The sequence below is a fragment of the Ensifer sp. LC11 genome, from assembly GCF_001695835.1.
Classification (GTDB): Bacteria; Pseudomonadota; Alphaproteobacteria; order Rhizobiales; family Rhizobiaceae; genus Ensifer.
Window position 1 is genome coordinate 1 of the sequence record NZ_MBSO01000033.1, and the last position, 52,114, is coordinate 52,114.

The window sequence follows — 52,114 nt, forward strand, 5'->3', positions numbered from 1 at the left end:
ACGATCGTGCTGTCGATCATCAGATACTGGTTGTCTCGATCAGCCGTCAGCGCCTCGAACACCCGCTCCCAGGCGCCGGCATGGCACCAGCGGCTGAAGCGCTTGTGCACCGTTTTCCACTTGCCATAGCGCTCCGGCAGGTCGCGCCAATGCGCCCCGGATCGCAAAATCCAAAGGCAACCATTGATAAACAGGCGATTATCCGAGCCTGTGCTCCCCGGATCGCCGATCTTGCCCGGTAACAAAGACGCAATCTTCGCCCACTGCCCATCGCTCAGCTCGTACCGCTTAACCGCCATGCAGACCTCCGTGCTTCAACACGGTGTCCTATGAATCAGCCATCGGCTGATTTGGGAATCCTGAATGTCGATCCGACCTAGGCCGGTGCAGCAGCTTACGCTCAAGCGCCGAACGCCGCCGGTCGTTGACCCGCGGCGCTCTTGGCTTTGAGGGCTCGCCTCGTCGCTGCGTGGTTACCGTGAACGGGCGCGCGGGCCCGGCTCCACCATCTTGCGATAGAGATGCCAGGTGGCGTGACCGAAAATCGGCATGATCACGGCGAGGCCGACGAAGACCGGTATCGAGCCGATCACCAGACCGGCGGCGATGATGAACCCCCACACTGCGACGGGCACCGGATTGACGAGGGTCGCCCTGATCGACGTTTCGACCGCCGAAACTGCGCCGACATCACGATCGATCAACAGCGGGAACGACACGACCGACGTCGACAGCACGATGACTGCAAAGACGAAGCCGACTGCATTGCCGACGAGGATCAGGTTCCAGCCCTGGTCCGTACCGACGATGCCGTTCCAGAAGGCGGCGATCGAATCCGGTGGTGTGGTTCCGAAGATCTGCACATAGAGCGCCTGCGCGACCAGCAGCCAAAGAATGAACACCACAAAGAGCATGGCCGCCACGGCCATGATCGAGGGCAAGGCTGGAGAGCGATGCAGGCGAAGCGCATGCGGCCACGAGTAGTCCATGCCCAGTTCACGCCGTCGGCTGATTTCATAAAGGCCGATCGCCGCCACCGGGCCAATCAGGGCAAAGCCTGAGGCAAGGGGATAAAGCAGCGGCAGCATGTTGGCTCCCGCGCTCCAGGTGATCAGGACGGCGCCGGCAATCGGGTAGATCAGGCAAAGAAAAACATAATGCGATGGCTTTTCGCGAAAGTCGTCAAATCCGAGGCGTAAGGCGTCAAATACATCCGCGACGCCAATCTTCTTTATTCCGGGATGGGCGACACTCGCGTCCGCTCCCGAAAGGACATGGAATGTTGTCATGGCTCACACTCCTCAACGAACCGAGCGGCCACGGAACAGCAATGCGGCGAAACCAAGCCGCACCACCCGCGACCGTCAGCCCGATTATACAGAAAATGAAACCGCTGTCGCCTTCCGGATGTTTCCCTAAATCGCCACCGTTCCAAGAACGTAGCCTGCAGTGCATTAAAGTGTCATGGCGACCTTCGCGCATCTTGGAGCAGGCGCGACGCTCAAGACCTTGACTTCGGCGCCTTTCAGCGCCAAATCGCGGCCACCATGAAAGTTTCAGACGCCCATATCCTCATCGTCCCAGGTTACACAAACTCCGGACCGGAGCACTGGCAGACCCGCTGGGAACGCAAAATGTCGTCCGCGCGCCGCGTTGAGCAGGCGGAGTGGGCAAAGCCCGTGCGCGACGATTGGGTGGCGCGAATGGTCGAAGAGGTCAACGCGGCAGAAAAGCCCGTGGTAATCGTAGCGCATTCGCTTGGTGTTGCGACGGCCGTGCACGCCCTGCCCCATTGCACGAAGCCGATCGCAGGCGCGTTTCTCGTCGCCCCTCCAGATGTGGCCAACCCGGCCATCCGGCCGAAGCATCTGATGACCTTCGGGCCCTATCCGCGTGATCCGCTCCCCTTCCCGTCGCTGATGGTCGCAAGCCGCAATGATCCGTTCGGTTCCTACGATCATGCAAGCGATATCGCCAACGCCTGGGGCTCGCTGCTCGTCGATGCCGGAGAATCCGGTCATATCAATACGGAGTCCGGGCATGGGCCGTGGCCGGAGGGAACGATGGTGTTTGCCCAGTTCCTCAGCCGCCTGAAGCCCTAAGCCATCGGGTCGACCTGTTGACGCCTTATTAATCCGACGTTCATTGTCCGCGGTCATCATCGACGGGCATGGCAGCGTGGCGTGTGCCTTTGATGATTCCGGCGCTGTCTAACCTTGATTTGCGGTCCGGTTGCCCGGCTCTTGCAGCTTGGCGGTGTGGCCGCAGACACTGGACGTAGGATAAGTGACCGCAAACGAAGGTCTCACCCAAGGCGCGCATCGTGCACCGGCGCATTCGGATGCTCTGACGCAGGCCAACCTGGAGCGGTTGCCGGCAGGCGCAATCGTTGTGGACATTCACGGACGGATCCTTGCAGCCAATTCCCGCGCCGCCGAACTGCTCCTCCGCCCACCGTCCCAGTTGCGAAACGCGTTCCTGCGTGACCTTGTGCCGGACGAGGCCCGGCCGCTTCTCCCCCCACGGGGAGCGTTAACGTCTCCTGAGACGATCCAGTTCCTCGGCCCCGCCGGCTGCCTGCCGATGCTCGTTGCCTGCTCGCAGGCGCGTTTCGGCGAACAGGATGACTGGTTGCTCTTGCTGCTGCCGGTCGATCATCTCGTCAACGAAATTGCCGGCCTAAGGAGCGACGAGACCCGCTGGAAATATGCGCTCGACAGCGCGCTTGAGGGCGTTTGGGACCACGATTTCGAAACCGGAGATCTGTTTTACTCAGCCACCTGGAAGCGTCTTCGCGGCCTGCCCGACGATGCAGCCGTCGACGGCGCCCTTGAAACCTGGATCCAGAGCGTTCATCCGGACGACCATGCGCATGTGCGCGCCGCAATCGAACGGCAGGATTCCGGCGAGGCCATCTTCAACACCTTCGAGTATCGTGAGCGCCACGCGGAAGGTCATTGGATCTGGATTGAAAGCCGCGGTGCGGCTGTGGCCTATTGGCCCGACGGCCGCCCCAGTCGGATCATTGGAACGGATACGGACATCACTGCCCGCAAGGAGGCGGAAGCCAGGCTCGAAGAGGTCTCGCGCCGGCTGCGGCTCGCCCTTGGCGTGTCGAAGATCGGCGTGTTCGATTTCAATCTCGACCTGAAGCGCGACGACTGGGATGAGCGCATGTTCGAGATCTACGGCCTTGACCCGGCCGAGGGGGCACCGAGCTCCGAGGTCTGGGAAAACTGCCTTCACCCTGATGATCGCGATGCCGTCATCATCAGGACCAACGAAGGCATCGCTTCCGGAAAACCCTATAGCAACGCCTTTCGCATCGTCAGGCCGGACGGTTCGGTCAGGCATGTCCGTTCGAATGCCGCGACCTACGTTGATCATCTCGGCGCTCGCAAGCTCATTGGCGCCAACTGGGATGTCACGGAAGACATTGCCCGGCAGGAAGAGCTGCGCCGGGCGCAGGCCTCTGCCGAGGCGCGCAACCGCGAACTTGAGCAAGCGCGCACAAGGATCGAATACAACGCGCTGCACGACTATCTGACAGACCTGCCCAACCGCCGATATCTGGATCAGATGTTGACGGAGAACGTTGCGGTCAACGCCATTCTGCATATCGATCTTGATCGGTTCAAACAGATCAACGACACGCTCGGCCACCAGGCCGGCGATGCGATGCTGACGCATGCAGCCGCCATCCTTCGTGCGCATGCTCGTCACGACGATTTCATCGCCCGTATCGGCGGCGACGAATTTGTCGTTCTCTGCCGCAGAAACCGCAACTTGCCGCAACTGACCGAGCTTGCCGAGCGGATCGTGCATGCCTTCCGCCGTCCCATCCCCTATGACGGCCAGCTGTGCCGTCTCGGCGCAAGCATCGGCATTGCCTGGAGAGGGCATGACGATTTCGATGCCAAGCAACTGCTGATGAATGCCGACATCGCGCTCTATCGGGCAAAGAGCCTGGGGCGCGACCGGGTCGAAGTGTTTTCCGAGCTCATTCAAACCCAGATCCTGACCGCCAAGAGGATCGGAGACGACATCCGCCAGGCGATCGAGGAAGGGCAGTTCACGGTCTACTATCAGCCGCAGTTCAATGCGCGCTCACTGGAGATAACAGGCGTCGAGGCCCTGGTGCGATGGAACCACCCGGAAAGGGGCATTCTTGCGCCCATCCATTTTCTCAAGGTTGCCGAGGAGATCAACGTGTTGCCGGCGATCGACCGGAAGGTCGTGGAGCTTGCCTATGCCGACTTTCAATCCTGGAAGCAGGCGGGTCTCGCCATTCCCAAGATTTCGGTCAACATGTCGTCTCCGCGCCTGCGCGATCCCGGGTTGATTGCCGACCTCGGCGCCATGCGGATCCTACCCGGTGTTCTTTCCTTCGAGCTGCTTGAATCGATCTTCCTCGATGATCCGGAAGATGAAATCGCCGAAACGATTTCGGCCCTCGGGAACCTCGGTATCGAAGTCGAGATCGATGATTTCGGCACCGGGCATGCGTCGATCATCGGCTTGCTCAACCTCAACCCGGCACGGCTCAAGATCGACAGAGCGCTTGTTGGCCCGATCACTGAAAGCACAAAGCAGGCCAAGCTTGTTCGAGCGATCATCGACATTGGTCATTCGCTCAACATCGAGGTCGTCGGCGAAGGCGTCGAAACCTGGGAACATGCAGCGATGCTGCGCGATCTTGGCTGCGACGTGCTGCAGGGTTACGCGCTCGCGCGGCCAATGGACCGTCCGGAGCTGGAGCAGCGTTTGCGCCGCGGATGGAAACCGGCTTTCGGTGGTGCGGACAAATAAAAACCGCCCGACCTGATGGGCGGGCGGCAATTCATCGGCGGCGCAAGCGCCTTGGGCTTACTTGCTCTGGATCTGCTGAATGGCTTCGCCAAGAAGCTCGAGCATCCGCGTGCGGATCTGCTCTTCCGTCTGAGCAACACCAGCTGCGTCGAAGTCCGCCTTGATCTTGCGCACGACGTCTTCGTGGCCAGCCTCTTCAAAATCCGCAGCGACAACTTCGCTGGCATAGGCTTCGGCGTCGGCCTTGCCGAGCAGGCCCGCAGCCCAGAGACCAAGAAGCTTGTTGCGGCGCGCTTCGGCCTTGAACCGCAGTTCCTCATCCAGCGCAAACTTCGCTTCAAAGGCTTTTTCGCGATCCTGCATCGTCGTCATCTATCGATCTCCCTGAGAATTCCATGCCGGAAACAGTTATCGCCATAAACCAAAACGGTCGTCAAACTGCAATGCGAAGTTTTCTGGTTTGATGACTTTCGTGTTACCCTAAGCAAATCAGGGGACTGGAAGACGCGCCGATTGTTAAATCCGTTCTTTTCAGCTAAGGACCCGCTAGAGATACTCCACGTGCGCGACCCAAGAGCGCCAAAAACACAGAGACAACATCCATGAATCGTCGCCGCCGTATCTACGAGGGCAAGGCAAAGATCCTCTATGAGGGTCCGGAGCCGGGCACGCTGATCCAGTTTTTCAAGGATGACGCGACCGCCTTCAACAAGAAAAAGCATGACGTCATCGACGGCAAGGGCGTGCTGAACAACCGGATTTCCGAGTACATCTTCACGCATCTGAACCGAATCGGCATTCCGACACATTTCATCCGCCGCCTCAACATGCGTGAGCAGTTGATCAAGGAAGTCGAGATCATTCCGCTTGAGATCGTCGTGCGCAATGTTGCCGCCGGATCGCTGGCAAAGCGTCTCGGCATCGAGGAAGGCACGGTGCTGCCCCGCTCGATCATCGAGTTCTACTACAAGGCCGATGCGCTCGAAGACCCGATGGTCTCCGAAGAACACATCACCGCCTTTGGTTGGGCGAGCCCGCAGGAACTTGATGACGTCATGGCGCTCGCCATCCGCATCAACGACTTCCTCTCCGGCCTGTTCCTCGGCGTCGGCATTCAGCTGGTTGACTTCAAGATCGAGTGTGGCCGCCTGTTCGAAGGCGACATGATGCGCATCATCCTCGCCGACGAAATTTCGCCGGACAGCTGCCGTCTTTGGGACATTGAGACCAAGGAAAAGCTCGACAAGGACCGCTTCCGCCGCGACCTCGGTGGCCTCGTTGAGGCTTACCAAGAAGTCGCCCGCCGTCTCGGCATCATGAACGAGAACGAACCCGTGCGCGGCACCGGTCCGGTTCTGGTGAAATAACTTCGGGGAAATTCAAAGTGATCAAGGCACGTGTAACCGTGACGCTGAAGAACGGCGTTCTCGATCCGCAGGGCAAGGCAATCGAAGGCGCGCTCGGCGCACTCGGCTTCGACGGCATTGGCCAGGTCCGCCAGGGCAAGGTCTTCGATCTGCAGATCGAATCGGCAGATAAGGCCAAGGCCGAGGAAGACCTCAAGGCCATGTGCGAAAAGCTGCTCGCCAACACCGTGATCGAGAACTACAGCATCTCGTTCGCCTGATCTGTCTGAGGGCTAGGGCCGATGTCGGCGCAAGATCGGGATACGGCGGTATCGAAGTTCATGAGCTATGTTCTGCGGCATGCGCCGCAGGAAGCGGGGCTGGAACTCGATAGCCAGGGCTGGGTCGCCTTTTCGGATCTGACCACAGCCATCCGCACCCGCTTCGACATCGGCAATGAGGATCTGCTGCGGCTCATCGAGCAGAACCCGAAGAAGCGCTTCACCCTTGCAGGCGGTCGGATCAGGGCCGCTCAGGGCCACAGTGTCGCCGTTGACATCGGGCTTGAGGCACAGGTCCCGCCCAAAGTGCTGTTTCACGGCACGCAGGCAGACAGGATTGCGGCGATCATGGACGCCGGCCTTCTGAAGATGGAGCGTCAGCACGTCCATCTCTCGATGGATCCGGCGACAGCGAAAACCGTTGCGAAGCGTCGCCGTGGCCAAACGGCGATCCTGAAAATAGATGCCGAGCGCATGCATTCGGACGGCGGGGTATTCTTCCTGTCGGAAAACGATGTATGGCTCACCGAAACTGTAAAGCCAGAATACATCTCGCCGCTTACGGAGACAGAGTTATGAAGTCAGCCGTCGTCCAGCTTCCGGGCCTCAACCGCGACCGCGACATGATCGCGGCCCTCACCAAGATTTCCGGCAAGGCGCCCGTCACCGTCTGGCAGACGGAAACGGATATCCCCGATGTCGATCTCATCGTCATTCCCGGCGGCTTCTCCTATGGCGACTATCTGCGTTGCGGCGCGATCGCTGCACGCATGCCGGTCATGCAGGCGATCAAGGCCAAGGCGGAAAAGGGCGTCAAGGTTCTCGGCGTCTGCAACGGCTTCCAGATCCTCGTCGAGGCCGGCCTGCTTCCGGGCGCGCTGATGCGCAACGCGTCGCTGAAGTTCGTCTGCCGCGAGATCAAGCTCGAAGTGGTCAATGCCGAAACCGACTTCACCCGCGCCTACTCCAAGGGCCAGGTGATCCGCTCGCCGGTCGCCCATCACGATGGCAACTACTTCGCCGATGCCGAGACGCTGAAGACGATCGAAGGCAATGGCCAGGTCGTGTTCCGCTACGCTGAAGGCACCAACCCGAACGGCTCGATGAACGACATTGCCGGCGTGATGAATGCGGAAGGCAACGTGCTCGGCATGATGCCGCATCCGGAAAACTTGATCGAAGCCGCGCATGGCGGTTCCGATGGTCGCGGCCTTTTCGCCTCTGCACTTGAAGTAATCGCTGCTTAACCATCCGGCTGATAGAAGGCGTCCCGATCACCCCTCACACGAGCGAGACCGTCGATGCCTTCTTTCCTTCCTGGACGCCTCACCGGCCTTGCCTGCGCTTCGTTCGGGCTTGCCCTTCTCTCCTCGTGCCAATCGCCGAAGCCGCCGGCTCCAAGCCCGAACACGGCAGCGCTGCCGACCATGGAGCGCGTGGCGCTCGGCGCCAATAGCTGCTGGTTCAAATCCGGCGATCCCGCCTTCAAATCCTATCGGCTGGCACCGGAGCTCAATTCCTTCTCCGGCCGCCCGCGCATCCTGATCGTACCGCGCAAGTCCCCGGAAGCCCGTCCGCTCGCCGTCGTTCAGGCCGAGGGCAATCCGGCCCGCCTGCAGGCTTTCGGGCCGTTGCTGAGCGAACCGGTCGGGACCCGCATGGCCGCCGATATCAGACGCTGGGCCGCCGGAAGCCAGGGCTGCAAGTAAGCCTCTCCTGACTTGCTGAACGCATCGTAAGAGCCGGTCGACCCGAACAGGTCGCCGGCTCTTTTCGTCGTCGGTGGTCTACGGCGCGCCTCGGCCTACCGCCAGAACGGTACCGCCGATTCCTGGCGTGCATCCTTCTCGTTGACCCCGATATCCTTGAGCTGCCAGTCGCTCATCTCACCGAGCGCCAGCCGGCTGCGGCGCTTTGCTGCCAACTCGCAATAGAACCCCCACAGCCGCTTCAGAAGACTTTCCCGTTCTTCCGAATAGTCGCCGCCAAACAATGTGCTGGCGCTTTTGGTGGACTTCGCTTCGACGCGGGACAAACAAATTGTATCGATTGTACTCATTGATAACCCCAATGCAGCGATTGCTATCGTTGTATCGGTGATAATTGACATAATTCGCGCTGTAATCTAAAGAATTGTCACTATGACAAATTGGCTCCCGGACATTCAGCAAGGTCACGGTCCGCTTTACGCGCGGATTGCCGATCAGATCGAGCACGCTATCGGCAACGGCGCCCTGCCCGTCGGTGCCAAATTGCCACCCCAGCGCAACCTCGCCTATGATATCGGCGTGACAATCGGAACGATCGGTCGCGCCTACAATATCGTGCGCGAGCGTGGGTTGGTCAGCGGAGAAGTCGGACGCGGCACCTATGTGCTTGATCATCCCGAGAGCCGCCCGCCCGAGCAGTCCGATCCGCTCACAACTTCCCTCGCCGGCACGCGACCGCTCGTGGCGCCGGCCGGCAAGCTACGGTTCGACAGCACAGCCGCGCCGGATATCGGCCAGGGCACGGTCTTGAGCGAACTGCTGAGTGAGATCAGCCAGGCGCATCATGCCGATATCGCCAGCTATGCCCGCAATTTTCCGGATCATTGGTTCGAGGCCGGCTGCCAATGGCTGGCGCGCGGCAGCTACCGGCCGAAGCCGGAAAACATCGTACCGACCCTCGGCGCCCACGCGGCCGTCGTTGCCGTTATTGCCGCTGTCACGGCGCCCGGCGATCGCATCGCCTTCGAGACACTCACCTACTCCCAGGTCAGCCGCAGCGCCGGCCTCATCGGCCGCCGCACCACGCTGGTCGAAACGGACGCATTCGGCATGATCCCGGAGGATTTCGAGCGCGTTTGCGCCCAGCAGCATCCGAAGCTCGCCTTCCTGATGCCAAGCGCCCACAACCCGACGGTCGCGATCATGCCGCTGGCCCGTCGCCAGGCGATCGCCGACATTGCCCGCAAGTACGGCGTCTGGCTGGTCGAGGATGATCTCTACGGCGCCATGACAGGCGACCAGACGGCGCCATTGGCCGAGCTTGCGCCCGAGCGCACCTTTCTCGTCGGCGGCCTCTCGAAGTCGGTTGCCGCCGGTGTTCGGGGTGGCTGGGTCGCCTGCCCGCCGCATTTCAGCCAGCGCATCCGCATTGCCCACAAAATGGTGAGCGGCGGCCTGCCGTTCATCCTGGCGGAGCTTTGCGCCCGCCTCGTGCTCTCCGGCTCGGCGGCGATCCTGCGCGCCAAAGGCATCGAGGAGGTCCGCGCCCGCGAGGCAATGGCGCGCGAGGTGTTCGACGGCATCGAGTTCACCTCGCATCCCTGCATCCCCTTCCTCTGGATGAAATTGCCTGATCCTTGGCTGTCGGGCACCTTCAAACAGGCGGCGCTCCAGGACGGAGTGCTCGTCGATGACGAGGACGAGTTCAAGGCCGGGCGTACCGACCGCGTCTTCCACCGCATTCGCATCGGCTTCTCCTCGCCACGCGACCGCGCGGAGGTAAGGGGCGGCTTCCAGGTGCTGAAGCGACTGCTCGACAGCGGGCGCGCCGGCTATGACAGTTTCGAGTGACTAACGAAATCGACGGGGTGACTTTCGGGCAAGGTTACGCAACATACTGTTTTAGCAGTTTTGCGCACATGATTCGCCCTAAGGATTCCGCATGCCGCTATCGTCCAGCCCGGTCCGCTCACGTCACGTCGCCACCTGTCTCTTTCTTTCCGCAGTCACCTTCCCCAACGCGTCGGCTTTCTCCGCCGACGGTGTTTTCGACGAGATGCGCTTCGGCGTGACCACGTCGATCGCCGATGGGGACAAACAGGAAGATGGGGTGTTTCCGTCCTTCACCGTCTACTTCGACCCGTTCGACGCCGATGGGGCAACCGATCTTGGCGAAAGGCTTCTGCGGCCGCGCATCCATGCGGGTGGGGCGGTGGCAACATCGTCCAGCGGGGTCAACCAGGCCTATGCCGGCCTGAGCTGGACCTTCGATATGACGAAGCGTTTCTTCGTCGAGTTCGGCGCCGGCGGCACGGTTCATGACGGTGACCTCGACAACGCTGATGGTTCCGGTCCCCAACTTGGCTGCCGATTCCTCTTCCGCGAATATGCCGCCGCCGGCTACCGCCTCGACGAGCATTGGAACGTCGCGGCAACTGTGGAACATGCTTCGCATGCCAATCTGTGCGATGGTCCGAACAACGGCCTGACGCACGCCGGATTGGCGCTCGGCTACAAGTTCTGACGCAGACCGCTGCACCGGCCGTCTGCAAAGCTCCATACGGGCGTCAACCGCTGTTGATCGCCCGTATTTTTCTGTCGCGCCGCGCCGCAGCATAGGCTAAAGAAGCCGCAAAGCGCCCCCTGTGTCTGTTGCGGTTCGCACGCGCCATATTCCTCCTCAAGTGGATTGCGCGCCGCCCGAAGGATTTGACGGTCGACGATGACGATTTCCAACACCCGCCCCATCACCCCGGACCTCATCGCATCGCACGGGCTGAAGCCCGACGAATATGAGCGCATTCTCGGCCTGATCGGGCGCGAGCCGACCTTTACCGAACTCGGCATCTTCTCGGCGATGTGGAACGAGCACTGCTCCTACAAGTCCTCGAAGAAATGGCTGCGCACGCTGCCGACCAAGGGCCCGCGCGTCATCCAGGGTCCCGGCGAAAACGCCGGCGTGGTCGATATCGATGACGGCGATTGCGTCGTCTTCAAGATGGAGAGCCACAACCACCCGTCCTATATCGAGCCCTATCAGGGTGCTGCGACCGGTGTTGGCGGCATCCTGCGCGACGTCTTCACCATGGGCGCTCGTCCCGTTGCAGCCATGAATGCGCTGCGTTTCGGCGCCCCTGATCATCCGAAGACCCGCCACCTGGTATCGGGCGTTGTTGCCGGCGTCGGCGGCTACGGCAATTCCTTCGGCGTCCCGACCGTTGGCGGCGAGGTCGAGTTCGACGCCCGCTACAATGGCAACATTCTCGTCAACGCCTTTGCAGCCGGCCTCGCCAAGAGCGACGCGATCTTCTACTCCAAGGCTGAAGGCGTCGGCCTGCCCGTCGTCTATCTCGGCGCTAAGACCGGCCGCGATGGTGTCGGCGGCGCGACGATGGCCTCTGCCGAATTCGACGAGTCGATCGAAGAGAAACGCCCGACCGTCCAGGTCGGCGACCCCTTCACCGAAAAGTGCCTGCTCGAAGCCTGCCTTGAGCTGATGCAGACGGGGGCCGTCATCGCCATCCAGGACATGGGGGCAGCCGGCCTCACCTGCTCGGCCGTCGAAATGGGCGCCAAAGGCGACCTCGGCATTGAGCTCAACCTCGACACCGTACCGGTGCGCGAAGAGCAGATGACCGCTTACGAAATGATGCTGTCGGAAAGCCAGGAGCGCATGCTCATGGTGCTGGAGCCCGCCAAGGAAGAAGTCGCCAAGGCGATCTTCGTCAAGTGGGGTCTCGATTTTGCGATCGTTGGCAAGACCACCGACGACCTGCGTTTCCGCATCCTGCACCAGGGCGAGGAAGTCGCAAACCTGCCGATCAAGGAACTCGGCGACGAAGCGCCGGAATATGATCGTCCCTGGACCCCGGCCAGGACCGCAGCGCCGCTGGCAACCAACGACATCCCGTCAGCCGACGTTGCCGACGCGCTCGTCACGCTCGTCGGTTCGGCCAACAATTCGTCGCGCCGCTGGGTCTACGAGCAGTACGACACCTTGATCCAGGGCAATTCGCTGCAGCTGCCGGGCGGCGACGCCGGTGTGGTGCGCGTCGAAGGCCACGCCTCCAAGGCGCTCGCCTTCTCGTCCGACGTCACGCCGCGCTATGTCGAAGCCGACCCTTACGAAGGCGGCAAGCAGGCGGTGGCTGAATGCTGGCGCAACCTGACGGCAACCGGCGCCTTGCCGCTGGCTGCCACCGACAACCTGAACTTCGGCAATCCGGAACGCCCTGAAATCATGAGCCAGCTGGTCCATGCCATCAAGGGCATCGGCGAAGCCTGCACCGCGCTCGACTTCCCGATCGTCTCCGGCAACGTCTCGCTCTACAACGAGACCAACGGCCAGGCGATCCTGCCGACCCCGACCATCGGTGGCGTCGGCCTGATCAAGGATTGGTCGAAGATGGCGCGCATCCGCTTTGCGGCTGAAGGCGAGACCATCCTGCTTGCCGGCGCTCCTGCCGGCCTCGGCTCGCACATCGCCCAGTCGGTCTACATGCGCGACATCCACGGCCGCACCGACGGCCCGGCGCCACATGTCGATCTGGCGCATGAGCGCAAGGTTGGCGATTTCGTTCGCGGCCTCATCGTCGATGGCCTCGCGACCGCCGTGCACGATTGCTCGTCGGGCGGCCTGGCACTCGCCGTTGCCGAGATGGCGATGGCTTCGGGCATCGGCGCAACGGTCGACGCTGTCGCTGGTCACGATCCGATCGCCACTTTCTACGGCGAAGATCAGGGCCGCTACGTCGTGACGGTTGCCGCCGGCGCGCTCGACGCGGTTGCCGCGCGCGCGAAGGCCGCCGGTGTGTCGCTGCCCGCCATCGGCAAGACAGGTGGCGCCACCGTCAAGCTCGGCGATGCCAAGGCGGTTTCGGTCGCTGACCTGCGCTCCTCGCACGAAGCCTGGTTCCCGGACTTCATGCAGGGCGACCTCGCTCCCGAAAACTAAGAAACCGGTGACAGGAGCCGCCGCAAGCGGCTCCTGTCACGTTCCACGCGCGCCTCCAACGGCGCTGTTTGTGGAGGCGCCGTGACGCGCCATCATTAGATGCTTTAGCCGTCGACCGCTCTCTTCCCTCACCCAATTCAGCAATTGCGTTCCGCCCCTGAATCGTGGTTCCCTAATCTCATGGACGGCGTCGGCAGGCTGCTGACGTTGCAGAATAAAAAGGGAGTTGGCGTATCATGCCCATGACACCAGGCGACATCGAAGACATGATCAAGGCGGGGATTCCCGGTGCCAAGGTCACGATCCGCGATCTGGCCGGTGACGGCGACCACTATGCCGCCGAAGTCGTGGCCGAGGCGTTTCGCGGCAAGACCCGCGTGCAGCAGCACCAGATGGTCTACAATGCGCTTAAGGGCAACATGGGGGGCGTTCTGCATGCCCTTGCCCTGCAGACGAGCGTGCCGGAGTAAGCCTGAATGGCCGACCTGATCAAGGAACTCGTTAGCGGCGTTGTCGACAGTGCGCTGAAGGAAATCCTCAAGAAGACCGGCGTCAAGCGCACCTCGACCAAGCGGACGAAGCGCCGGACGCGGACAGCCTCGTCCGGCGGCGGAATTCTTGCCGATATCCTTGAGGCGGCGATCCGCAAACCGGCGAAGAAACAGGTGAGCCGGCGGAAGACTTCGGCCGCGCGCAGCAAGACCCGCCGGCGCACGGCTTAGGCAGTGGTAATAAAACCACATCTTGAGGCCCATCAATATTTGTTGCGATTCGGTGGTGAAAATCACCAACATGCATGCTATCTAAGACCCAATCGATTTCCGGCCCTTGAAGCCGGCGCAGGAAGGAAGACAAGATGAGCGGAATTCACGAATTCATCGACAACGAAGTCAAGACGAACGATGTGGTGCTCTTCATGAAGGGTACACCGCAGTTCCCGCAGTGTGGCTTCTCCGGTCAGGTGGTCCAGATTCTCGACTACATCGGCGTCGACTACAAGGGCGTCAACGTGCTCGCCGACGCAGACCTGCGCCAGGGCATCAAGGACTATTCCAACTGGCCGACGATTCCGCAGCTCTACGTCAAGGGTGAATTCGTCGGCGGTTGCGACATCGTGCGCGAGATGTTCCAGGCGGGCGAGTTGCAGTCGCATCTGGAAGCGCAGGGCATCGCCGTCAAGGGCGCTGCCGCCTGATCTAAGGACGCCTTGTCCCGATCCATTGGAGAAGGCGGGCAACCGCCTTTTTTGATTCGGATATCTGTCCGGATCTCGATTTTCGTTGTCTTTCCAAGGGCTTTGCACGTTCAATTCGCGCAAGGACCGTTCGAATGTTCTGAAAGCGTACTTCCTTCCTGAAACGCAAATTGGCGTTCGGAAGCGGAGCTTGGGGCCGAATTCCCGGCCTGTCATGAAGCAGTCGCGATCGTTCGGCATAAGCAGCCAACAGAGGTTCCCCGCCTCGGCCCTTCCGGCACGGAAACTCCCGGTCGCCGCCGATCGACGCTTCCTTCGCTTCCTGCAGGCCCGGTCCATGCGGTGCGGCTGCCTGCCGCTCCCGCCCGAAATTCCTGTGCCGACCGGCATCACGCCAGCCGACATCCTTCTTTTCCGGAACCGTCCGGACCCAAACCTGTTTTGCTTGCGCCCACCGCGCCGCTAGGACTTTTGAAAATGACAAGCATGACCAACGACGACGCCCTGCCCGGCGTGACGAAATTCCAGTTCATCGCAATGATGGCCATGCTGATGGCAACCAATGCGATCTCGATCGACATCATGCTGCCCGGCCTGCAGGAAATCGGCGCGAGCCTCGGCGTGACTGACGAGAACGAGCGGCAGTATATCATCACCGCCTATCTGCTCGGCATGGGTGTGGCGCAACTGTTCTTTGGTCCGCTTTCGGACCGCTTCGGGCGCAAGGCGCCGCTGGTCGGCGGCCTTGCCCTCTATGCGGTCTGCGCGCTCGCGATTGCCGTCGTACCGAGCTTCGGCCTCATGCTGGCATTGCGTTTCATACAGGGCGCGGGAGCGGCTGCCACGCGCGTCATCACCATCTCGATCGTGCGCGATGTCTATGGCGGCCGCCAGATGGCTGAAGTCATGTCGCTTGTCATGATGGTGTTCATGATCGTGCCGGTCGTGGCGCCCTCGATTGGCCAGCTCATCATCAGCCTTGCCGAATGGCACATGATCTTCGTCGTCGTCGCGCTTTATGCCGTGATGAACATCGCGATCGTCCTATCGAAGCTTGGCGAAACGCTTGATCCGGCCCATCGCCGCGCCTTCACGCCGGCGGTGACCTCAACGGGTTCCGCATCGTGCTGACGAACCGGCTGTCGCTGCTCTATACCCTTGCGACCTCCGTCATCCTCGGCGCGCTCTTCGGCTTCATCAACTCGGCGCAGCAGGTGCTCGTCGGCGTCTACGACCTCGGCGTGTGGTTTCCGCTTGTGTTCGCGGCGTTCGCCAGTATGATGGCGGTCGCTTCCTTCACCAACTCCCGCCTCGTCCGCCGCTTCGGCACGCGGCCGCTGTCGCATGCGGCACTCGTCGGCTTCACGCTGGCGAGCTTCATCTGGATGTCCGCTTCGCTCTATGCGCCGCTGCCCTTCCCGGTCTTTGTGGTCCTCTATTGCGCCACGATGTTCCAGTTCGGGCTGATCGCTCCCAACTTCAATGCCATGGCCATGGAGCCGCTCGGCCATGTCGCCGGCACAGCGTCCTCGGTCCTCGGCTTTATGCAGACCATCGGCGGAAGTGTGATCGGCGCCTTCATCGGCCAGTCGTTCGACGGCACGGCCACGCCCCTTGCGACCGGTTACTTCACCGTTGCCGCCATTGGCCTCGTCTTCGTGCTCATCGCCGAACGCGGCAGGCTTTTCAAACCGCACCATCAGCCGGCCGGCTGAACCTTTGGAGCCGGCCGGCCAGTCTTTTCAAAGAGTAAATTTACGGGTTATCCCAATGTCCACCATCACCAATCAATCCGAACATATCGACGGGGTTTCCGGGGCGGAGCGCCTCAACATGGGCATCGTCGAATTCATCATCACCATCGCCGTCATGACGGCGAGTGTCGCCATCGCCATCGACAGCATGCTGCCGGCGCTGCCGGCCATCGGCCAGTCGCTGAACGTCGCCAACACCAATGATAGTCAGCTGGTGATCGGCGTCTTCTTCCTCGGATTCGGCATCTCGCAGATCTTCTTTGGCAGCCTTTCCGATGCGTTCGGCCGACGCCGCGTGCTGCTCGGCGGCCTCGCCTTCTTCACCGTGTCGATGTTTGCGGCTGCTCTTACCGAGAGCTTCGAGACCCTGCTCATCCTGCGCTTCGTCCAAGGCATCGGTGCGGCCGCAATCCGCATCACCACCATGGCGATCGTGCGCGACTGCTTCGGCGGCCGCGAGATGGCGCGGGTCATGTCCTATGTCATGATTGTCTTCATGATCGTGCCGATCGTCGCGCCCTCGATCGGGCAGCTGGTGATCCTCTATGCCAACTGGCACTGGATCTTCATCCTGATCGGCATCATCGGCGCGATCCTGTTCATCTGGGCGTTTTCCCGCATGAAGGAGTCCCTGCCCCGCGAAGAGCGCATGCCGCTCTCCGTCGGCGCAGTCGCTTCCGGCTTCAAGACCGTTCTGACCAACCGCATCACCTGCGGCTACATGATCGGCATGACGCTCTTTACCGCTGTCATCTGCGCATACATCGTCACGGTTCAGCAGATCTTCGGCGAGGTCTACGGCCTCGGCGACTGGTTGCCGATCGCGTTCGCCGGCACGGCGGGCGGGATCGCGGTTGCGAACTTCGCCAACGGCTACTTCGTCCGCAGCTTCGGCATGCGCCGCATCTCGCATGCGTCGATGATCGCCTTCACCCTGATCTCGATTGTCGGCTTCGTGATGTCGCTTTCGGGCACGCCCGCCTTCGTCGTCAGCTATCTGATGTTCTCGGTGCTCCTGATGTTCTTCGCTGTCATCGCGACCAACTTCACGGCGATCAGCCTCGAGCCGATGGGACACCTGGCCGGTACCGCGACGGCGATCACCGGTTTCGTCTCCACCACAGGCGGCGCCTTGATCGGCGGCGCCGTTGGCCAGCTGTTCAACGGCACGCTGCAACCACTCTTCGGCGGCTTTGCCCTCTTCGGGGGCGTGACGATTCTGGCGACGCTCTGGGCCGAGAAGGGCAAGCTTTTCACCCATCCCGGCGACAAGGACGTCACCATGGATCACGGTGGCGGCCACATGTAACCGGCGTCAGCATGGCATGAAAAAGCCCGCCCGGAGCGCTCCGGGCGGGCTTTTTCTTTTGGCGGAGGGAGACGGCTCAGACTGTGAAGACCTCGCGGCGCAGCGTCTCCCAGCTGTCCTTGTCGGTGGCAAGCAGCAGGCCGCCATTGAGGTGAGAGGGCAGATAGGGCGAGCCGTCGAAGCGCGCGGCATAGGCACCGGCTTCTTGCGAAATCAGCGTGCCGGCCAGGTGGTCCCAGGGCATGAGCTTCTGGTACATGAGGAAGTGGATATGGCCGGCGGCAAAGATGCGATACTCGTGCGCGGCGCAACGGTAGCTGGTGGCCATGCGGACCTTGGCCATGTTGGCCATGACTTCGCGCCGCGCTTCCTGCTTGTAGAAGCCGGTCGAAGCCCCGCCGACCATGGCCTCGAGCGGCACACCCGCGGTAACGGACAGGCGCTCCTGCGATCCATCAGGGCGGCACATCCAGGCGCCCGAACCCTTTTCCGCGATCACCCAGTCATTGCCGAGCGGATCGTAGATGATGCCGGCGACCGTCTCGCCCTTTGCAACGACGCTTGCCATGACGCCGAAGAGCGGCATGCCGGCGGCGAAGTTGAAGGTGCCGTCGATCGGATCGACGACGACGGCGAGATCGGCATCGGCGAGCTTGTCGAGCAGCGCAGGGTCGGCTGCGACCGATTCCTCGCCGACAAAAAGCGCGCCCGGCGCGACCTCTTGGATACGCGCCTTGATCAGCCGTTCGGCTGCCTCGTCTCCCTCGGTCACGAGATCGATCGCTTCCGACTTCATCCTGACATCACCGGCATCGAGATTGCGGAAGCGCGGCAGTATTTCTTTGACCGCGGCCTCCTGCAGGAGGTTGGCAAGGCCGGCAATGTCGACGGAATGGCTCATTCTTTGGGCTCCGGAGCGAGGGACTGGAAATCGAACAGCTTGGGATCGAGCAGGTGTGAGGGGTTCACGTGGCCGAGCGCGCGCAGCATCGTGTCCTTGCGGCCGGGCATGCGCCGCTCGATATCGGCAAGCATCGCCTTCATCGCATTGCGCTCGAGGCCGTCCTGCGAACCGCAGAGGTCGCAGGGGATGATCGGAAACTCCATGGCCGCAGCGAACTTGGCAAGATCGTCCTCGGCCGCATAGGCGAGCGGGCGAAGCAGCATCAGATCACCCTCGTCGTTCAGCAACTTCGCCGGCATCGAGGCGAGCCGGCCGCCATGGAAGAAGTTCATGAAGAAGGTTTCGAGAATGTCCTCGCGGTGATGGCCGAGTACCAGCGCGTCGCAGCCCTCTTCGCGGGCGATGCGATAGAGGTTGCCGCGCCTGAGCCGCGAACAGAGCGAGCAGTAGGTCGCCCCCGTCGGCACCTTCTCCTTCACGATCGAATAGGTGTCGCGATACTCGATACGGTGCTTGACGCCGATCGATTGCAGATACTCCGGCAGGATATGCTTTGGAAAGTTCGGCTGGCCCTGGTCGAGATTACAGGCGATCAGCTCCACCGGGAGCAGCCCACGCCATTTGAGGTCCATCAGGAGCGCCAGCAGGCTGTAGCTGTCTTTGCCGCCGGAAAGACCGATGAGCCAGCGCTTTGCGCCCTTCATCATGCCGAAATCGTCAAGTGCCTGCCGCGTCTGGCGCAGCAGGCGCTTGCGCAGCTTGTTGAACGAGACGGACGACGGCATGCGGCTGAAAAGCGGATGGGCGCCAGCGTCGATCTCGGTCTCATCAAAAACGGTATCGGCCTGGTCTTGCGACGCGTTGAGCGAAAGGTCCATGGCGGGGATCCTGTGCGGCAGGCGGGTACAATCGGTACCCGGCAAATCTTGGCCTGCACTTGCCCGCTCCGGCTGTCAAGATCAAGGAAAATCGGCCGAGGGCCAGTGCTTTACGGGCCGAACACCGACCAGCTGGTGCGCGCCGCAAGCATTTCGAGCGCCAGCGAGCCGAGCAGCGAGTTGCCGTTTTCGTTGAGGCCCGGCGACCAGACGGCAACCGAGGCCTTGCCCGGTGCGACCGCCATAATGCCGCCGCCGACGCCGCTCTTGCCGGGCAGACCAACGCGGTAGGCAAAGTCGCCCGAGCCATCGTAGTGGCCGCAGGTCAGCATCAGCGCATTGATGCGTCGCGCGCGCTGGCGCGAGACGACGTTATGGCCGGTCAGCGGATTGGTGCCGCCGGCTGCCAGGAACAGCCCGGCCTTTGCCAGCTGGCTGCAGGTCATCGACAGCGCGCAATGGTGGAAGTAGACGCCGAGTACATGTTCCACCGGATGATCGAGCTTGCCGAAGGAGCGCATGAAATTGGCGAGCGCGAAGTTGCGGTAGCCGGTGGCCGTCTCGGAGCGTGCCACCTCGTGGTCGATGACGATCTGATCGTCGTCGGCGAGATAGCGGACGAACTGCACGATCTCGCCGATCAGTTCGCGCGGCGTATGGCCGGCGAGGATCAGGTCGCTGATGGTGATGGCGCCGGCATTGATGAAGGGATTGCGCGGCTTGCCGCCCTCATGCTCGAGCTGGACGATCGAGTTGAACGCCGAACCCGACGGTTCGCGGCCGACGCGATGCCAGATGTTTTCGCCGTGCTTGCCAAGCGCCAGCGTCAGCGTGAAGACCTTGGAAACGCTCTGGATCGAAAACGGCACTTCCGCATCACCGACGCGGTAGATCTTGCCATCGGTGGTGACGATCGCCATGCCGAAATGCTTGGCATCGACGCGCGCCAGCTGCGGGATGTAATCGGCGACCTTGCCCTGGCCGAACCTTGGGCTCAGCTCCCGGTGGATGTCGTCGATGATCGTCTGCAGGTCCTGCGGCACGTTCTGCTCGGGCATCGGCTTCCCTCTCACTCACCGCCTTCGGAACGAAGGGATGAAATCGCCATGATCGGAGTGCGGTCGTCTGATCGGCAGGCAGAGGCTACCGACAAAAAAACCGCCCGTTTCCGGGCGGTTTTCGAAACATCATAAGGCGTGAGCCCCGGATTAACGCGAATAGAATTCGACGACGAGGTGCGGTTCCATGACGACGGCGTAAGGAACGTCGGAGAGAACCGGAACGCGGACGAAGGTCGCGACCATCTTGTTGTGATCGGCTTCGATGTAATCCGGAACGTCGCGCTCAGCGAGCGAAACCGATTCGAGAACGGTTACGAGCTGCTTGGACTTTTCCTTGACTTCGATGACGTCGCCCGGCTTGCAACGGTAGGAGCCGATGTTGACGCGAACGCCGTTAACCTTGACGTGGCCATGGTTGACGAACTGGCGTGCAGCGAAAACGGTCGGAACGAACTTTGCGCGGTAGACGATCGCGTCCAGACGCGACTCGAGCAGACCGATCAGGTTTTCCGGGGTGTCGCCCTTGCGGCGGTCAGCTTCAGCGAAGATCGCGCGGAACTGCTTCTCGCGGATGTCGCCGTAGTAGCCCTTGAGCTTCTGCTTGGCGCGCAGCTGTACACCGAAGTCCGAGAGCTTGGACTTGCGGCGCTGGCCGTGCTGGCCCGGGCCGTATTCGCGGCGGTTCACCGGGGACTTCGGACGGCCCCAGATGTTTTCGCCCATACGGCGGTCAATTTTGTACTTGGACGATTCGCGCTTGCTCATCGCATTTCCTTTCAAACGGTTACACCGGCCTGTTACCAAACCGGATCAAGGAAACACGCCCTCCTCTGAACCCATTTTCGGGTTCTGACAGGTTTCTCACGATCAAGCTGACGGAGAAGCCACGGGACATGTCAAATGAAACACCGGACATTTCTGCCCGGCGTTGGGGCGGCTTTAGTGCTTCCGGCCGGCATTGTCAAACGAAATCGCCGCTTTGGGCACCATTTCAGGCGGGGTCGCCAACTGGTTGGCTTTCCAGGGAAACGAGCAGCTTCTTCAAGAGCGCTGCCAGCGCGACGCGCTCCTCTCGGCCAAGACCCTCCAGATAGCGCGCCTCGCTCGCCATGTCAGCACGAAACGCCGTTTCGGCAAGCGCTACTCCCTTCTGCGTCAACCCGACCACGCTGCTGCGGCCGTCCGATGGCGAACGCTCGCGCACGATCAGTCCGGCCTTCTGCAGCCGATCAAGCCGATGGGTGAGACCGCCGGACGAGATCATCAGCAACGTATAGAGATCGGTCGGCGTCAGCCGGTACGGTGGGCCGGACCGCCGGAGCGTCGAGATGACGTCGAATTCGCCGCGATCGAGACCGAATGCGGCGAAGGTTTCCTCGATCGAGGGCCGCACCAGGTTTGAAAGCCGGTAGGCGCGCCCGAGGATCGTCATTGGCTCCGTATCGAGATCCGGCAATTCACGGTCCCATTGTGCCCGCAACCGGTCGACGTGGTCCCTCTTCTCATTGTCATTTCGCATCTAACACTCCGGGTTCCTGGCAATATATCTTGACGAGAAGATAGTTTCGAATAATATCTTCTCGTGAAGATAGTTCATTCGACCTGACAAGCCAACCCGATGGAGGCCAGCATGTTTCATGTCATTCCGCGTGCAGAGCAGAAGCAGAGCCCCAACCGGACGATCCTGTTCGAAGGAGGGCAATACGGCACACCGATTTCGCTTTTCCTCATGGATGCCGCGCCTGGACAGGGGCCGGCACTGCATGTCCATCCCTATCCCGAGACCTGGCTCATCCATTCCGGCGAGGCGGAGTTCACGGTCGGCGAGCAAACGCTCATCGGCAAGGCCGGCGACATCATCGTCGTTGATCCCGGCACGCCACACCGTTTCGTCAACAGCGGCAACACCCGGCTGGAAATGACCTGCATCCATGCGTCCGACCGGGTCATTCAAGAATGGGTCTGAAACAGGCCACGACGGGCGCCCTCGCCCGCTCTCACGCGACTGTTTGACAAGAAAAGAAGCCTCGATTGGAAGCCGGGCTCACTCCGCCGCTGCGGCCGCCGGATCCACCGTATCCGGTCCGTTCGCGTCGCCAGGGGCGGTCTCGCAGCCGAGATCCGGAAAGGCGACGATGCGCTTGCCCGAGAAATCGGCATGGACGACGATCAGCCCATGCTCTTCGAAGTAGCCGAGCAGGCGACGCGCGCGGCGGGCCGAATGGGTTCCGTAAGCGCGCGCGATCATTGCATCGGAGGGGCATGGCAGACGCCGCACGGCCGCCTGCGCCATCATCAGGAACACCGCCTGCAGGTCTTCGGTGACGCGATCGGCAAGCAGCAGCGCTTGAGCCCAGGTCTCGCTCGCCGCCGTTTCCGCATCGACCCCGGAGCGCGCGACCGCCATCTTGCGGCGGAAGGCACTGAGAGACAGCGCCGTCCCGGACGGCAGGCGGCGAATGCGGCAACGCACGAGGAAGTCCTGGAACAGTTCCGCATCAGGCCGGAAGGCCGCTTCGGGATTGGCGAGGATTTCCAGGAACACGCTGTCAAGCAGCCCTTCCCGCTCCTCTGGCGTCAGTTCCGGTTGCGCAGGGCGCATCTCGACCGGGGCAACAGGCTCGGGTCGAGGCCGCGACAGTTCCGCAAGGATGTCCGTCGCCGGACGCGGCGGCGGCGCGGCGCGCCGCATGATCGGCCGCGTCAGCTCATCCGGATCCGGCGTGAAGATCAGGTCCTCGACATCCTGTGGAGCCTCCGGCAGCGGCATCAGCTTCGGGCTGGTCGAACGGGCCGAAGTCTCGACAGTACCGATCGTCACCCTGAGCGGCCGCCGCGAAAGGGCTGGGCCTAGTGCGACGAACGAACCGCGCTTCAGGTCGCGGAACATTTCCGCCGTGCGCCGGTCCATGCCGAGCAGATCGGCCGCACGCAGCATGTCGATGTCGAGGAAGGTGCGGCCCATCAGGAAGTTGGAGGCTTCGGCCGCAACGTTCTTGGCGAGCTTTGCCAGACGCTGTGTGGCAATGACACCGGCAAGCCCACGCTTACGGCCGCGACACATGAGGTTGGTCATGGCGCCGAGCGAAATCTTGCGCACCTCTTCAGTGACGTCGCCTGCGACCGACGGTGCAAACATCTGCGCCTCGTCGACCACCACCAGCACCGGATACCAGTATTCGCGGTCAGCATCGAACATGGCGTTCAGGAACACGCCGGCATTGCGCATCTGCTGCTCGATATCGAGCCCTTCGAGCGAGAGCACGCAGGAGACGCGGTGCTGGCGGATGCGGTTGGCGATGCCGATCAATTCCGCATCGGTGCGCTCGCCTTCGACGACGACATGTCCGAACTTGTCGGCAAGCGTAACGAAATCGCCTTCGGGATCGATGATGCATTGCTGCACCCAGGGTGCCGATTGCTCCAGCAGCCGGCGCAAAAGATGCGACTTGCCCGAACCGGAATTGCCCTGAACCAGGAGACGGGTGGCCAGAAGCTCTTCGATATCGAGCGAGGCCGAGGTCCCTTCGGACGTCGTTCCCATATCGATGCCGACCTTCATGTCCACCTCTTCGTGCGAGAGCGTTCCGCTTGTCGAACCGCTCAATGTGTTGGTTTCATGCAATTCCGGGCGCAAACGCCTGCGCACTTCTGCTGCAATGCTTTAGATGATTCGCGATCATGCGGAGACCGCCAATGGAGCGACACCTAGCACGGTTTTCCCGGAAATCGTGCCGTCGACACAGAAAACCCACAGGGAATACGCGCTTCGCGCCACACGGCCGCCGCTTACCGACTGCAAGACAAAGTTGCGTCGACATCGTCAGCGCCCTTTCATCAGCGACAGCGCGAGCCCATATGCTTGGAACGCAACAAGGATCAGGGGGAACGATGCGTCGGAGCGAATCGGAACAGCAACTGCAGATGAACAACCTCGATCAGCGCATGCGCGATGCCTATGAGGGCGGCCAACCCGTCCTGTCAAAGGCGCAAGCCGCCTCCGTCCGCCACAAGAACTTCCTGCTTTTATGCGGCTTGGTGTCCTTGATCGCGATCCTGCTGGCGATCCTCTTCTAGCCGACCGGCTCGGCCTGCCCCGCCTGCGCTTCGACGCTCGCGTTCGGCATCACCGTCAGGCCGAAACCCTGCATCAGCCGGCGCGTCGCAAAATCCGGTTTGCCCGAGGTGAAGATGGCCGGGTCCTGACCGTTCAGCGGCTCGAAACCGTTCGGCTGCGGTACCAGCGAGCGCGCACGTCGGGCAATCGCTTCGGCCGGGTCCAGCCAGTCGACCGGCCAGGGCGCAAGCCTGCGGAAGATGTTGGCGACAAAGGGATAATGCGTGCAGGCGAGCACGACGATGTCGGTCTTGCGGCCGTCCATCTCGACGAAACACGGGGCGATCTCGGCAAGCACGGCCTCGTCGTCCAGCTTCTCGCCGCGGATATAGGCCTCGGCCATCTTGGCGAGGTTCTCGGAGCCGACGAGCCGCACGTGACACTGGCTGGCGAAGGACTGGATGAGATCGCGGGTATAGGCGCGCTTGACGGTACCCGGCGTCGCCAGCACCGAAACGAGGCCTGAGCGGGTGCGTTCCGCCGCCGGCTTGATTGCCGGAACCGTGCCGACGAAGGTCATGTGCGGATAGGCTGCGCGCAGATCGGCGCCAACAAGCGTGAACGCCGTGTTGCAGGCGATCACGCAGAGTTCCGGATCGTGTTCGGCAAGCAGCCGGCCGAAGAGTGCGACCACCCTCTCCTTCAGCGCCGCCTCTTCCCAGCCGCCATAGGGAAAGCCGGCGTCGTCGGCGATGTAGATGAAATGCCGCTCGGGCATCAGCACCCTCGCCTCGCGCAGCACGGTCAAGCCGCCGATGCCGCTGTCAAAGACGAGGATGGGTTTCAGTTCACTCGCTGTCACCTTTGTCTCGCACTTTCCTGCTGTGCTCGCCCCTGCTGTGATCACCCGGAGCGCCGGAACCGCGCGGGTTTTCCCGCGTGAACCGGTCGAGCGAAGAAATGACGCCGCGCAGCACCTGGATTTCCGATTCGGTAAAGGATGGTCTGGTCAGAACGGCCCGCAGGTTCTCGACCAATTTCGGCTTTTTGTCGGCGGAGCGGAAGTAGTTGCGCGCGTCGAGTGCTTCCTCGACATGCTCGAACAGCCCCTGCAGATGTTCCTTGGTGGCGGGCCGTTGCTCGATCGCCTGGAACGAGGTCTGGTCCTCCGATTCCATGCCGGTTTTCAGCCACTCGTAGGACATCAGAAGCACGGCCTGCGCCAGATTGAGCGAGGCGAAGGCCGGATTGACCGGAAAGGTCACAATCTCGTCGGCAAGCGCCACCTCTTCGTTGGTGAGCCCGGTGCGCTCGCGCCCGAACAGGATTCCGGTCTTCTCGCCAGTCTGAAAGCGCTGGCGCAGCGTGCGCGCGGCTACGATCGGCGAGCGCACCGGCTTGTAGCCATCACGGTCGCGCGCCGTCGTCGCATAGACGAAATTGAGGTCGGCGATCGCCTCTTCGACCGAACCATAGAGCTTGGCAGCGTCGATCACGTGGTCGGCGCGGCTGGCCGCGGAGCGTGCCTTTTCGCTCGGCCAACCGTCGCGCGGATTGACGAGCCGGAGCTCCGCCAGGCCGAAATTCGCCATGGCCCGAGCCACCATGCCGATGTTTTCGCCGAGTTGGGGATAGGCGAGAATGATCGCCGGCCCTTCCGCCAGAAGTTCGCGCTCGCTGTTCGTACCTGCCATTTCCGTAGCCTTCGCCTTTCGTTCGGCGCTTCCCTTGCACAAATGCCGGCGAAATTAAAGACCGGCTCCCGGTTCTACAGGTGAAGACGGTTGAGCGATACGCCGATCATCTCCAGGCCAAGCTCGGCATCGTCTCTGGAAATCGGCAGGTGCCGGTCAACAGGCGCACCGATCCGGCCGACTTGATAGAAATAGGTCGAAGCCTTCCCGCGGACCGATCGAACGCGCGCGATGTTCTCGTCAAGATCGGCGGTGAAATCGGAACCTTCGGTTGTCGCATCCGTGCCGACACGCCGCGCGAAGACCCGCGCCCAATAGGTGCAGGCGAGAAAGATGGCGAGCGTCTGGCGGACATGGCCGGGGCGCGTGACCAGTTGCCAGGGCAGTCCGAGCGGTTTTGCCGCCGCCGCCAGATCACGATAGGCCCGGTCGAGCGCTTGAGAGCGGGCAACGAGAGCCAGACCCGAGGCCCCGTCCCTTGCCGCCTGCAGCAGCCCCGTCAGTTCGTCGCACCACGTCACCACAGCGGCACCAAGCGTCGTGCGGGTGCGCGTCGGAAAAACGAAGAAGGCGACGGCCGCCCCTGCAAGCGAGCCTATCAACGTTTCCTCCAGCCGTAGCTGCAACAGCTGCGGCGTTAGCACACCCATCAGGCCGTAGAGCAGCGACAGCACGATCGAAACGAAGAAGGTCATCGTCGCATAGGAGACGGCGAGGAAATAGAAGGCGAGAAAGACGCAGAGGGCGCAGAGCGGCAGCACCAGATAAATGTTTCCGCCGACAAGCGTGCCGGCGACGATGCCCACCACGATGCCGAACAATGTACCAGCCGAACGCTGCAGCGCCTTGACCGCCGTGTCGCCGCGCGAGCGGGTATTGGTAAAGACGAGAAAGGCCGCCAACACGGCCCAGAACCAGCGCTCGCGCGACAGCATCAGACCGAAGATCATGGCGATGCCGGAGGCAAGCGTGATCTGGATCGCCGTCTTCAGCGCCGGATCGTCGAGCGACGGCTTCCAGCGGGTAGCGACGCTGCCTGTTGCCGCTGCCGGTTCTTCGAGGTCCGCGGGCGACAGCTTCGCGAGGCTCCGCGCGAGCCTCTGGCGCACGTTGCGAAGCCAAAGCAGCGCCTTCACTGTCTCTTCGCGGCGAGCGCTCGCATCACTCAGTCGCGCGGTCTCCTCGTCGATCCTCTCGCCATCGCGCGCGATCAGCGCCTCCACCAGCGCCGGCGGTGGCATGGCCTGAAAACTGAGCACGATCACGCTCTCGGCCGCCAGATGAAGGTCGAAAAGGTTGACGACGAGATCGGCGGAAGCGATGCCTGGCTCCGGTTCCGGCCGCCGGTTTTCCGTCGGGATGAAGCTCTCCGCCATCAGCACCGCTTCCTTCAGCCGCTCTTCGGCCGCATGCAGACGGCGACGGTCGGCATCCGAGAGAACCGGCTTGCGGGCAATGTCCAAGAGCTGCAGCAGCATCTGGTCGACGCGCCGCTGGACGCTGGCCGCGGCGCGCAGCAGGTCGCGATAACGGTCATCCGGCAGCAGCCGCGTGCGAACAAGATGCGCGACCGTCGCGGACACGGCCGCTCCGAAGAACAGCGCCGGCAACTGATCGGCCGTCGGGCGAAGATAGGCGCCGGTGAAGTAGGACATGAAGGCGAACATGCCGACGGCAAAGCCGCGTGGGCCGAAGGATCGGCTGTAGACCGCGAGAAAGATGATCAGCAGAAACACGACGTCGGAGAGATAACGGTGATTCTCGAGGAGCGAAGCAAGCGCGACCATCGAGACGCCAACAACAACGGCAATGATGCGGGTAAGGCGTTGCCCGGCAACGGTGCGGTCGCGCACCGCCAACCCGCCTTCGACGGACAGCGAGGCGGCAAGACCGTAGGCCGCCGGCGGCAACGGCACGATCAGATAATGGACGGCCATCAGGATCAGAACGGAAACGACGATCGTGGCGGTGATGCGGGACGCCTGGCGCAGCCGGGAGAAGGCCGGATCGTTGGCAAGGAGCCAATCACGCATACGGGAACGAAGTGTCATCGGATGCCTTTGCCTGTCTGCGGTCGCCTGCAACAGCGCGCCGCCTCGCCGGTCGTTCCCTGCATAGCGGCAGATGCCACCTTTGCAAGGCCGGCAGCGTTCAAAGTCTAGCAGGAAAGACTTGCCAAACCCTTGGTCTCCACCGGGTTTTGCCTGCATCCAAAGTTTCGGCCAAGCATGCTTTGCGTCGCCGGTTCTGAGTGCTATAGGGCACAGGATTTTTCAGAGAGGAAGGGACATCGCTCCCGCTGTCCCGCATAAGCTACGAGGCATATTCATGGCAAAGATCAAGGTCGCCAATCCGGTCGTCGAACTCGACGGCGATGAGATGACCCGCATCATCTGGCAGTTCATCAAGGACAAGCTGATCCATCCCTACCTCGACGTCGATCTGGAATATTACGACCTTAGCGTCGAAAACCGCGATGCCACCGAAGACCAGGTCACGATCGACGCCGCCAATGCGATCAAGAAGCACGGCGTCGGCGTCAAGTGCGCCACGATCACGCCGGATGAAGCCCGCGTCGAAGAATTCAAGCTGAAGAAGATGTGGAAGTCGCCGAACGGCACCATCCGCAACATCCTCGGCGGCGTCATTTTCCGCGAGCCGATCATCTGCAAGAACGTTCCGCGCCTGGTTCCGGGCTGGACCAAGCCGATCATCGTCGGCCGTCACGCCTTCGGCGACCAGTACCGCGCCACCGACTTCAAGTTTCCTGGCAAGGGCAAGCTGACGATGAAGTTCGTCGGTGAAGACGGCAAGGAAATCGAATACGACGTCTTCGACGCACCGTCGGCCGGCGTTGCCATGGGCATGTACAACCTCGACGATTCGATCACCGAATTCGCGCGCGCTTCGTTCAACTACGGTATCCAGCGCAAGGTTCCGGTCTACCTCTCGACCAAGAACACCATCCTCAAGGTCTATGACGGTCGCTTCAAGGACATCTTCCAGCAGGTCTTCGACGCGGAATTCGCCGAGAAGTTCAAGGAACTGAAGATCTGGTACGAACACCGCCTGATCGACGACATGGTTGCCTCGGCGCTGAAGTGGTCCGGCGGCTACGTCTGGGCGTGCAAGAACTACGACGGCGACGTCCAGTCGGACATCGTCGCCCAGGGCTTCGGCTCGCTCGGCCTGATGACCTCGGTTCTGATGACGCCAGATGGCAAGACGGTTGAAGCCGAAGCCGCCCACGGCACGGTTACCCGCCACTACCGCCAGCACCAGAAGGGCGAGGAAACCTCGACCAATTCGATCGCCTCGATCTTCGCCTGGACCCGCGGTCTTGCCCACCGCGCCAAGCTCGACGGTAATGCCGAACTCGCAAAGTTCTCCGAAACGCTCGAGAAGGTTTGCGTCGACACCGTCGAAGCCGGCTTCATGACGAAGGACCTGGCGCTGCTCATCGGTCCCGATCAGCCGTGGCTCTCGACCACCGGCTTCCTCGACAAGATCGACGAGAACCTGCAGAAGGCCATGGCTGCCTGATAGGGCTGCAGTCCTTGAAGACAACGAAACCCGGCCTTGCGCCGGGTTTCTTTTTGGCTGACCGCCGAAGTCCAGGAGGCTCAACGACCGGCCCCTGCGATCGCCTCCGTCGCGACAACTAAAACGTATCGCGGCTGTTGCTTCTCGGATCGTCGTCCACAAAATGCGGATCGTAGATTCCGCCGCGCGCTTGTCGACGCCATGGCCGGGCCGGATCGCCGGGATCGTTGCCGATATCGGCCACGGCAATCGAAGGTTCGTCTACTGTGCACCGCGCCGCCCATTGACCATCAGGCGAAACGATCCCCGAGGGCGCCGCCAGGCCAGGCTGAGCGAGAACGGCAAAACTTGTCCAGTAGCGGTTGCTCGACGCATGCCCCTGTACCTCGGCGGCAAAAGCAAGGTCATTCGGCAAAGAGCCGCCCGTCGTCGAGAACAGGAGGCAATCGACATTCAGCCGTTCGTATTCGATGAAAAGCTCGGGAAAATGGCACTCGATACCAAGCGCGCAGCCGAAGCGGACGCCGTCGACCTCGAACGTCACCGGGATCGAGCCCGGTGTGTACATGAAGGAGATCTTGGTGTTCGACAGCATGCGTTCGTCGTAGCGCGTCGCGACCGCTCCCTTGTCCGAGATCACGTACAGGCTGTTGTGCGGACGGTGAGGTTCGGTGAGCTGGTGTACGGACCCGAAGACTGTCCACAGCCCGAGTTCTCGCGCCAGCCTTCGCGTGGCATCAAGCTCCTCGCGCAGGACCGCCCACTCGAACCGGCGCCAGTCGGACGGACCGATTTCGCGGGGACCGGTAGCGGACATGACGCGCTTGTTCGGAAAACACGTCGCTCCCTCCGGGAAATGCACCACGCGCGCCCCTGCCCAATGTGCCTGCCGCATCAGGTTACGGATCTCCTCGCCGACAACGCGAAGTGCGGCCGCATCGCGAGGATCATCGAAGAAGCTGGATTGCGCCACGGCCAGGCGCAGCGATTTTGATTGGGAAGGCGCGTCGTTTTCCTTCGCGTCGCGAAGATACATGAGCGCAGTGGTATAGGATTCGCCGGTCTTGGCGGCACGGGCGCGCACGCGCCGTTTGAAGTTTCGGTTTTCAGTCATAACAGGGCCTTTCGCGTCTCGGACAAGCTCCCCAGCAACCGGGCCCGAAACGGTGGGACCGAGATTGCGACCCGAGACTGAAGTCCCTTTGCCTCCGTGAAAGGATCGTGCTGGGGACGATCTTTGGAGGTTCGGCGCAGGCCACGCCGAACCAAAGGTGGCGGCGTGGCGCTGATTCGTCAATTCCGGTGAGCGGGCACCGAACGCCCGTTATTTCAAAGGCAGATAGATCTCGCTCAAAAGTTCCGTCGGCGGAACCTCGCGGGGATTGTTGAGATATTTCTCGAACATCAGGCTGTCGCGGATTTCACGACCCGACTGCGGCAACCAGGTGCCGTAGAGCCATTGGTAAGCCTTCGGCATATCCGCGTAAGGCCCCTTGTGGCGAAGTACGGCGTAGCGGCCGCCATCGAGCCGGTGCGGCGTCAACGGCGCTTCCGTTGGCATCTGCGCGCGAGCGCTGACACAGGCGAACGAGCGCAGTTTCTCCGTCGGAACCAGTTCGGGATCATCAAGGTAGAGGCCGATCATCTCCATGTCCGGCCGGAACAGCTGGCGCGAGAACAACGTTCCATAGAGCGTCTCGAACGCTCTTCCGATCTCCATATAGGAGCCGCTATGGGCGACGCCGACGAGATCGAAGGCGTCAATCTCCTTGAGGGTGACTTCGTACATATCCGTAATTCCTTCCGTTGAAGCGGTTTCAAAGGCGACATGGCTTCCCTCCTTGCGGTAACGCGCCGGCGGCAGCCCGTAGGTTGCCTTGAAGGTGCGGTTGAAGGATTGCAGATTGGGATAGCCAGAGCGCCGCGCGATCGTTTCGACGGGAAGATCGGACTGGGCGAGATCGGCAGCAGCTCGTTGCAGTCGCAGCCGCTTCACCGTGGCCGCCAGCGTTTCGCCGTGCACGGCCCGGTAAATCCGGTGCCAATGGTGCGGCGACAGGCAGGCAATCTCGGACAGGCGATCGAGGTCGAGATCGCCGTCGAGATGACCATAGATGTAGTCGCTTACCCGGTGCAGGCGCCGCTCATAGGTCGCCCACGCTGCCTGATCGTCCATGTCGAACCTTTCGCGCTTTGCTCACGGATCGGTAGACCATAGATCAATTTGACAAATCCTGCGGAGTTGTCTGGAGGCATGGCCAAGCTTTCCACCGGCCGCGCCGTCCCTCCCCGGAGGTGTCGAGGGCATGCCTGAGCGCCATGTCCGCAAATAGAAAAGGCGCCAGATTGGCGCCCCTTCTCAAGCCTTGTTGTAGATCGTCAACCGGCGAGCGCGACGGCCACAGCCTCGATCGCTTCGGCTGCCTTCTCGCCGTCGGGGCCGCCAGCCTGGGCCATGTCAGGACGTCCACCGCCACCCTTGCCGCCGAGGGCAGCCGAGGCGACACGAACCAGATCGACGGCGCTGAGCTTCGATGTCAGGTCGTCGGTCACGGCGACGACGGCGCTGGCCTTGCCGTCGCCGGAGACGCCGACGAAGGCGACAACGCCCGAGCCGAGGCTCTTCTTGCCGTCGTCAGCAAGGCTCTTCAGGTCCTTGGGCTCGACGCCCGAGACCACCTTGCCGAGGAAGCGCACACCGGCGATGTCACGGGCCGCATCGGCGGAACCCGCCTCGCCGCCGCCGCCAAGCGCCAGCTTCTTCTTCGCTTCGGTCAGTTCACGCTCCAGCTTGCGGCGTTCGTCAAGCAACGCCTCGACGCGGCCGAGCACATCGCCCGGCTGAACCTTCAGCGTGTTGGCAAGCGTCTTCACGCGCTCGTCCTGCTCGTTCAAGTAGGCGCGCGCGGCTTCGCCGGTCAGCGCCTCGATGCGGCGAACGCCGGCACCGACGGCGCTTTCCGAGACGACGCGAACGAGGCCGATGTCGCCGGTCGCCGACACATGCGTGCCGCCGCAAAGCTCGACCGAGTAAGGACGGTTGGCCTTGGATCCATGAACGCCGCGGCCCATGGAAACAACACGCACTTCGTCGCCGTACTTCTCGCCAAAGAGCGCCATTGCGCCTTCGGCGATCGCGTCATCCACGCTCATCAGGCGCGTGGTCACCGGCGTGTTCTGCACGATGATCTCATTGGCCATTTCTTCGACGACCTTCAGCTCTTCCGCCGACATCGGCTTCGGGTGCGAGACGTCGAAGCGCAGGCGCTCGGGGGCCACCAGCGAGCCCTTCTGGGCGACATGGGTACCGAGCACTTCGCGCAGCGCCTCGTGCAGCAAGTGGGTCGCCGAGTGATTGGCGCGAAGACGGGCGCGGCGGGCGTGGTCAACGTCGAGTTGGGCAGCGTCGCCGGTCTTGACCGAACCTTCGGCAACGACGGCGAAGTGGACGTAAAGCCCCTCGCCGCGCTTCTGCGTGTCGGTCACGGTGAGCTTGCCGCCTTCGACGGTGATCGTGCCGGTGTCGCCCATCTGGCCGCCGGATTCACCATAGAACGGCGTCTGGTTGAGGATCACCTGAACCGTTTCGCCCTTGGCAGCCGAGGTAACGACGGCGCCATCACGCACGATCGCCTGGATCACGCCCTCGGCGGTCTCGGTGTCATAGCCGAGGAAGTCGGTCGCACCGTGCTTTTCCTTGAGTTCGAACCAGATCGTCTCGGTCGCCGCTTCGCCGGAGCCGGCCCAGTTGGCACGGGCTTCGGCCTTCTGGCGCTCCATCGCGACAGAGAAGGCGTCGGTGTCGACGGTGATGCCCTTGGCGCGCAGCGCATCCTGGGTGAGATCGAGCGGGAAGCCGTAGGTGTCGTAGAGCTTGAAGGCGGTCTCGCCGTTGAACTGGTCGCCTTCGGAGAGGTCGGCCGAAGCTTCGGAGAGCAGGTTCAGGCCGCGCTCCAGCGTCTTGCGGAAGCGGGTTTCCTCAAGCTTCAGCGTCTCGGAAATCAGCGCTTCGGCGCGCATCAATTCCGGATAGGCGCGGCCCATCTGGCCGACGAGCGCCGGCAAGAGCTTCCACATCAACGGATCCTGTGCGCCCAAGAGTTGGGCGTGACGCATGGCGCGACGCATGATGCGGCGCAGAACATAGCCGCGACCTTCGTTCGATGGCAGAACGCCGTCGGCAATCAGGAAGGCGGACGAGCGCAGGTGGTCGGCGATGACACGATGGCTGCCGCGGCGGTCGCCCTCGGCCTTGACGCCGGTTGCCTCTTCCGAAGCGGCAATCAGCGCGCGGAAAAGGTCGATGTCGTAGTTGTCATGCTCGCCCTGAAGCACGGCCGCCAGACGTTCGAGGCCCATGCCGGTGTCGATCGACGGACGCGGCAGGTTGACCCGCTCCTCCTTGGTGATCTGCTCGTACTGCATGAAGACGAGGTTCCAGATCTCGATGAAGCGGTCGCCGTCCTCGTCGGCCGAGCCCGGAGGGCCGCCCCAGATGTGATCACCGTGGTCGTAGAAGATTTCCGAGCAGGGACCGCAGGGGCCGGTATCGCCCATGGCCCAGAAGTTGTCGCTGGTCGGAATCCGGATGATGCGGTCGTCGGAGAGGCCGGCGATCTTCTTCCAGAGGCCGAAGGCCTCGTCGTCGGTGTGGTAGACCGTGACCAGCAGGCGCTTGGCGTCGAGACCATATTCCTTGGTGATCAGGTTCCAGGCAAGCTCGATCGCGTTCTCCTTGAAGTAGTCGCCAAAGGAGAAGTTGCCGAGCATTTCAAAGAAGGTGTGGTGACGCGCGGTATAGCCGACATTGTCGAGGTCGTTGTGCTTGCCGCCGGCGCGCACGCATTTCTGCGCGGTCACGGCCGTCGAATAGGGACGCTGCTCCAGCCCGGTGAAGACGTTCTTGAACTGCACCATGCCGGCATTGGTGAACATCAATGTCGGATCGTTGCGCGGCACCAACGGGCTCGACGACACCACTTCGTGACCGTTCCTGCGGAAGTAGTCGAGAAAGGTCGACCGGATTTCATTCACGCCGCTCATCTTGCGTCCTATTCTTATGCACCGATTCCGACTCGGCCCCGGCATATGCCGCGCCACTAAGCCATTGTCCCTAAACCCCGTAGCCACCCATAACGGCCACGTCCTCCAACGCCTTCGGCCGCCGGAACCAAAGGCTTTTATCGCTCGCGTATCCCACTGTCCAGACGGCAGCAAAAAACCGACCGTCAAAGCGACGGTCGGTTTTTTGGGCAGCTTCTGGACCTTGGTGGATTACGCTTCGGCGGCGTCATCGCCGTCGTCGGGTTCCGGGCCACCGTTTTCGAGGAAACGGTCAGCGATCAGGCCGGCGTTCTGGCGCAGCGCCGTCTCGATCTCGCGCGCCAGGTCCGGATTGTCGCGCAGGAACGTCTTGGCGTTCTCGCGGCCCTGACCGAGGCGCTGGCTGTTATAGGAGAACCAGGCGCCGGATTTCTCGACGATGCCGGCCTTGACGCCGAGATCAACGAGTTCGCCGGTCTTCGACACGCCCTCACCATACATGATGTCGAACTCGACCTGCTTGAAGGGAGGCGCCATCTTGTTCTTGACGACCTTGACGCGGGTCTGGTTGCCGACGACTTCTTCGCGCTCCTTGACCGAGCCGATGCGGCGGATATCGAGGCGGACCGAGGCGTAGAACTTCAGTGCGTTGCCGCCGGTGGTGGTTTCCGGTGAACCGAACATGACGCCGATCTTCATGCGGATCTGGTTGATGAAGATGACCATGCAGTTCGACTTGGAGATCGAGGCGGTCAGTTTGCGCAGCGCCTGGCTCATCAAGCGGGCCTGCATGCCCGGCAGGCTGTCACCCATTTCGCCCTCGATTTCAGCGCGCGGCACGAGTGCGGCGACGGAGTCGACGACGAGAACGTCGATCGCCCCGGAGCGAACCAGCGTGTCGGTGATTTCCAGCGCCTGCTCGCCGGTGTCCGGCTGCGAGATCAGGAGGTTTTCAAGGTCGACGCCGAGCTTGCGGGCATAGACCGGATCGAGCGCGTGTTCGGCATCGACGAAGGCGCAGATGCCGCCCTTCTTCTGTGCTTCCGCGACGGTTTGCAGCGCCAGCGTCGTCTTACCCGAGCTTTCCGGGCCGTAAATCTCAACGATGCGGCCCTTCGGCAGGCCGCCAATGCCAAGCGCGATGTCGAGGCTGAGAGAGCCGGTCGAAACCGTCTCGATCTCGATGATGCTGTCCTTTCCACCGAGCTTCATGATCGATCCCTTGCCGAACGAACGTTCGATCTGGGAAAGTGCCGCTTCAAGTGCCTTGCTTTTATCCACCGATTTGTCCTCTACGAGCCGCAAAGAGTTTTGTGCCATTTGGTCCACCTTTAGGTTATTGAAGCTACCGAGGCAATGAAGCCGCCGCAGGAGTTTTTGTACATGTTTTGTTCCGTATTTGCAAGAGCAGGACAATACATTGAAAAACAACGATTATCTGATTTTCGTTCGATTCCTGTTCACGGATTGAAACCATAGGTTCTCAAGTGCGAGCGCTACCCCTCCGAGCACGCCCGGCAAGGCTCTGCCGATTCGTCCGCGGGTGAGACTTCGAAGAGGCGCGGCATTTGGGATTGCGCTTCGAAATGGCAGAGAGCCAACAGAAATTTCGGCCGACGGCCAAGCAGAGGAACATACATGACGGAAGCTGAAATCGCCGTCTTCGGCGGCGCGCATATCGACAGGCGCGGCCGCATTTCAGGAACGACCGCACCGGGATCGAGCAATCCGGGGACCTGGTTCGAGGAGGCCGGCGGTGGCGGCTTCAACGCAGCGCGCAATTTGGCCCGTCTCGGCCACAACGTGCGCATGATCAGCACGCGTGGCGGCGATGCCGCCGGTGAAATGGTGACTGCGGCGGCAGCGGCAGCGGGCGTCATCGACAGCCCCCTCACCTTCCTCGACCGCAAGACGCCAAGCTACACGGCCATCCTCGAAAACGACGGCAATCTGGTGATCGCGCTTGCGGACATGGAGCTCTACCGGCTGTTCTCGCCGCGGCAATTGCAACGCCGCTCGCTGCGTGAGGTTGTTGCCACAAGCAAACTCGTGCTGACCGATGCGAACCTGCCGGAAGAAACGATCGCCACGCTGGTGCAGTCGGCCGCGGCAAGCGGCCGCCTCGTCGCCGGCATCGCCGTCTCGCCCGCCAAGGTCATTCGCTACCGGCCATGCCTTGCCAATCTTTCGTTCCTGTTCATGAACGAATCCGAGGCGCGGGCGCTGACCGGCAAGGATGCGGCAGAGGCAGAGGAATGGCCGGCGTTGCTTGGAACCGTTGGTCTCAGGGGCGGTGTGGTGACGCGTGGCGGCCGCGCGGTCGTCGCGTTCGATGAGGACAGAACCTGCGTGATCGTGCCGCCGGCCCTGCCCGCGCTCGCCGACGTCACCGGCGCGGGCGATGCGCTCGCCTCCGGCTTCCTCTCCGCCCGGCTTTCCGGCTGCGACATCGCCGATTGCCTGCGGCACGGCATCGCAGCCGCCGGAATCACGTTGCGCTCCCCCTTGGCCGCATCCGAAGAGATGTCCGCGGCCAATCTCGAACAGGCGCTCGCTCTTGTGCCGGCACCGCAAATGCTGTCATGACAAACGGCAGCAGAACTCCCAAGGAAAGACCATGACCAAACCCGTTTCTCCCTTCCTGCCGATGGAATATTCCGACGAGGTCGCCGCCGCCAAGGCGCGCGGCGCGCCGATCGTGGCACTGGAATCGACCATCATCACCCATGGCATGCCCTATCCGGGTAACCTCAACATGGCCCGCAGCGTCGAGGCGATCATCCGCGAACAGGGCGCCGTCCCGGCGACGATCGCCGTCATCCATGGCGTGCTGCACATCGGCCTTGACGATGCCAAACTTGAGGAACTGGCAAAGACGCAAGGCGCCATGAAGGTCTCGCGCGCCGATCTCGCCTTTGCGATCGCCGAGCGCCGCACGGGTGCAACCACCGTTGCCGCAACGATGATTGCGGCTGCCCGCGCCGGCATCCGCGTCTTTGCGACCGGCGGCATCGGCGGTGTGCATCGCGGCGCCGAGCTCTCCTTCGACATCTCCGCCGACTTGGACGAGCTTGCCCGCACCGGCGTCATCGTCGTCTGCGCCGGCGCCAAGGCAATCCTCGACATTCCGAAGACCCTCGAAGTGCTCGAAACTCGCGGCGTTCCCGTCGTCACCTATGACAGCGAAGTGTTCCCGGCCTTCTGGTCGCGCGATTCGGGGCTCAAGAGCCCGCTGATGCTGAACAGCCCGGCAGCGATCGCCAACTTCCAGAACATGCGCGACTTGCTCGGCGTCGAAGGCGGCATGCTGGTCGCCAATCCCGTGCCGGAGGCAGCTGAGATCCCGCGCGAGGAAATGGAAATCTACATCGCCCGTGCGCTCGACAACGCCGAAAACGACGAAATCACCGGCAAGGCCGTGACGCCCTACCTGCTCAGCAATCTCTTCGAAATGACCGAGGGCCGCAGCCTCGAAACCAACATCGCGCTGGTTGAGAACAATGCACGCCTCGCCGGCGAGATCGCGGTCGCACTCAGCGCCAAGTAGCGCGGCCCAAAACGGCCAGCATCGACAGACGAGAAAAGCCCGGCACGCAAGCGCCGGGCCTTTTTGTATCCAGCCTTCGCCGGCCCCTATGGGGACTACATTCACTTTCCAACAGCGTGGCAGTCATCGCCAGCTAGCGAACCGCGAAAGCCACTAGGAATCCAACATCTCGCGCACGGCGACGGCCAGCTGCTTCAGTGAGAACGGCTTTGGCAGGAAGCCGAACTTTGCGTCGGCCGGGAGATTGCGGGCGAAGGCGTCCTCGGCATAGCCGGAGACGAAGATGAACTTCAGGTCCGGATACTTCTTGCGCAGCTCGGTGAGAAGCGTCGGTCCGTCCATTTCCGGCATCACGACGTCCGAAACGACGATATCGACCGCGCCGTTGAGCTCGTCCATGATGTCGAGCGCCTCGACGCCGGAGCCGGCTTCGTAAACCGTGTAGCCGCGCGTTTCGAGCATGCGCTTGCCGCCGCGACGCACGGCCTCCTCGTCTTCCACGAGCAGAACGACGGCCGAATCCCCGGTGAGATCGGTCGGTTCCTCGGCTTTCACCGGCATAGCCGCAGCCACCTTCACGGCCGGCGCAGGACCGGTCTCTCCCGTCGCGGTAGCACCTTGCGTGGGCTCCTCTGCCGCCGCCGGCACCTCGATATGGCGGGGAAGCAGGATGCGGAAGGTCGTGCCCTTGCCGACTTCCGAGTCCGGGTAGATGTAGCCGCCCGACTGCTTGACGATGCCATAAACCATCGACAGGCCGAGACCGGTGCCTTTACCGACTTCCTTGGTGGTGAAGAATGGCTCGAAGATCTTGTCGAGGATCTCGGGCGCAATGCCGGTTCCCTGGTCAGAGACCTCGACCATCACAAAGTCTTCTTCCGGCAATTCGCGACGGCCGAAGGCCGCGACTTCGGCTGCCGGCAGGTTGCGGGTCCTGAGCGTGATCGTGCCGCCACCAGGCATCGCATCGCGCGCGTTGACCGCAAGGTTCAACAGAACCTGTTCGAACTGGCCGAGATCGGTCCTGACCGGCCAGAGGTCACGACCGTAGTCCACCTCGACCTTGACGTTCGTTCCGGTCATGCGGTCGACCAGCATGCGCAGGTCGCCGATCACGTCGGTCATGTTGAGAACGGTCGGCCGCATCGTCTGCTTGCGCGAAAACGCGAGCAATTGGCGGACGAGGACGGCGGCGCGGTTGGCGTTGCGCTTGATCTCCATGAGATCGGCAAAGCTCGGATCGGCCGGCCGGGCCGACAGAAGCAGGTGGTCGGACGACAGCAGGATCGCCGTCAGCACGTTGTTGAAATCGTGTGCGATGCCGCCGGCAAGGGTGCCGACCGCGTTCATCTTTTGCGTCTGCGCCATCTGGTTTTCGAGCGCCTTCTGCTCGGTGATTTCAAGCGCATAGATGATCGCCGCTTCCTCGGGCGCCTGATCGCTCTGATCGATCACGGCATTGACGTAGAAGCGGAAGTGGCGTTCGCCGTCGGTCGGATGCAGCGCGTCGATCGGTGCGATGTCGCCCTGCCGGTCCTTGGCCGCTGCCAGCGCCTCGTGCAGGCGGCCCTTTTCCGTCTGGTGCACTACGGCTTCGATCAGCGCCCCGCGCTCGACGTCGTCCTGCGACACAAGTCCGGAGAACAGCTTCAGGAACGGCGCATTGGTGCGCAGGATCCGGCCATTGCCGTCGACCGAGGCGATCGCCATCGGCGTATTGTTGAAGAAGCGGGTGAAGCGCATGGCCGCACTCGACGCCGATTGTTCGCTGTCCTCGCCGCCCTCGCGCGACATGACGATGGTGCGGCTTTCACCGGGCGCCCCGTCACGCGTCGAGGAGACGCGGTGGATCAGGCGCACCGGCAGGCTCTGGCCGTTCAGCTTGCGCAGATCGAGGTCCAGCATCTTGGTCTTCTTCAGGCCCGGCTCCGCCTGCACGGCCTGGACGAGCGTCAGCCCCTCGCCCGCCACCAGGTCGCCGATGCTGATCGAGCCCGGCTGAAACTTGGTGAGGTCAATGCCGAGCCAGTCGGCGAGCGTGGCGTTGATATAGAAGATCTCGCCCTTGCGCCCGGCCGAGAAGAAGCCGGCCGGCGCATGGTCGAGATAGTCGATCGCGTTCTGCAACTCCTTGAAGAAGCGCTCCTGGTCATCCCGTTCGGCGGTGATGTCGGCGATCTGCCAGAGGTACAACGGGTTGCGCTCGCTGTCTTCGAGCGGCAGGACGCGCGCCTTCAGCCGGAACCAGTGGGCACCGGAACCGCTTGAGGCGCTGGTCGCCAGCGGTTTCAGCAGACGGAACTCCTCGTGCCCCTGCTTCCCCTCGTGCAGGCCATTGGTCAGCCGGTAGATCGCTTCGGTTGCCTCGCGGTTGCGCGACAGGATGGTTTCAAGCGACTGGATGCCGGCGGCGTTCTTCGCACCCGTCAACGCTCCATAGGCGGCATTGGCGTAGATGATGCGGCCCTTGCGGTCGGTGACGATGGTGCCGTCTTCGTGCGCGTCGAGGAAGGCGCGTGCCAACTCGTCCGGACGCGACTGCGGCATGACCTCGATGAAGCCGATGACAGAAGAAACAAGGAAGAAGATGCCGACCATGGCGAGGACGCCAAGGATGCCGAGCACGATCTCGTTTTCCATCTCGTTCTTGAAGATCACGAAGGCGATGGCCGACACGGTCAAGACGATCGCGAGCAGCACGATGCGCAACACGGTTCCCGGCCTGACGCCGCGGTCAACAACCGGCATCTGGTAGTCGCCTGACTGCCGCAATTTCGTCATCGGTTCCTCTTATGCGGCCGGCACCGCGCGGGCGCGGCCCAGCCCTTCCGGCCGGCATCCGCTCAAACCGCCGGGCAAAATCGGTCATTCCCGACACGCCCTCGATCATTCGGACAAGAATCATCTTTAACAATCAGAGATAACAGCAAAAAGCACCTCTGCGGAAGCATTGCCGCCAATTCACAGGGAATGTCGGCGAAGTGCTTGTCCGGGCCCGAAAAAAGCCGTCAAATACTGCCACTCGGAAGGCAGAAGGAGTTCAGCCTATGATGGAAACGATCATCGCAGACAATGGCAGCCGGTTCATCGTCGCCGCAGCAGCCGTCGCGATTGGGCTTGTCTGCCTTGTGGCTGTGCTCTGGATCATGCGCAACCGCGCTTCCTCTCCCTTCATCCGCGGCGGCAAGAACCGGCAGCCGCGCCTAGCGGTTCTTGATGCGGCAGCTGTCGACACCCGGCGCCGTCTGGTTCTGGTGCGCCGGGATGATGTCGAGCATCTGATCATGATCGGTGGACCGACGGATGTCGTCATCGAAAGCCGGATTGTGACGGGCGACGAGCGGCCCGCCAGCGACGAACGCAAGATCGCAGAGCCTGTGGCAGCAGACAGCCGGCCGGCGGCAAGGGAGCCGGCACAAATCCAGCCTGAGCCCGTCGCTGTCACGCCAGTCCGGCCCGTTGCCCGTCCGGAGGAACAACCGGTCGCGCGGGCCGAGCCTGCCGCACCTGTTCGCGTTGCAGCAGAACAGCGTCCGGCGGCCGCGCCCATTCTGGCAGCCGAAGCGCGCCCGATAGCCCGACCGGCCGTACAATCGGCAACGGAGGTTCCGGCGGTTGCGCCCACTGTTGCGCCCCAGGTCAGCATTGATGCCACAGCCAACCGCCCGGCGCCGGCGGCCCAGCACATGCAAGCCCAACCAATTCAGGTAGAGCCCAGCCAGGTGCAGCGTCCTGCCCCCGTAGTCCAGCCACAGGCGACCCCAGCCGCGGCTCTTTCGGACTTCGAGCGCATGCTCGATGCGGAAATCAGCGGCGACCTGCAACGTCTGGGACCGGCCACGGTGGCGAGCCCGAGCGCAATGACACCGGAAAGCCGCTCTTTGACACCTGCGACCCGTCAAGAACCAACGCTTGGCGCGCCCGTCGCAGATGGCAGCCGCAAGGAGCCGACGATTGAAGAAGAGATGAACCGTATGCTGGCCGATATCTCGGCGGGCCGGAAGCCATAGTTTCCCGCCCGCTCGAACATCGGGGTCGCGAGCGGTGGAAGGGTCCAGCCTCTGAAGGCAGGCGACGGCGGAAAGAAAGCCGTTTCAAATCCTGGGCAACAAAAAAGGCGCGGTCGACCCGCGCCTTTTTCTTATAAGACAGTCCCGAAACCCGGGTATCTTACTCGTCCCGGTAGACCTTCTCCCGCCGCTCGTGGCGCTCCTGCGCCTCGATCGAAAGAGTTGCGATCGGGCGAGCATCCAGCCGCTTCAGACCAATCGGCTCGCCTGTTTCTTCACAGTAGCCGTAAGTGCCCTCGTCGAGCCGCTGCAGCGCCGCGTCGATCTTGGAAATCAGCTTGCGCTGCCGGTCTCGAGCTCTGAGCTCAATTGCCCGGTCTGTTTCGGAAGAAGCCCTGTCTGCGAGATCGGGATGATTGGCGCTCTCCTCTGCCAAGTGATCCAGTGTCTCGCGTGCCTCGCGAAGGATGTCGTTTTTCCAAGCGTTCAACTTGGCCCGGAAATACGCCCGGTGACTGGCATTCATAAATTCCTCGTCCTCGGACAGGACAAAGGTACTAAGATCGATCTTCTCACTCAACGCGATTCTCCTGAAGAACATCTCATTGCGGCGGTGTATAGACCTATGGAAGCTGTGATTCAAGCCTCGGAACAGACACTCAACCGTATTTTAATATTGCTGTCGATTCAGGCTAACTGACGAATATTTCATCAAAATTACAGATCGGATCTTGATTTCCAGGGCGCACCTGCCACTCGAGCGATGAAAAACATCCAAACTCAGGCAGCGATGCGTTTGCGTCATTCGATTGCTCAATTGCGACCGCGGCAAAGGGCAGCAACCTGCAATCCCCGAAAAAAAGCGACCCGTAGCTTGATCTTTGCGGTGCGGACGGGAAAAGGTGAATATCTGTCGGAGGATACAACACCTGTCCGCCCCGACGACATCAGCCCCTGTCGCTGCGACAGGTAGTTACCGGAACCGCTCGATGCAAGACAGCGCCCCCAAGGTCCTACGCCTCTTTCTCCTGCGGCATGCGCGTTCTGGTTGGGCATTGCCCGGCCAACGCGATTTCGACAGGTCCCTCGACGAGACCGGCTACATCGAAGCGGAACGGCTCGCCCAGCTGGCAGCCGATCAGGGCATTCGTCCGGAGCGTATCCTTTGCTCGACGGCCGCGCGCTGTCGCGAGACCGCCGAACCGTTCTTCCGCACCGTCAGCGAAGATCTCGACATTCGCTATATCGACGCGCTCTATTCCGGGCCGACAAGCGTCTACTTCGATCTCATCGACGCACACCGGCATCTGAACTCGCTGATGCTTGTCGGGCACAATCCGATGATCGAACAGTTGCTCTATCGCCTGATCGGTGATGATGCCGCCCGCGAGGTCGTGCCCAATGGTTACCCGCCCGCAGGGCTCGCTATCGTGGACGTGCCTTCCGCCATCGACGAGGTATCCGCCTCCGCCACACTGGTGTCCTTGCTGTTGCCAAGCCATTAGCGCACGCGCGCCGGGAAGAATTGCCATGCGCGCGTTGCGGCGCCAGAAATAGTGCCTATATCGCGGATGGCACAGCGCAACCGTGGCCGTTCGGCAAACCGCGCAGAAGAGCATGTCCGCGGGAAAAACGCCCGCAAGAAAGAGCGAGAATTGGCGCCTAATCTGACCAGCTTCAAAGACGACGCCCTGATTGCACTCGACAATCTCACCGATCGAGCCTCCGGCCTCGTCAATCCCTCCATCCGGCTCGGCGTTACCGGCCTGTCGCGATCCGGAAAGACCGTTTTCATCTCGTCCCTGGTCCACAATCTCTTGAATGGTGGACGTTTGCCGGTGTTCGAGCCCGTGCGTTCGGGCCGTGTCTCAAAGGTCAGGCTCGAGCCGCAACCTGACGACGCCGTGCCGCGCTTCCAGTATGAAGATCACATCGCCGCGCTGGTGCGAGATCGCATCTGGCCCGATTCCACCCGCGCCATCTCGCAATTGCGCATCACGCTCGATTTTGAAAGCGCCAGCGGCTGGAACCGCTTGTTTTCGCCGGGGCGTCTGTCGCTCGATATCGTCGACTACCCCGGCGAATGGCTGCTCGACCTGCCGTTGCTCGCACAGGACTTCCGCCAGTTCAGCGACAATGCGATGGCACGCGCCCGCGCACCTGCCCGTGCTTCCCTTTCCGCGGAATGGTTGACGCTTGCCTCCTCCGCCGGTCCGACGGCCGTTGCCGACGAGGCGAGCGCCCGTCGGCTCGCCGAGAGCTTCACCGGTTACCTGAAGGCGTGCAAGGCGGACGAACGCTCCCCTTCGACCTTGCCGCCCGGGCGCTTCCTGATGCCCGGCGATCTCGAGGGATCGCCGGCGCTCACCTTCTCGCCGCTTCCGGACCTTCCCGACGGTCGTGCGCCGAAAGGTTCGCTCTGGGCGATGATGGAGCGCCGCTACGAGGCCTACAAGAAGCACGTTGTCAGCCCGTTCTTCCGCGAACATTTCGCCCGCCTCGACCGCCAGATCGTGCTGGTCGACGCGCTGCAGGCCATCAACAACGGACCGGAGGCGCTGCTCGATCTCGAACAGGCACTTGCCGACGTTCTTGCCTGCTTTCGCGCCGGGACCAACAGCTGGCTGTCGTCCTTCCTCACGCGCCGGATCGACAAGGTGTTGATCGCCGCAACCAAGGCGGACCACCTGCACCACGAAAGCCACGACCGGCTGGAGCGCATCGCCGCACGCCTGGTCGAGCGCGCTGCCGAGCGCATCGGCGTCAGCGGCGCCGGTCTCGAAGTCATGGCGCTCGCCTCTGTCAGGGCAACCCGCGAAGCGACCGTCAACCATGACGGCCACGCCCTTCCGGTCATTGTCGGCACGCCCATCGCCGGTGAGAAGATCAACGGCGAAGTCTTCGATGGTGAGAAGAAAACTGCCATATTTCCTGGTGACTTGCCGGAGGATCCTGAAGTTCTGTTCAAAGCGATCGAGGCGCAGACGGGGGCGTCGCCGCACGATGGTGCCGTCCGCCCTATGCCCGAATTGAGCTTCGTTCGCTTTCGGCCGCCGCATCTTGAGGAAACCGGTGGCGGCCTGAAACTGTCGGTGCCGCATATCCGGCTGGATCGGGCGATGCAATTTCTGTTCGGAGACCGGCTCGCATGAGCGACGACACCAACGGCCGCGGCCGCCGTCCCGGCGCATTCTCGGTTCAGGAAGACAAGGCCAACCAACAGGCCGCAACGCCGCCGGCGCGGCGTGCGCCGGCAAGTTTCGACGACAACGTTGTGATGACGCCTGACACCGACGATCCGTTCCGCGAGACGACGCTTGCGGTCGAGGCGCTGGCGCTGCCCGAGGCCAGCCCCCGCAAGCGCCGCCTGTCGTTCGGCAAAATTGCGATCGGGGCACTGGGCATCGTGCTGTCGCTCGCTGCCGGCCTATGGGTCGATCAACTCCTGCGTGATCTCTTCTCCCGCGCCGACTGGCTCGGCTACACCGCGCTTGCGGTCGTGGCCATCGGCCTCCTCGCCCTTTTGATCGTAGTTGCCCGCGAGCTCTCGGGAATGATGCAGCTTACGGCAATCCAGAAGCTGAAGGCGGAAACGGACAGCGCTGCGGTTTCGGCCAATAGCAAACCCGCACGTGCTGCCCAGGCGAAACTGGTCCATCTGCTCGCCGCCAATCCGAAAACCGCGCGCGGCCGGGCGCGACTGAAGGAGAGCGACGGTGAAATCATCGACGGCCCGCATCTGATAGAGCTCACAGAGCGTGAACTGCTGAGCCCGCTCGACCGCGAAGCGCGCCGCCTCATTCTCACAGCCTCCAAGCGTGTTTCGATCGTGACCGCCGTCAGCCCACGCGCCCTCGTCGATCTTGGCTATGTGCTCTATGAATCCGCCCGCCTGATCCGCGCGATGGCCGAGCTTTACGGCGGCCGCCCCGGCACGGTCGGTTTGCTCAGGCTGATGCGCGATGTCATTGCCCATCTCGCCGTCACCGGCTCGATCGCCGCTGGCGACAGCCTGATCCAGCAGGTGCTGGGCCACGGCCTTGCCTCGAAGCTCTCGGCGCGCCTGGGCGAAGGTGTCATCAACGGCCTGATGACCGCACGCATCGGCATCGCCGCCATGGATCTGTGCCGCCCGATGCCGTTCAGGGCCCTGAAGCGTCCGGGCATTGGCGATTTTCTGTCCGATCTCAGCCCCGGCGCCGCACGCACGATCGGCGAAGACGGCGAAAAGTAGCAGGCGCTAGCGCCTCCCGCATTCAAGTGGAATCACGTGGAGTCGGGATGCTCCAGAATCAAAGTGCGAGAGCGTCCTTTATGCGTTCAGTTGAACGCACGGCGCTCTAGATACCGGCATACCAGTCGTAGCCGAGATCTTCCCAATAGCCGCCGCGCCCGCGGCCGAACGGTGCGAGAGAGGAAACGACCTCGATCGCGCGGATGTATTTCGCCATTTTGTAGCCGAGCTGGCGTTCGATGCGCACGCGCAAGGGGGCGCCGTTGGCAACGGGCAGAGCAGCGCCGTTCAGGCCATAGGCCAGGATCGTCTGCGGATGGCGGGCGTCGATCATGTCGATCGATTCGTAATAGGCGACAGAGCCCGCAAGCCCGAGCGACATGCTGTCGAAGCAATGGAAGACGACGTAGCGTGCGTCGCTCTTCACCCGGGCCTCATCGAGCACAGACGCCAGCGGCACACCGGTCCATTTGGCGATGCAGCTCCAGCCTTCTACGCAGTCGTGCCGTGTGATCTGCGTGCGCGACGGCATGTTGCGAAGCTCGTCAAGCGTCAGTTGCTGCGGCCTCTCTATCAGGCCGGTGACACTGAGCCGGTATCCGGAAAACGCTGTGTCCCGCAACGCGAGATAAGCGGGATCGTTCGGGTCTGTCGAACCGTTCGGGCGTTGTCCCTGCCGGATTTCGCTTTCCGGGAACTCCGGCGCAAGCCGATCCGCCGGAATCAACAGCCGCTGCATCCGATAGGTCAGGGCATTGGCCGATGCGAGAAGACCGCGTGCCGGATGGCCGTCGGCAAGCAGTGCATCGAGCGCGTTGCAGCCGGCAAGCGGCACGGTCGATGCCGCAGCTCCAGCAACGCTCAGGAAACGACGGCGACTGAGGAGCAATCGGCTCATGGCGCTTTTCCTTCTTCGTGTCGGCGATCAACCCGGTAGCGGCCGGTGATCATCGACCGCATCTCGTTGATCGGGCCGGCCGCAAACACCATGAAGATGTGCACGATGAAGAACCCAACGAGGAGCAGCATCACGACGAAATGGATGGTGCGGGCCGTCTGCCGTCCGCCGAAGAGATCAAGAAGCCATGGCCAAGCGGCGTCCATGCCCGGCGACATCGTCAGCCCGGTCAGGATCATGACTGGAAAAAACACTAGAAGAACAGCGGCATAGGAGAGTTTCTGCAAGCTGTTGTAGCGCCCGTCGTGATCGAAGCGAAACCGCAGGTGTTCGACAATGGTTCGTGGCAAGGCGCGGACGTCAGCCCAGCCGGGAATGATCTCACGTCGCAAATGGCCGTTGAGCAGGCTCGCCACAAGCCAGAGGCAATAGGCCGCCGCAAAGACCCAGGCGAAGAAGAAATGCACCACGCGGCCCGTTGCCAGATCGTGATAGGAAGGCACCGTGAGCCACGCCGGAAAAGCCCTGAAGGCGCGCTGCTCTTGCGATCCGCTGACGCCGAGGACACCGGTGGTATCGAAGCTTCGCCCCAACACCGTCGTCATGCCTCTGACCTCGCCGTTTTGGTGGCGAATCGGCTGGATTGACAGAACACTGTTGTCAAAGGCAAAGCCGGATTGCTGGCCGATATAGAGCGCCGGATGTGCATTGAAGATCTGCAGGCCGCTGAGCAGCAGGAAGAACAGCGCGGCGGCCCAGCCCCAATGGGTGAGCCGCGTGACAAGCCCATGCCGCCGGATCGTCAACCTCCCCTTTGGCGTCACGCTTGTCGCTTCAGTTTCTATCGTTGCCATGGGAAACCTCGCTTTCCCGTCACTATACGTAGGGCGGATCAGACAAGTTTCACCGGCGCGTACAGCGCTCGACCGACCTATCCCACTCCAACTTCGGCGCGGGCCAAAATGGCTGTGGGCAATCGTTTTTCCGATCACATCGAGCCGCGATATCCGCCGCCCGGAAACCGTCCATTAACCATTTGCGCGCAAATGTGGCTTTCAGTTTCGGACGTTGACCCATCAAGGATCGTTTATGTTCTCGCGCCCTTCTTTGATCGCTCGCGGCGCTGCCGCCTTCGCGCTTGCAGCCACCGTCGGCCTTGCGACACCGGCCTTTTCCGGCGCCAAGGATAAGGCTTTCTTCGAGAAGGTCGCTGGCCAATGGAAGGGCCCGGGCGAGATCGTCGCGGGCAAGTACAAGGGCACCAAGTTCACCTGCGACCTCTCCGGTGAACCGGTGGCTGGTGACGATACCGGCATCAAGCTCGATGGTTTCTGCCGTGTCGGCGTCTTCAAGCAGCCGATGTCGGCGCTGATCACCCAGAAGGGCAACAGCTATACCGGCAAGTTCCTCGATGGCGCAGAGGGCAAGGGCCTGGATATCGTTTCCGGCAACGTTGCCAAGGATAAGGTCGTCGTCGGTATCAATCGCAAGAAGCTGAACGGCGCGATGATCGCCCGTCTCCAGGACGACCAGACCATGAACATCACCATCTCGGTCAAGGTCGAGGACACCATGGTTCCGGTCATCGGCGTCAGCCTCAATCGTCAGGTCGATACGATCGCCGTCGGCTCGATCAAGTAACCTCGACGCACCAGCAAGCAAAAACCCCGGCATAGACCGGGGCTTTTTGATTGGGGCGGGCGGTAACGGCGTGACCGGCCTGCTCAGCCCTGCGAGCGCCACCAGTTCCTGTCGCCGTCGGCAACTTCGATACCAGTGATATCCGCCTGTTGCAGCCAATCGCCAACCGGGCGGCCGTGAACCGGCATGTCGGCGGCAAAGTCGGCAAGCGGCATCAGCACGAAGCCCCGCTCGGTCATCCTCGGATGCGGCAGTTCGAGCCGCCCTCCGACCTGAACCACGCCTGCAAAGGTCAGTACGTCGATGTCGAGCGTGCGTGGCCCCCAGCGCTCGTCGCGCACACGTTTCATCGACCGTTCGATATCAAGACAGGCGTCGAGCAACGCCTCCGGGGCCAGCGTCGTTTCGACCTCGGCGCAGGCATTGAAAAACCATGCCTGGTCGGTTTTGCCCCAAGGCGGGGTGCGGTAGAGCCGGGAGACGGCGCGGACAGCGCAATCCGCACGCGCGTCGAGCGCTGCAAGCGCCTCGGCCATCGCTCTTGGCGGATCGCCGAGATTGCCGCCGAGCCCGAGCGTGGCGCTCCGCCAGATCCGCTCAGACGACATGCTCGACCGTCACTTCGACATAGTCGAGCACGCCGGGAACCGGTGCATTCGGCTTGCGGATCGACACCTTTGCGCGCTTGATCTGCGGAAAGCGAACGCAGAGCGTCTTGGCAACTTCCAGCGCCAGGGCTTCAATAAGGTAGCGACGGCGGCCGGTGACGATGCGTTCGATCTCCTGAAAGGCGATGCCGTAATGCACCGTGTCTTCGATCGAATCGTCAACCAGCGCGGTTCCCTGCTCGACTTCGAGCTCGGCATCGACGAAGAAGCGCTGCCCGAGCAGTTCCTCCTCGTCGAAGACGCCGTGGCGCGCGAAGAAGGCGCAGTTCTTGAGGGTGATGATATAGGTCGCGCTCATGCTTCTCCGTCCCATCGGCTGTTCTTGGATCACGACGATTGTGAGGGGCGAACCGTCCCACAATCCTGAGCGTGATGCGTTCTCATAGGTTAAGGCGGGATGCGGGCGGAAAACCGCACGCAGCATTTCTCATCCCGCTTTGGCGTTCAGCATAGCATCCGCTATCGCCAGCGCATCCTTGCTGTTTGCGACATCGTGCACGCGAAAAATCGAAGCGCCAGCGACGCGCAGCAGCGCTGTCGTTGCCGCCGTCGCCACATCCCGATCGGCCGCCTCACGTTCGCTTATCGCTCCGACGAAACGCTTGCGCGACGTTCCGACCAGGAACGGCAGTTCGAAACGGTGCAACTCGCCGAAGCGCGCCATCAGCTCGATGTTCTCTTCGGTATCCTTGGCGAAGCCGAAACCCGGATCGAGAACGATGCGATCCCGTGCCACCCCCGCTGCCGCCGCAATCTCCAGGGACTTCTCCAGAAAGTGGACTTGATCTTCAATCACGTCGGCGAGTTTTTGGCGTTCGCGCCCCGTATGCATGATGCATAGGCCTGCCTCTGTCTCGGCCGCGACCGTTGCAATATCTGGCTCGCGCTGAAGGCCATGCACGTCGTTGACGATGTGTGCGCCGGCCTGAACCGCCAAGCGGGCAGTCGTGGCTCTATAGGTATCCACCGAGATCACCGCATCGGTATCGCGGCTGAGTGCCGAGATCACCGGCAAGATGCGCGCCTGTTCCTCGTCTGCGCTGACGGGTGCTGCGTCCGGACGCGTCGATTCACCGCCGATATCCAGGATCAGCGCGCCCTCCTCCAGGCAGCGCACCCCCTGTGCGACGGCGGCTACGGCATCGATGAAACGCCCGCCGTCGGAAAAAGAATCCGGGGTAACATTGACGATCGCCATCAAAACGCCACGCGGCCCAAGTTCGAGGCTGCGCCCATGCGCCAGCTTCCAGCTAAATTTCTGAAATGGATTGTAAGTCATTTTCCCTCACGATCCGCGTCCGGCCGGGAGCCTTCGTTTTGCTGTTGCGCCGGCGCTGGCTATGCCCCAAGCTTGATTGAAGTTCAACCGAAGAGAACCACGCATTGATGTCCCGAGTACGCGTCCCGCTCAAATTCGCCCTCCTTGCTCTCCTGGTCGCAGCCCCGCTCGGCGCCGCCTCGGGGGAAACTGTGGTCAACAAGAGCTTCTCCTATTTCACGATCGGCGGGCGGACTGCGGAAGAACTCGACAAGGCTCTCTCGGCGAGCGGCCCGATGATGAAGTCCACCGGTGCGCGCCACCCGGGCGCAACCCGCATCAAGTTTGGTGGCTCCATCACCTATGTCAGCCGCGGCGGGCGCTGCGCCGTCGGCTCGGCCCGCGTCACGCTCAGCACGCGCATCATTCTGCCCCGATGGAAATACCGTCGCCAGGCGGGCCGCGATCTGGCGCTTGTCTGGGATACGCTGTCGAGCGACATCAAGCGCCATGAGGAACGCCACGCGGAAATCGCGCGTAACCATGCCCGCCGGATGGAAAAGATGTTTCTTGCCCTGAAGCCGGAAGCGGATTGCGAGCGCATGCAGGCAAGTGTTGCGCGCGTCAGCGTCACCGCCATCGAAGCCCATGACAAGGACCAGGCACGCTTCGACCGCACCGAGGCCGCCAACTTCGACAAGCGCATGATCCGGCTTCTGCAATACCGGCTGGAGACGCTCAAGAAAGCGCAACAATAGGTAGCAATCAGCCCAGCCGGAAGAACAGCCTGACTATAGTCGGGCGGCGCCTGATTTTGGCGGATAAACCCACAGTATTTTATTGGTGAAATATAACGATGGCTGCCAGCCAGCGACTCATCTATATTCAAAATACGGAGAGCGGGGCGAGAATGAAGACTAGCCCCACTGAATGACTAAACTAAGCGCGGCGCGACTGTGGCGCGAATAGCTTAAATATTGCCGTTACTTTGATTTGCGCGACGTTGTTCAATTAAAAGACAAGAAACAGAACGACGCAGCCGAAATGGGTTCTCCTGGCGTGTCTTGGTGCAGCAGATGTTCCCTCCCTCATCTGTATGCGATGCGCCCTCCTCGCCTCGCTTGTCCAACGACCAGCGAGGCACTTTTTTGCCCATAGGCCCGGCTAAGCGGGAAAAGGCGGCGCCAGCCTCCTGAACAGGTGCTAAAGCATCGTACGTTTAATCAGACGCATACCCTGCCGCCTTGAGATAGTTCCAGCACTCGGTTCTGTTGAAGAGGTTGCAGATGGACCCAAGGGCGTTTGAGAGCGTGTCGAAGGT

The 52,114-nt window shown here is 62.1% G+C and carries 49 protein-coding genes and 1 pseudogene; 26 read left to right on the top strand and 24 right to left on the bottom strand.

Annotated elements, in window-relative coordinates; all coding sequences use genetic code 11:
• Both BBX50_RS21075 and BBX50_RS21080 read right to left on the bottom strand, forming a co-directional pair.
• The coding region (locus BBX50_RS21075) for an IS5 family transposase (RefSeq protein WP_065777288.1) at positions 1-299 on the bottom strand (299 nt) is incomplete at its 3' end.
• A gap of 174 nt (positions 300-473) precedes the next feature.
• The gene (locus tag BBX50_RS21080) at positions 474-1,289 is read right to left on the bottom strand and encodes a DUF2189 domain-containing protein (RefSeq protein ID WP_065777289.1); all 816 of its coding nucleotides are present in this window, start codon (positions 1,287-1,289) and stop codon (positions 474-476) included.
• A gap of 258 nt (positions 1,290-1,547) precedes the next feature.
• On the opposite strand from BBX50_RS21080, the gene BBX50_RS21085 reads away from it, so the two are divergent.
• Together BBX50_RS21085 and BBX50_RS21090 are read left to right on the top strand one after the other, a co-directional pair.
• Complete coding sequence (locus BBX50_RS21085) at positions 1,548-2,102, top strand: alpha/beta hydrolase (RefSeq protein ID WP_065777290.1); 555 nt, start codon at positions 1,548-1,550, stop codon at positions 2,100-2,102.
• A gap of 184 nt (positions 2,103-2,286) precedes the next feature.
• On the top strand, positions 2,287-4,809 hold the full coding sequence (locus BBX50_RS21090; RefSeq protein ID WP_065777291.1) for an EAL domain-containing protein: 2,523 nt from the start codon (positions 2,287-2,289) through the stop codon (positions 4,807-4,809).
• 57 nt (positions 4,810-4,866) lie between these two features.
• Here BBX50_RS21090 and BBX50_RS21095 read toward each other — a convergent pair whose 3' ends face one another.
• On the bottom strand, positions 4,867-5,181 hold the full coding sequence (locus BBX50_RS21095) for an ATPase inhibitor subunit zeta (protein ID WP_065777292.1): 315 nt from the start codon (positions 5,179-5,181) through the stop codon (positions 4,867-4,869).
• Positions 5,182-5,411: 230 nt separating this feature from the next.
• On the opposite strand from BBX50_RS21095, the gene purC reads away from it, so the two are divergent.
• From purC to BBX50_RS21120, 5 genes are read left to right on the top strand one after another with little or no spacing between them, the layout of a single operon-like run.
• Positions 5,412-6,176, top strand: a complete 765-nt coding sequence (gene purC / locus BBX50_RS21100; RefSeq protein WP_065777293.1) for a phosphoribosylaminoimidazolesuccinocarboxamide synthase — start codon at positions 5,412-5,414, stop codon at positions 6,174-6,176.
• 17 nt (positions 6,177-6,193) lie between these two features.
• A complete protein-coding gene (purS, locus tag BBX50_RS21105; protein ID WP_034794427.1) occupies positions 6,194-6,436 on the top strand; it encodes a phosphoribosylformylglycinamidine synthase subunit PurS in 243 nt (80 codons plus the stop codon).
• 21 nt (positions 6,437-6,457) lie between these two features.
• The gene (locus BBX50_RS21110; protein WP_065777294.1) at positions 6,458-7,015 is read left to right on the top strand and encodes an RNA 2'-phosphotransferase; all 558 of its coding nucleotides are present in this window, start codon (positions 6,458-6,460) and stop codon (positions 7,013-7,015) included.
• Positions 7,012-7,683, top strand: a complete 672-nt coding sequence (gene purQ, locus BBX50_RS21115; protein ID WP_065777295.1) for a phosphoribosylformylglycinamidine synthase subunit PurQ — start codon at positions 7,012-7,014, stop codon at positions 7,681-7,683. The genes BBX50_RS21110 and purQ overlap by 4 nt, the downstream gene beginning before the upstream one ends.
• Positions 7,684-7,737: 54 nt before the next feature.
• Positions 7,738-8,145, top strand: coding sequence for a hypothetical protein (locus BBX50_RS21120; protein WP_065777296.1), 408 nt, complete (start codon positions 7,738-7,740; stop codon positions 8,143-8,145).
• Between the two features lie 95 nt (positions 8,146-8,240).
• Here BBX50_RS21120 and BBX50_RS30565 read toward each other — a convergent pair whose 3' ends face one another.
• Entirely contained in the window at positions 8,241-8,546 is a 306-nt protein-coding gene (locus BBX50_RS30565) for a DUF1127 domain-containing protein (protein WP_244513211.1), read from the bottom strand.
• Between the two features lie 31 nt (positions 8,547-8,577).
• Here BBX50_RS30565 and BBX50_RS21130 point away from each other — a divergent pair, with 31 nt between their 5' ends.
• The 8 genes and pseudogenes from BBX50_RS21130 to BBX50_RS21170 all read left to right on the top strand — a co-directional run bounded on the left by BBX50_RS21130 (position 8,578) and on the right by BBX50_RS21170 (position 17,357).
• Positions 8,578-9,996, top strand: coding sequence for a PLP-dependent aminotransferase family protein (locus tag BBX50_RS21130; RefSeq protein WP_065777298.1), 1,419 nt, complete (start codon positions 8,578-8,580; stop codon positions 9,994-9,996).
• Positions 9,997-10,087: 91 nt separating this feature from the next.
• Complete coding sequence (locus BBX50_RS21135; RefSeq protein ID WP_065777299.1) at positions 10,088-10,669, top strand: acyloxyacyl hydrolase; 582 nt, start codon at positions 10,088-10,090, stop codon at positions 10,667-10,669.
• Between the two features lie 198 nt (positions 10,670-10,867).
• Positions 10,868-13,099: a phosphoribosylformylglycinamidine synthase subunit PurL gene (gene purL / locus BBX50_RS21140; RefSeq protein WP_065777300.1), complete on the top strand. Its 2,232-nt coding sequence runs from the start codon at positions 10,868-10,870 to the stop codon at positions 13,097-13,099.
• Between the two features lie 236 nt (positions 13,100-13,335).
• Positions 13,336-13,569, top strand: coding sequence for a BolA family transcriptional regulator (locus BBX50_RS21145; protein WP_065777301.1), 234 nt, complete (start codon positions 13,336-13,338; stop codon positions 13,567-13,569).
• Between the two features lie 6 nt (positions 13,570-13,575).
• Positions 13,576-13,821, top strand: coding sequence for a hypothetical protein (locus tag BBX50_RS21150; RefSeq protein ID WP_065777302.1), 246 nt, complete (start codon positions 13,576-13,578; stop codon positions 13,819-13,821).
• A 134-nt stretch (positions 13,822-13,955) separates the two neighbouring features.
• A complete protein-coding gene (grxD, locus tag BBX50_RS21155; protein WP_058328257.1) occupies positions 13,956-14,294 on the top strand; it encodes a Grx4 family monothiol glutaredoxin in 339 nt (112 codons plus the stop codon).
• Between the two features lie 477 nt (positions 14,295-14,771).
• Positions 14,772-16,009, top strand: a pseudogene (locus BBX50_RS21165) (multidrug effflux MFS transporter).
• 55 nt (positions 16,010-16,064) lie between these two features.
• The gene (locus BBX50_RS21170) at positions 16,065-17,357 is read left to right on the top strand and encodes a multidrug effflux MFS transporter (RefSeq protein ID WP_065777304.1); all 1,293 of its coding nucleotides are present in this window, start codon (positions 16,065-16,067) and stop codon (positions 17,355-17,357) included.
• A 76-nt stretch (positions 17,358-17,433) separates the two neighbouring features.
• Here BBX50_RS21170 and BBX50_RS21175 read toward each other — a convergent pair whose 3' ends face one another.
• From BBX50_RS21175 to BBX50_RS21195, 5 genes are all read right to left on the bottom strand, one after another.
• The gene (locus tag BBX50_RS21175; protein WP_065777305.1) at positions 17,434-18,258 is read right to left on the bottom strand and encodes an inositol monophosphatase; all 825 of its coding nucleotides are present in this window, start codon (positions 18,256-18,258) and stop codon (positions 17,434-17,436) included.
• Positions 18,255-19,139, bottom strand: coding sequence for a tRNA 2-thiocytidine(32) synthetase TtcA (ttcA, locus tag BBX50_RS21180; protein ID WP_065777306.1), 885 nt, complete (start codon positions 19,137-19,139; stop codon positions 18,255-18,257). The genes BBX50_RS21175 and ttcA overlap by 4 nt, the downstream gene beginning before the upstream one ends.
• A 110-nt stretch (positions 19,140-19,249) precedes the next feature.
• Entirely contained in the window at positions 19,250-20,197 is a 948-nt protein-coding gene (locus BBX50_RS21185; RefSeq protein WP_065777307.1) for a glutaminase, read from the bottom strand.
• A 150-nt stretch (positions 20,198-20,347) separates the two neighbouring features.
• Positions 20,348-20,965: a 30S ribosomal protein S4 gene (rpsD, locus tag BBX50_RS21190; protein ID WP_034794529.1), complete on the bottom strand. Its 618-nt coding sequence runs from the start codon at positions 20,963-20,965 to the stop codon at positions 20,348-20,350.
• A 226-nt stretch (positions 20,966-21,191) separates the two neighbouring features.
• A complete protein-coding gene (locus tag BBX50_RS21195) occupies positions 21,192-21,719 on the bottom strand; it encodes a MarR family transcriptional regulator (protein WP_065777308.1) in 528 nt (175 codons plus the stop codon).
• A 111-nt stretch (positions 21,720-21,830) separates the two neighbouring features.
• Between BBX50_RS21195 and BBX50_RS21200 the strand changes: the two genes are divergently transcribed.
• Entirely contained in the window at positions 21,831-22,166 is a 336-nt protein-coding gene (locus BBX50_RS21200) for a cupin domain-containing protein (RefSeq protein ID WP_083213756.1), read from the top strand.
• Between the two features lie 78 nt (positions 22,167-22,244).
• Here the strand turns inward: BBX50_RS21200 and BBX50_RS21205 are convergent, their stop codons facing one another.
• A complete protein-coding gene (locus BBX50_RS21205; protein ID WP_065777330.1) occupies positions 22,245-23,762 on the bottom strand; it encodes an ATP-binding protein in 1,518 nt (505 codons plus the stop codon).
• A 329-nt stretch (positions 23,763-24,091) separates the two neighbouring features.
• On the opposite strand from BBX50_RS21205, the gene BBX50_RS21210 reads away from it, so the two are divergent.
• Positions 24,092-24,277, top strand: a complete 186-nt coding sequence (locus tag BBX50_RS21210; RefSeq protein ID WP_065777310.1) for a hypothetical protein — start codon at positions 24,092-24,094, stop codon at positions 24,275-24,277.
• Here the strand turns inward: BBX50_RS21210 and murI are convergent.
• The 3 genes from murI to BBX50_RS21225 form a co-directional block, all read right to left on the bottom strand.
• Complete coding sequence (gene murI, locus BBX50_RS21215; protein ID WP_065777311.1) at positions 24,274-25,119, bottom strand: glutamate racemase; 846 nt, start codon at positions 25,117-25,119, stop codon at positions 24,274-24,276. The two genes, BBX50_RS21210 and murI, sit on opposite strands and share 4 nt — an antisense overlap.
• A complete protein-coding gene (locus tag BBX50_RS21220; protein ID WP_065777312.1) occupies positions 25,106-25,951 on the bottom strand; it encodes an RNA methyltransferase in 846 nt (281 codons plus the stop codon). Before BBX50_RS21220 ends, murI begins: the two co-directional genes overlap by 14 nt.
• A gap of 74 nt (positions 25,952-26,025) precedes the next feature.
• Positions 26,026-28,002, bottom strand: a complete 1,977-nt coding sequence (locus tag BBX50_RS21225; protein ID WP_065777313.1) for an FUSC family protein — start codon at positions 28,000-28,002, stop codon at positions 26,026-26,028.
• 277 nt (positions 28,003-28,279) lie between these two features.
• Between BBX50_RS21225 and BBX50_RS21230 the strand changes: the two genes are divergently transcribed.
• Positions 28,280-29,494: an NADP-dependent isocitrate dehydrogenase gene (locus BBX50_RS21230; RefSeq protein WP_034794552.1), complete on the top strand. Its 1,215-nt coding sequence runs from the start codon at positions 28,280-28,282 to the stop codon at positions 29,492-29,494.
• A gap of 118 nt (positions 29,495-29,612) precedes the next feature.
• On the opposite strand, the gene BBX50_RS21235 is transcribed toward BBX50_RS21230, so the two are convergent.
• The 4 genes from BBX50_RS21235 to recA all read right to left on the bottom strand — a co-directional run bounded on the left by BBX50_RS21235 (position 29,613) and on the right by recA (position 35,857).
• Positions 29,613-30,608, bottom strand: a complete 996-nt coding sequence (locus BBX50_RS21235) for a carbon-nitrogen hydrolase family protein (RefSeq protein WP_065777314.1) — start codon at positions 30,606-30,608, stop codon at positions 29,613-29,615.
• Positions 30,609-30,818: 210 nt separating this feature from the next.
• Positions 30,819-31,670: a GyrI-like domain-containing protein gene (locus BBX50_RS21240; protein WP_065777315.1), complete on the bottom strand. Its 852-nt coding sequence runs from the start codon at positions 31,668-31,670 to the stop codon at positions 30,819-30,821.
• A gap of 203 nt (positions 31,671-31,873) precedes the next feature.
• On the bottom strand, positions 31,874-34,537 hold the full coding sequence (alaS, locus tag BBX50_RS21245; RefSeq protein ID WP_065777316.1) for an alanine--tRNA ligase: 2,664 nt from the start codon (positions 34,535-34,537) through the stop codon (positions 31,874-31,876).
• Between the two features lie 231 nt (positions 34,538-34,768).
• On the bottom strand, positions 34,769-35,857 hold the full coding sequence (gene recA / locus BBX50_RS21250; protein WP_065777317.1) for a recombinase RecA: 1,089 nt from the start codon (positions 35,855-35,857) through the stop codon (positions 34,769-34,771).
• A 318-nt stretch (positions 35,858-36,175) separates the two neighbouring features.
• Between recA and BBX50_RS21255 the strand changes: the two genes are divergently transcribed.
• Both BBX50_RS21255 and BBX50_RS21260 read left to right on the top strand, forming a co-directional pair.
• A complete protein-coding gene (locus BBX50_RS21255; RefSeq protein WP_065777318.1) occupies positions 36,176-37,123 on the top strand; it encodes a carbohydrate kinase family protein in 948 nt (315 codons plus the stop codon).
• A 31-nt stretch (positions 37,124-37,154) separates the two neighbouring features.
• Positions 37,155-38,084, top strand: coding sequence for a pseudouridine-5'-phosphate glycosidase (locus BBX50_RS21260; protein WP_065777319.1), 930 nt, complete (start codon positions 37,155-37,157; stop codon positions 38,082-38,084).
• A 153-nt stretch (positions 38,085-38,237) separates the two neighbouring features.
• Here BBX50_RS21260 and BBX50_RS21265 read toward each other — a convergent pair whose 3' ends face one another.
• Complete coding sequence (locus tag BBX50_RS21265) at positions 38,238-40,865, bottom strand: PAS domain-containing sensor histidine kinase (protein WP_065777320.1); 2,628 nt, start codon at positions 40,863-40,865, stop codon at positions 38,238-38,240.
• A 266-nt stretch (positions 40,866-41,131) separates the two neighbouring features.
• Here BBX50_RS21265 and BBX50_RS21270 point away from each other — a divergent pair, with 266 nt between their 5' ends.
• Positions 41,132-42,094 carry a flagellar biosynthetic protein FliO gene (locus BBX50_RS21270; protein ID WP_065777321.1) on the top strand — a complete coding sequence of 321 codons (963 nt, stop codon included), beginning with the start codon at positions 41,132-41,134 and terminating at the stop codon, positions 42,092-42,094.
• A 160-nt stretch (positions 42,095-42,254) separates the two neighbouring features.
• Here BBX50_RS21270 and dksA read toward each other — a convergent pair whose 3' ends face one another.
• Entirely contained in the window at positions 42,255-42,674 is a 420-nt protein-coding gene (gene dksA / locus BBX50_RS21275) for an RNA polymerase-binding protein DksA (protein WP_065777331.1), read from the bottom strand.
• Between the two features lie 409 nt (positions 42,675-43,083).
• Here dksA and BBX50_RS21280 point away from each other — a divergent pair, with 409 nt between their 5' ends.
• The 3 genes from BBX50_RS21280 (at position 43,084) to BBX50_RS21290 (ending at position 46,328) form a co-directional block, all read left to right on the top strand.
• Complete coding sequence (locus BBX50_RS21280) at positions 43,084-43,599, top strand: histidine phosphatase family protein (RefSeq protein WP_065777322.1); 516 nt, start codon at positions 43,084-43,086, stop codon at positions 43,597-43,599.
• 150 nt (positions 43,600-43,749) lie between these two features.
• Complete coding sequence (locus tag BBX50_RS21285) at positions 43,750-45,246, top strand: YcjX family protein (RefSeq protein ID WP_065777332.1); 1,497 nt, start codon at positions 43,750-43,752, stop codon at positions 45,244-45,246.
• Positions 45,243-46,328 (top strand): TIGR01620 family protein, encoded by a 1,086-nt coding sequence (locus BBX50_RS21290; RefSeq protein WP_065777323.1) that lies wholly within the window; start codon positions 45,243-45,245, stop codon positions 46,326-46,328. Before BBX50_RS21285 ends, BBX50_RS21290 begins: the two co-directional genes overlap by 4 nt.
• Positions 46,329-46,434: 106 nt before the next feature.
• Here the strand turns inward: BBX50_RS21290 and BBX50_RS21295 are convergent, their stop codons facing one another.
• A complete protein-coding gene (locus tag BBX50_RS21295; RefSeq protein ID WP_065777324.1) occupies positions 46,435-47,226 on the bottom strand; it encodes a molybdopterin-binding protein in 792 nt (263 codons plus the stop codon).
• Positions 47,223-48,080: a cytochrome b/b6 domain-containing protein gene (locus tag BBX50_RS21300; protein ID WP_065777325.1), complete on the bottom strand. Its 858-nt coding sequence runs from the start codon at positions 48,078-48,080 to the stop codon at positions 47,223-47,225. The genes BBX50_RS21295 and BBX50_RS21300 overlap by 4 nt, the downstream gene beginning before the upstream one ends.
• 235 nt (positions 48,081-48,315) lie before the next feature.
• Here BBX50_RS21300 and BBX50_RS21305 point away from each other — a divergent pair, with 235 nt between their 5' ends.
• The gene (locus BBX50_RS21305) at positions 48,316-48,867 is read left to right on the top strand and encodes a hypothetical protein (RefSeq protein ID WP_065777326.1); all 552 of its coding nucleotides are present in this window, start codon (positions 48,316-48,318) and stop codon (positions 48,865-48,867) included.
• 83 nt (positions 48,868-48,950) lie between these two features.
• Here BBX50_RS21305 and folK read toward each other — a convergent pair whose 3' ends face one another.
• From folK to folP, 3 genes are all read right to left on the bottom strand, one after another.
• Entirely contained in the window at positions 48,951-49,475 is a 525-nt protein-coding gene (folK, locus tag BBX50_RS21310; RefSeq protein ID WP_065777327.1) for a 2-amino-4-hydroxy-6-hydroxymethyldihydropteridine diphosphokinase, read from the bottom strand.
• Positions 49,465-49,833 (bottom strand): dihydroneopterin aldolase, encoded by a 369-nt coding sequence (folB, locus tag BBX50_RS21315; protein WP_034794609.1) that lies wholly within the window; start codon positions 49,831-49,833, stop codon positions 49,465-49,467. The genes folK and folB overlap by 11 nt, the downstream gene beginning before the upstream one ends.
• Before the next feature lie 129 nt (positions 49,834-49,962).
• Positions 49,963-50,814, bottom strand: coding sequence for a dihydropteroate synthase (gene folP, locus BBX50_RS21320; protein ID WP_065777328.1), 852 nt, complete (start codon positions 50,812-50,814; stop codon positions 49,963-49,965).
• A 107-nt stretch (positions 50,815-50,921) separates the two neighbouring features.
• On the opposite strand from folP, the gene BBX50_RS21325 reads away from it, so the two are divergent.
• Positions 50,922-51,551 (top strand): DUF922 domain-containing protein, encoded by a 630-nt coding sequence (locus BBX50_RS21325; protein WP_065777329.1) that lies wholly within the window; start codon positions 50,922-50,924, stop codon positions 51,549-51,551.
• Positions 51,552-52,114: the final 563 nt, after the last annotated feature.

Coding starts and splice junctions, on each gene's coding strand:
- BBX50_RS21080 (WP_065777289.1), bottom strand. CDS start 1,289: ATGACAACATTCCATGTCCTTTCGGGAGCGGACGCGAGTGTCGCCCAT.
- BBX50_RS21085 (WP_065777290.1), top strand. CDS start 1,548: ATGAAAGTTTCAGACGCCCATATCCTCATCGTCCCAGGTTACACAAAC.
- BBX50_RS21095 (WP_065777292.1), bottom strand. CDS start 5,181: ATGACGACGATGCAGGATCGCGAAAAAGCCTTTGAAGCGAAGTTTGCG.
- purC (WP_065777293.1), top strand. CDS start 5,412: ATGAATCGTCGCCGCCGTATCTACGAGGGCAAGGCAAAGATCCTCTAT.
- BBX50_RS21110 (WP_065777294.1), top strand. CDS start 6,458: ATGTCGGCGCAAGATCGGGATACGGCGGTATCGAAGTTCATGAGCTAT.
- purQ (WP_065777295.1), top strand. CDS start 7,012: ATGAAGTCAGCCGTCGTCCAGCTTCCGGGCCTCAACCGCGACCGCGAC.
- BBX50_RS21120 (WP_065777296.1), top strand. CDS start 7,738: ATGCCTTCTTTCCTTCCTGGACGCCTCACCGGCCTTGCCTGCGCTTCG.
- BBX50_RS30565 (WP_244513211.1), bottom strand. CDS start 8,546: ATGTCAATTATCACCGATACAACGATAGCAATCGCTGCATTGGGGTTA.
- BBX50_RS21130 (WP_065777298.1), top strand. CDS start 8,578: ATGACAAATTGGCTCCCGGACATTCAGCAAGGTCACGGTCCGCTTTAC.
- BBX50_RS21135 (WP_065777299.1), top strand. CDS start 10,088: ATGCCGCTATCGTCCAGCCCGGTCCGCTCACGTCACGTCGCCACCTGT.
- purL (WP_065777300.1), top strand. CDS start 10,868: ATGACGATTTCCAACACCCGCCCCATCACCCCGGACCTCATCGCATCG.
- BBX50_RS21145 (WP_065777301.1), top strand. CDS start 13,336: ATGCCCATGACACCAGGCGACATCGAAGACATGATCAAGGCGGGGATT.
- BBX50_RS21150 (WP_065777302.1), top strand. CDS start 13,576: ATGGCCGACCTGATCAAGGAACTCGTTAGCGGCGTTGTCGACAGTGCG.
- grxD (WP_058328257.1), top strand. CDS start 13,956: ATGAGCGGAATTCACGAATTCATCGACAACGAAGTCAAGACGAACGAT.
- BBX50_RS21170 (WP_065777304.1), top strand. CDS start 16,065: ATGTCCACCATCACCAATCAATCCGAACATATCGACGGGGTTTCCGGG.
- BBX50_RS21175 (WP_065777305.1), bottom strand. CDS start 18,258: ATGAGCCATTCCGTCGACATTGCCGGCCTTGCCAACCTCCTGCAGGAG.
- ttcA (WP_065777306.1), bottom strand. CDS start 19,139: ATGGACCTTTCGCTCAACGCGTCGCAAGACCAGGCCGATACCGTTTTT.
- BBX50_RS21185 (WP_065777307.1), bottom strand. CDS start 20,197: ATGCCCGAGCAGAACGTGCCGCAGGACCTGCAGACGATCATCGACGAC.
- rpsD (WP_034794529.1), bottom strand. CDS start 20,965: ATGAGCAAGCGCGAATCGTCCAAGTACAAAATTGACCGCCGTATGGGC.
- BBX50_RS21195 (WP_065777308.1), bottom strand. CDS start 21,719: ATGCGAAATGACAATGAGAAGAGGGACCACGTCGACCGGTTGCGGGCA.
- BBX50_RS21200 (WP_083213756.1), top strand. CDS start 21,831: ATGTTTCATGTCATTCCGCGTGCAGAGCAGAAGCAGAGCCCCAACCGG.
- BBX50_RS21205 (WP_065777330.1), bottom strand. CDS start 23,762: ATGAAGGTCGGCATCGATATGGGAACGACGTCCGAAGGGACCTCGGCC.
- BBX50_RS21210 (WP_065777310.1), top strand. CDS start 24,092: ATGCGTCGGAGCGAATCGGAACAGCAACTGCAGATGAACAACCTCGAT.
- BBX50_RS21220 (WP_065777312.1), bottom strand. CDS start 25,951: ATGGCAGGTACGAACAGCGAGCGCGAACTTCTGGCGGAAGGGCCGGCG.
- BBX50_RS21225 (WP_065777313.1), bottom strand. CDS start 28,002: ATGACACTTCGTTCCCGTATGCGTGATTGGCTCCTTGCCAACGATCCG.
- BBX50_RS21230 (WP_034794552.1), top strand. CDS start 28,280: ATGGCAAAGATCAAGGTCGCCAATCCGGTCGTCGAACTCGACGGCGAT.
- BBX50_RS21235 (WP_065777314.1), bottom strand. CDS start 30,608: ATGACTGAAAACCGAAACTTCAAACGGCGCGTGCGCGCCCGTGCCGCC.
- BBX50_RS21240 (WP_065777315.1), bottom strand. CDS start 31,670: ATGGACGATCAGGCAGCGTGGGCGACCTATGAGCGGCGCCTGCACCGG.
- alaS (WP_065777316.1), bottom strand. CDS start 34,537: ATGAGCGGCGTGAATGAAATCCGGTCGACCTTTCTCGACTACTTCCGC.
- recA (WP_065777317.1), bottom strand. CDS start 35,857: ATGGCACAAAACTCTTTGCGGCTCGTAGAGGACAAATCGGTGGATAAA.
- BBX50_RS21255 (WP_065777318.1), top strand. CDS start 36,176: ATGACGGAAGCTGAAATCGCCGTCTTCGGCGGCGCGCATATCGACAGG.
- BBX50_RS21260 (WP_065777319.1), top strand. CDS start 37,155: ATGACCAAACCCGTTTCTCCCTTCCTGCCGATGGAATATTCCGACGAG.
- BBX50_RS21265 (WP_065777320.1), bottom strand. CDS start 40,865: ATGACGAAATTGCGGCAGTCAGGCGACTACCAGATGCCGGTTGTTGAC.
- BBX50_RS21270 (WP_065777321.1), top strand. CDS start 41,132: ATGATGGAAACGATCATCGCAGACAATGGCAGCCGGTTCATCGTCGCC.
- BBX50_RS21280 (WP_065777322.1), top strand. CDS start 43,084: ATGCAAGACAGCGCCCCCAAGGTCCTACGCCTCTTTCTCCTGCGGCAT.
- BBX50_RS21290 (WP_065777323.1), top strand. CDS start 45,243: ATGAGCGACGACACCAACGGCCGCGGCCGCCGTCCCGGCGCATTCTCG.
- BBX50_RS21295 (WP_065777324.1), bottom strand. CDS start 47,226: ATGAGCCGATTGCTCCTCAGTCGCCGTCGTTTCCTGAGCGTTGCTGGA.
- BBX50_RS21300 (WP_065777325.1), bottom strand. CDS start 48,080: ATGGCAACGATAGAAACTGAAGCGACAAGCGTGACGCCAAAGGGGAGG.
- BBX50_RS21305 (WP_065777326.1), top strand. CDS start 48,316: ATGTTCTCGCGCCCTTCTTTGATCGCTCGCGGCGCTGCCGCCTTCGCG.
- folK (WP_065777327.1), bottom strand. CDS start 49,475: ATGTCGTCTGAGCGGATCTGGCGGAGCGCCACGCTCGGGCTCGGCGGC.
- folB (WP_034794609.1), bottom strand. CDS start 49,833: ATGAGCGCGACCTATATCATCACCCTCAAGAACTGCGCCTTCTTCGCG.
- folP (WP_065777328.1), bottom strand. CDS start 50,814: ATGACTTACAATCCATTTCAGAAATTTAGCTGGAAGCTGGCGCATGGG.
- BBX50_RS21325 (WP_065777329.1), top strand. CDS start 50,922: ATGTCCCGAGTACGCGTCCCGCTCAAATTCGCCCTCCTTGCTCTCCTG.